Source organism: Vibrio sp. T11.5 (genome assembly GCF_027587155.1).
Classification (GTDB): domain Bacteria; phylum Pseudomonadota; class Gammaproteobacteria; order Enterobacterales; family Vibrionaceae; genus Vibrio; species Vibrio neptunius.
On the sequence record NZ_JAPPTP010000001.1, the window covers coordinates 1 to 57671 of the forward strand.

Below are 57671 nucleotides of genomic sequence, written 5' to 3' on the forward strand. Positions count from 1 at the left end.
TTAATGAGACATAATTTGTATTATTTTTGATCAGTGTGGGGGTGTTTTTGTACTGGGCTTGAATTGGCTTAAGATCACACTTTGTATTGGTGTCATCATATAAGAATTCAAACAAATCGTCTAAAAAATCTCTTCTCAGGAATGTATTTATCATGTTAATACATAGGGAACGGGGATTGATTTGGGATATAGCTTGATTCCAAGTGGTATTTATTCTCGCTCAAGGATGACATCAAAATATCATGGAAAGTTAACTGACGTTTGAATTGTTATTAAGTAATAACTCTTTACGAGGATCTTTGTATGCACAATAACAAAACTATAGTGTTAGGGACACTTGCCCTACTCTCCTCTTTGTTTGCCGCACATGCATTTGCTGATATTCAGATACTTGGAAGTGAAAGTGAGATTTCGCAGTCAATCACTCAGCACTATCAGCAGTCAACTCAGTTGTATAACGGAAATTTGGCCAATAATGATGCACTCTATATTAATGTTGCAACGGCTTCGGATGATGATATTGCTCTGGCTAAGTCCCATGTTGTCAAAGGAGATACCGTTGTCATCGACCTCAGACAAGTCTCAGGGTATGACGCTAAGATTGACCTTAGCCAATCGCTAACAGGGCTTGGTAGTGATGCGCCTGTTGTCGTTACGGGGATATATCAAGGTGACAACATTATCAACTCCATCGTTGCAGATGTGCGCGATGAGAATGGTGATCCTGTGAACAGCCCATCGGCTGAGTTGGATAGCATTAACCAGTCTTTAGTTCATGCACTTGATCGTCTTGGTTTCGGAGGTGAATAATATGAAAACTTCTACAATTTTCACTTTTTCTTTGCTTGCGGCTTCTATCAATGCGTTCGCGGACGAATACGTCCCTGTTGTTGAAAAAGTTTATTATATCACCAGCTCAAAGCTAACGTGTAATCTATATACAAGCAAAGACTTCGACACAAAGCGAGATTGGTGTAATGCTGGTGCCTCTGTCGATATTCGAGTCAATGTTTCACAGATGCGTTCTGTCCAGTCTTCCACTTCACAGGGTTTTACACCTGATGCTAAGATAGTACGTTTCACCGTTGAGGCGGACAAAGCTGGAACGGGTTTCCATCTCGTCGATGATCTTCAGCAAGATCATAGCTGGTTCCAAAGTTGGGCGAATCGCCGCACCTACATTGGACCATTTGCAAGCAGCTATGAACTGTGGGTAAAACCTGTATCAGGTTACGTTCCTAAGAAAGTTAGTGACTTTCCTCATAACGAAAATAAAAACTACCAGCACCGCGATACACATGGCTACTCGATCGGTATTAATGGCTCAGCTGGCGCAGAAGTGGGCAAAGATGGCCCTAAAGTCAGTGCAGAAGTGAGTGGTTCATTCAGCTATAAGAACGAAAAAACACTGGTGTTTGATACCAAAGACTACCGTGTCAACAACCGTTCTTCATTAAGTGATTTTAACATTGCATTTGAGCGTGAGTTTGATGAGTGCCAAGAACTCCGCCGTGAAGAGCTTGGCTGCTACTTTACGTCAGCACACTGGGGAAGCGGCTGGGTTTTCGATAAATCGAAATTCAACCCAATTTCTTACGCTAACTTCAAGCCCAACTATGACGTTATTTATGAAGCTCCTGTTTCTCAGAACGGAACAACGGATTTTGAAATTGGCGCAAAGTTTGTCGCTAAAGCCCGTTATGGTGATGTTATCCCATCAGCACTGTTCTCGGTCTATGGCCCAGGTGGTTGGGCGACGACGGGATGGTCAATTCCACGAACGGTTCGCATAGATTGGAGCCACCCACTCTTTGAAGCAGAAGCTCATGTGACCTTGCAGTCATTGAGCAATAACGACCTGTGTCTGGACGTCTATGGCATCAATGGTGATCAGAAAGCTGAGGGCGGTCAAGTTGATGGCTGGAGCTGTCATGGAAGTTGGAATCAGACTTGGGGACTAGATAGTAATGAGCGCTACCGCAGCCGTGTTGCACCAGATCGCTGCTTGACGGTTTCCGAAGATAAGAATCTGACGGTTGAGTCATGCAGCTCTAATCTTGCCCAAAAATGGTTCTGGGAAAATGATAAGTTGATTAGTCGCTATGTTGATGGCAGCGATAAGCGTTACGTGCTGAATATCTTGGATGGTCGTAACGTTGCTGTGACTCCTGAAGATCAAGCGACACACGCTAGATGGAAACCGACTCTCCAGCAAATCAAACTTTAAGTTTGTCATGAACCAAAAATGGAAGGCTTTGCCTTCCATTTTTTAGTCTCTTTAGTTCGCTCGGTAAAGAAGTTATTTCCGTCTACAACGCATCACTATTCATTGGTTGATGCATTCCTGCGTCATGAGCAACTTATCTATAAATCGGCTGAACTTCCCAATATCCTTAGTATCACGCCGCTCGAGTAATCGTATCATTCGTGTAGAAAAGCACACCATCCTGGCTGACTAAGAGTTCACCCGCGGCAATGGATTGATTGTTGAATACAAGCTTACTCGCGGTTTCGCAGGTCAGTGGCGCTTCGATGGTTTGCCCCTCCATTAATTGCAGCAAATCGGGCAAATTAACTTCGAGTGAAGCTATCTGGATATAACTTACCGCTTCAGAGAATGAGTACGGTGCGAAGACATGCTCTACAGACCATGATTCTCCTCCCTCAAACTGGACTATTGCCAGTGGCTTGTCCCACCACAAAATCGCTTTGCCCTCATCCGGATTCAGGCCCTCTCTTAGCCACACTCCATTACCTTGAGTGATTGACTCAATATCCGTTGTGTAGCCCGCTACTAAAGGCACATCCAACTTGATACTTTGTCCTGAAAAACGTGTCCAATTGGTCGTCAGGCGCTTTAGCCATGTGGCGTTAAAACCTACCAATACAAACTCATAACCCTGACATTGAACCACGGGATAAATGCCATCGAGTAAGCAACATTCTGCACTTTGAGTGTTAATGTCTTTGATAAAAGGAATACTCACGGCTGAAAACATGGCAGCAACCAATGTGGGTAGCAAATCGTCCGCAATCATGCTTAAAGATTCAATCGCGGTTATCTCAGTAACACCATGGTTCCAGTCCGAATGGCTGCACCAAATGCCGCTCTTTGAATCACTTCGATATGACCAAAACAGGCCTTCTCCCCCCACTTTCTGTAGCGACATACGACAATATTGATTCTCTAAGCCAGCGCCAATCACCTTACTCATTTCAATTAGATCAGTCATAACGATTTACCTCTATGGTCATTTGGATCGTGGATTCACTCAGACGATGTTTTATTTTCGGCATGATACGAGTCAGGGCGTCTCGTTGTTTTTGATTCTTCGGTTTCAAATTGATCAAAACGTCTTGTGCCATCCATTGGGCGGTGATCATCAATCCCGACATTGGGCCGTTGAGCAATTTGAATGTGAGGCTATTTTGAGCTCTGTATATTTCAGCGTTTCCCCATGTTGCCACACGATTCACTGACGATAGTTCATTTAAGATTGAAGACGGAATTCGCCCACAAACCTCCGACTTATCGGCAGGTAAATCAACTTTCTGCCGTTTGTGGAATAGGGTCATAAATCGTTGCTTAAGTTCAGGATCTGCCTCATGACGACCTGCAACACTTCCGACACGCCATCTAGGACGTTCAATCTGCGCAATTCTGTTACTCATCCAGTACCTCTTTGAGCTTTTCCTGACCTCGTATCAACCGTGTTTTCTGAGTCCAGAGTTCCAATTTTTCACGTTCCAGTTGCTCTATTCGTTTATGCCAATCATCGACTGATTCCGCTTTAGAACGCTCGTCCATATACTGATTCTGCTTCTCTCCCAAGAGTTGCCTCAGTTGGCGACGATCCATGACATCTTCAGTTTGTTGAGGATTGGCAAGTTTTTCCCTGGAAACAAGCCACTCCTGATACGATTTTTGCTTTTCACGCTTGCATTCATCTTGTTGCGCTTTAAGTTGGTTCCACTGAGCTTGCAATCGTTCTTCTTTTCGCTTGCGCACATGAAGCAGTTGTTCAATAAGGTCAATGTCCTGACTGGATAATTTCACTCACCTATCCTCCGTTTAGCTGATGTAACTGCTGAAGTGTATCTCTTAGTGATGACGGCTCGTTCGCGCCCTGACAAAGGAAGCGCTCGATTGTGTCAAATTTTGCAATCGCTTCGTCAGTGGCCGGATCCTGCCCTTGCTGATACTCCCCTACACGGATCAGTAACTGTACTTGCTGATAGAGAGCGAGTAATTGTCTTAAGTGCTTGGCGTCATTCTTGTGTTGGCAGGTAACAATCTGCTCCATAACACGGCTTACACTAGCATTGACATCGATGGCTGGATAATGTCCTGCGCCAGCTAGCTTGCGTGATAACACAATGTGACCATCAAGAATTGAGCGAACTTCGTCGGCAACAGGCTCATTCATATCGTCTCCTTCGACCAGCACAGTGTAGATAGCGGTAATATTGCCAACAGGTGCAGGGCCAGCTCGTTCAAGTAGAGCAGCAAGCTGGACAAACACACTAGGCGGAAACCCGTTAGCTACGGGTGGTTCACCCGCGGCAAGGCCGATTTCACGGCCCGCCCGTGCAAAACGAGTTAATGAATCAACCATAAGTAATACATTCTTACCTTGGTCTCGAAAATACTCTGCAACTGTCGTGGCTGTTACTGCTGCCTTCATGCGTTCCAAAGGCGGCTTATCTGATGTCGCGACGATCAAAACTGTTTTTTCTTTTGCGGCAGGCGGAAGACAATATTCGATAAACTCTCGAACTTCTCTCCCTCGTTCCCCGACCAAAGCCAGCACAATGACATCCGCTTCACAGTGACCAGCCAACATACCAAGCAAGGTACTTTTTCCTCCACCAGCAGCGGCAAAAATGCCAACCCGTTGGCCTATACCCAACGTAAGTGTTGAGTCAATCGCACGGACACCTGTCGGCATCACCTTGCTGATCAACTTGCGCTTTAATGGATCGGGGGCTTCGCCGTGATTGTCTCGCCATTTCCCAACCCAAGTACTATCATCCAAAGGATGACCCAATCCATCCAAGACACGTCCAAGTAATTCATCACCGACCATTACTCTATGCCCATGCCCCATGGGCTCGACCTGCATGTCAGTGCCAATACCAATTGTTGAGCGAAATGGGGATAACCACGCCTCTTCTCCATTGATGGCCACCACTTCTGCTTTAAGGTCGTGACCAATCATACAAAGCTCGCCTTGCCTAGCCCCTGGTAAGGTGGCACGAATTAGGGTCGACGTGACTTCCAAGATTTTTCCAAACCGGCGAAATGTTGGCACCAAAGGCAGTTCGGGGAACAGTTGTTGATTAAGCGCTTCGATTAAATCTGTTTTATCCGGCAATCGCATTTGGCACCTCCGCTAATGTATCAACTTGCGCGATGACTTTAATGCTTGCGTCATCGCCTATCTCTTGGAAAGACAACACAGGTGTAATCGGCATAGTTGGCTCTACAATCTTTCTCAGATATCGCCTTACGTCTAATGAAGTCAACAACACACATGGCATCCGGCTAGGCAATTTGTCTTTGATCAATGCAATGATGTGTTGTTCTTCTTCTGGCTCTAATGCACTGTATGCGCCAACCGCCGACTGACGAATGGATTCGCGAATTTGATTTTCGATACTGTCTCCAATGATCAACATTGGGATCCAGCCTTCTGCTGCTGTGAATTTCCGGCGGATGTGTCTGCGTAAAGCCACACGAACATACTCTGTCAGCATAATCGTGTCCTTCTCTTTTGAAGCCCATTCTACGAGCGTTTCGAAGATGGTTCTCAAGTCCCGAATTGAGATATTTTCTTCAACTAAACGCTGGAGAATTTCAGTGACTTTGCTGATGGGAAGCAAGCGTTGCAGCTCTTTGACTAGCTCCGCATAGCGCATTTCCATGGAGTCCATAAGGTAACGTGTTTCCTGAACACCCAAAAATTCTTTGGCGTAATGTTGGGCAACCATTTCGACTAAATGAATGGATATATCATTGCCCTGATAATAGTCATGCCCACTGAGTTGGATTGTCTCCAATGCTTCGAGTGGGTGCCAATGCAAAATTTGCTGATTAAACGCTAGTTTGCTTTGTTGACTTTCTAAACCATCAATATCTGTCAGGGTCAATATTTGTTGCTGTGTTACATTGAGCGTTATCACGGGTTCTTGGTACAACAGTAATTCGAACTCATCTCGACGCCCATTGCGCAATACCTGCACCTGAATTTCAGGAAGAGGTAGGCCAAGCTTTTCGAACAGTTTCCATCTGAGAGCTTGTAAAGATTTGCTTAGGTTCTCTTCCATTAGGTCTTGGCCAATTGCCAACATAAGCGGTACTGCTCCAGGGGTCATATCCCGCTCTCCGTTAGCTTCGACATTCTCACTGGCAACAAAACCCTGATGATCTTCGTTGTTTTTCTCTTTTCGAGTTAACCAGAAAGATGCCCCCAATACTGCTAAACCAAGCGGTCCAAATACGAACCAAGGAAAGCCGGGAATAACCGCAAACACAAACATTACCGCCGCTGCCATCTGAAGCGATGAGGGCTGACGTGAAACTTGTTGAACCAACTCATTGGCAAGGTTATTTTTAGTCTCCCCAGGAACACGAGTGACGATCAAACCGGCTGTAATAGAAATAAGTAACGAAGGTATTTGAGCAATAAGTCCATCACCGACGGATAAAATAGCGTAAGTGTTTAGTGCTTCAGAAGCCGACATATTGTGCTGAAGTACACCGACAGCAATACCCCCGAAGATATTGGTTAAGATCACAATAACGCTTGCGATCGCGTCACCTTTTACGAATTTCATCGCGCCATCCATTGCGCCGTATAGTTGGCTCTCTTTTTGAACTACTGAACGCTGACGCTTAGCTTCTTTAGCATCAATGATTCCAGCACGCATATCACCGTCAATACTCATTTGTTTGCCTGGCATACCATCAAGCGAGAAACGGGCGCTGACCTCTGCAACGCGCTCCGAACCTTTAGTAATGACGATAAACTGAACAATAGTGATAATAGCGAAAACGATGATACCAACAGCTAAATTGCCGCCGACGACGAAGTCCCCAAAGGTATAGACGATTTCCCCTGCGTCATGCTGAAGTAAAATCAGACGACTGGTACTTATGGTGAGTGCGAGACGATATAAGGTGGTGATGAGTAGCATCGAGGGAAATGCGGAAAACTCCAATGGATCACGAATATAAATAGCGATCATAAGTAGGATAATCGACATACCGAGATTCACGGCGATCAGCACGTCCACCAAGGTGGTCGGCAAAGGCAGAATCATCATAAATACGGCGATTACCAGCATAGCGCTGAGTATGATGTCTTGTCTTCCGGCTACTTTTGCTAACCAACGTGTTGCGATTGACATAACGACTCTCCTCCACCTAACTGTGTTAGAAACTGACGTTGCTTCTGACACAAACGAAACCACTGATGTGCGTCAAACTGTTTAGGGCATAACGCGCTAATAAACAGTTGCTGACCAATAGGAAAAATACGTTGAGGTAATCCGCTGAAACGTTCAGGTTGATTTCGCTTGAGAGCATTGTCCAGATTGTGGCTCGAACATGCTAACAACCATGAAGTCAGCATAAGTCGATTCCCTTGTACTTCGAGTCTTAGCCCAAAAGGCTGTTGGTGTATTTCTATGATGTCCGAAACTCGAATTGCTGGCAGCCTGAGCAATGCAATCAGTTGTTCAATGTTTCTCGTGATTTGCAGATCCATAACCGTCCCATCTATTACCTATGGTTCTATCATGCGGGGATTATGCTGCGTGGGGTATCAGGTCTACACCTGAAATAAGCCCCGGATTCAACCGGGGCGGTATGTGTTAAGCGGCCTGCTTGACTAACGCTTGTTCTACTTGTTGGTAACAGTTTTCCCAGTCAATATTGCCGTTCTCATCCTTTAATAATGATTCAGGAACATAAGACTTAGCCGTTTCGATCAGTTTTGCTTTGCTCAGTGTATTCTGTTCAATCACCTGCTGTTCGCGTTCCGAAGCAATACTCGCGATTTGATAGCGAAATGACGTTTCTTGCTGATCCTCTGGTAGATGATTCAGCTGAATCAATTGTCCCGCATCTTTGAGTGAGTCACCAAGTAAATCTCCCAAACGCTGATCGTCTTTGGTTTTATTTGCAAGCCGTTGCAACGCTTCATCGATACGTTGTTGAGTCATGTTTTCTTTTGCTCTGTTATGCGCGTCATTCATGCCAAGAAAATTCGTTGAAGCTATCAAATTTAGCGCGGTTCTGGCAAGAAGAGCACCCAGCGGTGTCGCGCAGGCGCCAGCAATCGCCGCAATAGCAATAGCAATCCCTCCTGTTCCGACGATGGCAATAACACTAAGTGCTGCTATTGCCGCGGCACCAATAGAAACGGCGGCGGTCGTTGCAACGGTAAAGCTCTTAGCTTTCCAGTTCATTTCTTGCCATGTATTTTTTGCATCCTGCCACATTCGGCTCATCGCACCCGCTTTGCTGGTTTCGAAGCAATCTCTGGACAAGGTGCCGATGTCTTGCAGCGCCTGGCGTTGCATTGCATAAGACGCGATAGCTTTTGCGCGGTCATTAAAACTGCCTTGCTTATGGATACCAGCCATCAAAGCATTGACCATTACTTCAGTTGACCGATTTCGGTTTACAACGTTGGCCATTTTGCGTTCCGACCAGGTTTGGACCAGGCCACCTATCATACTCGCCATCGGCTTCATTAATGGAGCCCCTGGAACGAGCGCCGCGACAAGTTGACTGGCTCCAGTTGCGATAACACCACTTCCGGAGGCCCCCTTCACGGCACCAGCAATGTATGGCGCACATTGCGCCAAATGAATTAACGCGATCATTTCTGCTGTCATAGACATAGATTCGTGACTAGGTAAGAACTCGCGTCTTCCTTGAAGAATATCTTTCACTTGATTTTCGACACTGCCTGTTTTCCACACTGTGGAGGCCATAGCCGCGAGGTCGTTGCCAAACCAACCACTGTTCGAACTGATTATTTGATAGGCGTGTGTAAGGTTACCCGCTAGCGCTTGTGATTCCACAGGATGTGCCATGGCCCAATTATGCAATTGTCCGAGTGTGTTCATAACACCCTGATAGTTCGAGCTTATTTCACCAGACGTCAAAGTAGAATAAAGCTTTTGATAAGCCTCGGTATAGCTTTGTATACCGACTTTCGCCATTTGACGTTCCAGAATTAGAGTACTTAAATCTGGACGATAATCGCCAGACCAATGGCCAGCTACATTCTGTTTTACCCAGGCAGACCAAGATTCTAAACTGTTGCCGCTGACACCAGGGTAACCTTTTTCCTTTGTCACTTCGCGATCAAAGCGAGTCAGTTCCAACATGGACTTTTCGTATTCGTCATCAAGCAGTTCGATGTCTTGCACTAAAGACGCCATACTCAACTCAAGGCGCTTCAACGTTGCCACTTCTTTTTCTGACGATATATCAGGTTGATTTCTCCAGTTTTTACCATGTAGATCAACCACATAATTTTCTTGCTTATTCAACTCAAGTTGTAGTTCTTCACGCTCCAGTATGAGTGCTCGTACCTGGTCATTGTTGGCTCTCAAAGGCGATAAGAAAGACAAAAATCCCTGCAGGTTAAGCCGTTTGGTGTTGGCGTCGACAGTTCGATCTAACATGGTATCTAGACGTGTTAGCTTATTGCCCAGCAACACTTTCGTATCTTGCGCCATCTGTACAGTCCCACACTGTTCTGCGAGGTTAGTCAGTCTTGTGAGTTGTCGCTCGGCCTCTGATCGCATAACGATCAATTGTTTAGTTACGCCGTCACAAATCGTTTCCTGCGCTAAAGCATCTAACGAGGCTACATAGGATTTTGCCGCACTGACTTTTTCATCGAGATAATCTGCGTACAACGTTAAGTTCTGAGTTATGTTGTCAGCCAGTTGTTTGCTTTCAATATCCGCGTAAATATTAATGCCAGCTCGATTATTTCGTTCATGAGTGACACTGTTCTCTCTGTCTAACCAAGAGAGACGATGTTGCGCTTGAATAACGTCTTCAGCTAACTTGCGTGTTTTGTCGCTGATATGGATTTGGTCGAGCTCATTTCTGATCTGGTCTGTAAGATCTAGGTCATCGTAATCGGTCAGTTCATCGGGCAGTAGGTTGTCACCTTTTACAACCAACCAAACGTTGCCTGTCAACGCAGCTAAAGTGGCAGAGAATTGATCTTCTACCGTTGAATCCGACTCAAAAAACTGCTGCATTTCTTTTGCAAACACAGCAGCACTGTGGCGAAGCTGATTGATTTTACTTGGTATGTCTAGGCGGGCTTCGATACCTTTTTGTTCTTCCAGTAATTCAGTACGGCTTTGCTTAAGTGCTTGTTTAATCAGATTGATGGCTCCAAGTTGCGCCTTTTGTTCCTTTTTAGGAAATGGCATAAACACATCATCTGCTAATAAGGGCACTTTTTCGGCTAACACTTCCGACAATACTCTTAAGTTAACTGTCGACATATCGGAAGCATATTGAACAAGTTTGTCTGATAAACGATTAGCTAAGGTCTCACTATCTAAACTTGGCGAGTTGTTAATGAGTTCAAAGCTTAACCTTGCTAACTCTGGAGTAAGCGTCGATTTAAGTGCAGGTGAACAAGTCTCATAAAAGGTCGAAAATGCTTTATAATCCTCCGACTCTGACTGCCAAGCTTGTCGGTAAATATTTGCTAATGATTTTATTGCATCAAGCCTATCATTTTCTTTAAACATTACTCGCTTTAACTGCTTAACATCGTTCTGTTGATCATTAGCGAGCTGATCAATAGCCGATTCAACGTTTGCTAAAGTCTCCTTTAATTGGTCGACTTTTGCTGAGAAAGTCTCAATACTAACGGTCACTGTTTCAGACGGAAGCGGTTTCTGGAAAATCTGAGCTAGCTTATGCGCTTCAGCATCAAGCGTACTTGTCTTGATTGCCTGATTATAGGCAGAGACTTCCTTTTGAAGGCGTTGCATAGTGGCCGTTTCGCTGTAAAAGAAACTACTCATGTAAGAGAGAGAGCTTGGCGAAGGCAATGGCGCTGGGCACAAATAACCAGTGATAGACTTTGCAGCTTGTTCCAATTTTGACATCGGTGTGCTCGTCGGTAACCTTGAGTCTTCCACTGCTTTGCGGTCTGCTTGAATCTGTCTATTATCTCTCTGAAGTAATTGGGTTTCTTTTTTCTCAACACTCACCGAGCCCTGCGTCAACTGTTTGACCAAGCGAGATGTTAGAGGTGTCTGGCCACTAAAATCCATCTTGTTTGCTACCTTTCCAGCAAACTCTTCACCGTATTCGTGCGCAAGCGCACTCAGGAACACGCCCAGTGTTTTGAGATTTCCCTCGGTTTGTTTTTGGACAAACTCCTGAACTGCACTCAGATCACTTAGTAAAGGAATCTGGGTTAGCCATTGCATCACCTTTTCAGCAAAGCTGAACTGAGATTTGACGATAACCGGATCGCCAGAAGCATTATCACTCAATACTAGCTGGCTATTGTCGACATTAGCTGTAAATTGGTTTAATTCAATCGGCATAGCAAACGCCTCCTAAGGATGTGACATGTTTATTGAGTGGATGGCCTTGATGAAATTCGCTATGCAATTGGTCATATTGATTAACCACGTCTGTCAGTTGTTCGAAGATCTCATCACCGCTTTGAGGAGATTGAATTACAAACTGATACAGGAGCGCACGACTGCTCTCCTCAAAGAAAATATAGCCACTATCCAACTTGTTTAACTCATGGTTGAGCTTCAGTGCTTGTTTGAAGGTCTCCCTTTCATTTTCTGGTTCAACTTTGGTCAACATGCATCTCAGCACCCAATCGTCATTTTTCGGTGCAATCGACACCATAAGCTGCTCATCCCAAAGCAAAAGACATTGATTTGACTGGTCAAAAACCAGCGGTAGTCCTAATTTTTCGCCAAGACGAGCTAGCAATAGTTCATGACTCATCGTTTTTCTCCCCCTTAACGGATTGATCATTCATTCCACTGATCTAAAAGTTCCAGCATGGCTTCCTGAACATGCTCTTTTTGTTCGGGATCTCGGTAACAAGTTTCTGACATGACTGCCATCAGCTCTTTCCATCGCCGTAAAAAAATAACTCGACGCTCATCCACCAGCGCTAATCGGCCGATGATCAATGACAAGGCGTCGGGATAAATCCAAGATTGCTCTAACAGCTCTATCGTGGCAGACATCACCGATTGCGGTTCCAACGCCATGGCCTTAGCCAGCGACACGCAGTGGTCTTCAAACGTGAGAAAAAGTAGTAATCGTTTAAGATCATTAATGGTTGCCACCACTTTGGTCATATCATCCGTTCTCTGTCCTTCATCAAGGGGCTCTGCCATCGAGCGAATTAGAATTCGAATATATTGTCGGCGATTTTCATGGCGCTCCAAGAGTTCAAACCAATGAGCTAAGCCCTTCTCACCACGTTTAGCATGCTGATACAGTTGGCGTACCGCACGTAAGCCGTTCTTATCAACATTCATTCCTTGTGCCGCCGCGATAATTTCTAGCTCTATTTCTTCCTCGGCGAGCAAAGTCATAAGACGTTTTTTAATCTGCTTTTTTATTTCGGGATCTAGGCCTTTGAAACCAAGCAGTGAGGTTAAAACCAGTGCCATTTTTCCTTTGTCTAACCCCGATTTTTCCAGCGCAGTGAATATCTGAGAAGCGTCTTTCATTTGTGATAGTTGCTCTGAGATCCGATTTATAGATTGGCGTGCTAGCTTATCCATTTGTTGAAGAAGCTTCTCTATTCCATTCATCATTGGATCTTGTGCTTTTGATGCAAGGTTCATACGCTTCATCATGCTACTAAGTCCAAGGCTTAACCCCTCCATGGTTTCCTCCATAGCTTCCGCCCTTACTTCGGCTAGTGCCGCGCTTGCCAAAGTCGCAGTAGACTCATTGGCTGGTGCCGCCGAGGCAGTACTTTGCGGAAATGCATGAAATTCAGTATTTGTGTTTCCTTCAACTCTCATTGCAAAACTCTCTCAAGCGGTTGATTGTTGATCTGAAGCCTTTGAAAACGAATCAAGCAATATCTGTAATTGCTGCTCCAGATCGATTCGAATTACCAGACAGTCAGACGTGAGCTCAGCTTGTGCTTGGTTAAGTTCGGCTTTGATCTGCACATTCAACTGCTCACCAAATTCTTTTTTTAATCTCAAATAGTGTGCTTGTGGTACAAACAGGGTCAGGTTTTCTTTATCTACCTGATAGGCAATTTGGTCACTTATCCTCTTAACCAAGAACTGACATATGTCTTGCTCTGTGGACCACTGCTCAAGCACTTTGCGAACTTGCTGACGGATGCGTCCTGTAAGGTTTTCTATTAAACTCCGTTCAAGTTCGCCTTGGTCTACAAGCCAACTAACGGACTCACTCACAGCTTTTTTCTGCGCTTGCTCTCGCCATGCGGTTTCCAATTGTTGCGATTTTTCACGAGCTGTCTGAAGTATGTGCTCTGCTTGTTGATGAGCTTCATCTCTTTTCAAACGTGCATGGCGAACGATGGCGGCAATGCGCTGACGCGCTTTCAATTCACAATGTTTTCTGCGAATGGCATTATCTACTTGCTGCTTTGACACCGTATTGCCACACTTATCTAGCTCACAATGTGTTACTGATATAGTGAATGGCTTCATAGAAAACGCTCCAATCTAAATATCCAACTTTCGACCTTCTCAGTATCCTCCTGAGTAAGTGTTATCGGGGTATCGAGCACTGGTAAGCTCAGGCGAAGTAGCAACCAAAAAGGTTGATCCTTCCAAATGGAGTAAATAGCGCTGGTACTAAAACGCTCTGCCTGTTCCAGTACATTGCTCGCAGACCATGCTGGTGGCTCAGAGCCTGCTGGCCATAGTGCGATTAATTGTTCAATTTGAGTCTGAGTAAATGTCTGCAATAGGACTCGTCGATACGTGCTATCCCACAAGTAATCTGGGCAGTTTTGCGACAATAGTCCGGCAGCTGTCGCCAATAGAGAAATCCTTGGTAATACAGGCAGCCACTTTTTCATTTCCTCTGAGCACTCTTCTAACCAAATCGATTGGCACTCGACGCGGCTTAGGATGGCACTATCAAGACGCTGACGCACCAACGGGTTGCGCTCCGGAATGGATTGCCAAGGCTCTAAATTCAGCTTTGACCACCATTGCGCATGCAACCTTGAGCTGACTTGCCTCAGTGTTTTGTTTAGTGATAGCGTATCAATAGACATGATCAGCCCTCTTTCCTTCGGCTAAGCCCCAACCCAGCAACGCCAGCAATGAGTACACTGCCTAAACCAACGGTCACTGGGGTTTTGTTTGCTACCACCCAGTTCTGAACATCATCCCAGTCTGAGCTAGATTCTACGACTGGCTGATAACGGAAGTCTGCGGGCTGTAAGAATAGGCTGATGTTTTCATATTGCAGATCTGGGACTGCATTTTTGATCAAATTCCGAATCTGAGACTCTGAATTGCCTAAGTTCGCCTCCGGTGAATACTTGATGTAAACAGCCGCCGATTTGTCACTCGGTACCGTTCGCCCTGTAGACGCATTTTTGTCACTTTGAGCAATAGAGACCCGTGCACTGATGACACCATCCATACTGGATAGCGTTCTCTCTAATTGCTGCTCTTTTAAATAACTCATTTTGGCCTCTTCCTGAGCGGGAGAAGAGACAAGCTGGCCTGAAGGAAATAGCTGTTCAATACCGACATATTCAGCCTTCGGGTAACCATTTTGTCTTAATAATTCGACTGCATTAATGAATTGATCTTTTTCGATCTTGAGCGTTACCTTGCCCGTTTTTGCGTCAGTTTCTGAACTTGCGTCAATATGATTGAGCATGAGCAATGCCACCATTTGGTTGGCTTCAGACTGCGGCAGGTTCTGGTAGAGTTCGACTTTACAACCTGTCAACAGCAAAGCCATCACTAAGGCTAGCCATCTGAACTTTTTCATTGCATTGTCACCAGTTTATTAATCGATTGAGATAGGCTCCCGGCTGTTTTCGCTGCCAGATCGACTTCCACTAGCGCTCTTGTCACCATGGTTTGGCTCTGAATGGCCTGATCGGGTGAAATTCCCATTGGCGCATTGGAGTTAGGCATTGGGCCGACAATATCATTGAGCTTGGATGTTTCCTGCGTATTCTGTTGCATCAATTGACTGAACTTATCAACCATGGCTTTGTCCGGATTGATCGTCTCTGTCTGTGTCTCCAGAGCCGAATATGTTGCCTTAGCTATTGCACTCAGTTCCATGTGAACCTCCGGTTATCAATGAACAAATTTTTTGCGTGTCTGCACTTTCAGCGGTTGAGGAGTACAAAAAGCGCAGTCCTTCAGCTTGAGGGGTATCTAACCCATTAAGGGAACGAATCGCCTGAGCTCTTTTGTCCAAAGCAAAGTAGATCAAGCTTGCACAAATACGTCTATCTCCTTCATCTTCAATCAGCGATGAAAATGCATTGAGTATGCTAAGTGCTTGCTTTTCGAGTCCGTGGTTTGCGGCCGCCAACGCAGCTTCAACAAGCAGCTGTTTGTCTGAACTTTTCATATCTTCGCTATGATCCCCTGCACCATATCTTTCACGGCTTTGATCAAAGCACTCTCATACCCTAGAAAATTAGAGTATTGCTGAACCGAAAATTGAGCTTGTAGCATTTGATCAGGGTTATTCGGGTCCGCTTGTGCCATTTTTGTTTTAATGTCTTGAGCAGATTGAGCTGACATTTGGGACAATTGATTGATAATTGCATTAAGATCCATGATGACCTCCTATCTTTTACCGGCGCGTAAATCTGATGGGCTGCATTGATAACGCTTTTTGAATGCACCGATAAAATGAGAATGACTGCTAAAACCCGCATCAAAAGCGACGTCAGCTATTTTTCGATTTGTTTCTAGAATCACCTGTTTCGCATAGCTTAAGCGTTGTTCGGTCAGCCAAGCTTTGGTTGATTGACCATAATATTTGTAGAAAGCTGTATTGAGCTTTGTCACTTCCATTCCAAGTTGCTCTGCGTAGCGGGATACTGACCATTGCTCATAAAGATGCTTGTTTACGAAATCAAATACTTTGTCATTTGGGTCTGCGTATTGGTTAAGCAACTCTGAAAAATATGGTTTGTTCATCTCAAGACAGTAGGTAAAAACAAAGCGCAGCATGACTTCTTTGTTTACTTTATGAAGCTGCTGAATGACGTTAACAAGCTCATCAAAGACTGGGACAGTTTCTATTTCACCGTTGATTGTTCGTAGTCCAGTATGATTATGTGTTATCAGCTCAGTCAGTAATGGATAAACCTGACAAATTTCACCAGGATAGAAAAACACACTCATCCAATCACTGCGACTCGCTGCGTGTATTTCAGCTTCTTCTCCGATCATAACGAGCTGATTTCCCATCACCTCTGTTCGTTTTCCTTGAAAATCGATATGACCTGGCTTAAGGAACAAGACCACCTGTAATGCTTTCATATCAACGACCTTCTTTTCGTTTTGTTGTGTTTAGTCTGCTTGGATCAAGCTCAGGTAGGTATCAGGTGAACACCTGAATTCATCGTTGTAAGGTCATGAGGGGTAGCCCCTAGCTATCGATTTGTAAACCGCGTTTCTTGTATTATCTAAACTGGTCAACAGATTAGTAATATTGATCACTGCCTAAAAATCACCCCTACAAATAGATTTGTTAGTTACAAGGTTCTACAATTTGTGAATACCCTATTTTTCATAGATATAACTGCACAGGTGCCGTCGCATGTTCAATAAAAAAGTCATCAGTACACAACATCAATACGATCACCTGAAAGAAGTTACGCTACAACCGGGTGATGTGATTATTGCTAAAATGTTTCCTGGACACGCTTCAAAACCAACAGAAGTTTTGATTCCTATGATGCAAGATTCTTTCATTCATAAGAAATCTTTAGACGAGAAAGCAGGGATGCAGTTACAAGGCTCAGGAACGTCTGAACACGCTGCTTTAGCGATATCGAAAGATGAAATTGCTGAAGCGAGCGGAGAAGGTGTCGTAAGGTCTATGGCCCTAACCAGTAAACGAAAGAATGGCTGGGTTGTATTTAGATGTTCCGACAAGGTGTTAGCCAACGGCGCGAGCAAGATAGCCGCTGCTTTGTGTAAACACAATGTGAATACTAGAGACAAAGACTTCTTGTATAAAAACAATATCACCGGTGGTAAATATGACAAAATTGGCTCTATCTCATCACTTTTAAAGAAAAGAAACTTCAACTCTGGGACCAATCAGTATATTCAAGACATTCTAGATTTCGTTTATGGGATAAGTAAACGAGCTCCCAACATGTTCTGTTCAGAATTAAGTGCATCGGTATATGAGTGCGCGTCGGTCGCTCAATACGGCAAAACCTGTTTTGGCTCCGATCCAAGAGCCGTTACCCCTAAATATTTAGAGCACTTAGTTAATACAAGTAGCCTGTTTAATTTGGTCGGTAAAGTGCCGCCTAGTCCGCTATTCTCTCACACTCATATGGCGGCAATGAAATATCAATCCGCGCTCAAATTTAGACAGAGCAAGGCGTCCAAAACACTCTTGGTTTGTATGTTGGATCTCATCAAGATCGGAACGTTTGGTGAATTATTGTATTTCTATGAGGAGTGTTTTGGATTTAGAGTTAATCCCGCTTACAGGGACAGCATTGAGCCGTTTATTATCTCAGGCAACTTACGAGCAAAAAGAAGCGGCAGACTCTACAATATTGTTTTCAAAGAGATAGGTACTATGAGTTACTTTCGCCGGTAACACGAAAACGTGCTTCAATTTAATCGAGCTCTATCCTACCATGCCAGCTTTAACCTAAGGTCTTACCTGCGGGCTAAGCTGGTCATCTTTAGCTTATTTTTTCTGATAGCAAAATCTTTAATGCCAATAAAAACAATAACAATTAATAACTCAAGTCTCATTAGAATTCATGTAAACCTCTAATTCTTAAGACAATATTTGCACTCCGCCATTTCTTTCCTAACCTTAGAGCATACAACATGCAGGAGAGCCTTTATGAAGGAAATAACAACGTTAGGACTGGTGTTATTGGTGATGAATAGTGCGAATGCATCTGAGCCCAAAGATGCCTCTGATGTCACCAAAAAAGTGAATAATCAAGTCAAGCAAGAGCTGCCTTTTAACGACAAGCGTGATTTCAAAGATGCTCAAAGGGGCTTTGTTGCCAAGCAAGAAGTCGTCACAATCACGAATGAAAATGGTGATATTGTTTGGGATCTGGAAGCCTATAAAGATTACATTAGCTTAGACAAACCCTCGCCAGATACCGTCAATCCAAGTTTATGGCGCAATGCTCAGCTAAATATGATCAACGGGTTGTTTGAAGTTACTGAAGGCATTTATCAAGTTCGTGGTTATGATTTGTCAAACATCACCTTCATTAAAGGTGATACAGGCTGGATAGTCTTTGATCCGCTCATATCGCAAGAAACAGCCAAGGCGGCACTTAATTTTATTAACCAAGAACTGGGAGAAAGACCAGTAACAGGTGTCTTCTACAGCCATAGCCATATCGATCACTTCGGGGGCGTACGAGGCGTGGTGGATGAAAAAGACGTCATTTCAGGTAAGGTGCCTATTGTCGCTTCATACGGTTTTACTGAACATGCCGTCTCAGAAAATGTGATCGCGGGTAACGCTATGGGTAGGCGCGCAGTCTATATGTATGGTGCACTCCTACCAAGAAATGAAAAAGGTGGCGTAAATGGTGGTTTGGGCCAGACGACGTCAACTGGTGTTGCGACAATGATTAAACCAACGGACATCATCAAAGAAACGGGAGAGAAACGGACGATTGATGGCGTTAAAATGGTTTTTCAGTACACGCCCGGCTCAGAAGCTCCTACTGAAATGAATATCTGGTTCCCAGACAAAAAAGCGCTTTGGATGGCAGAAAACACGACCAACACGATGCACAATATTCTTACTCTGCGAGGAGCTCAAGTACGGGACGCCCTAAAGTGGTCGAGCTACCTGCAGGAAACCATTGATTTGTGGGGAGATGAAGTACAAGTCAAATTCCAAAGTCATCACTGGCCCATGTGGGGGCAAAAAGATATTGTTGAGTACTTTAAAACACAAAGAGACATGTATAAGTACACACACGATCAAACAGTACGCCTTATGAACCAAGGGTATATTGGTTCAGAAATTTCTGAAATGATCGAATTTCCGGATGAAATTGGTAATACTTGGAGTTCAAGAGGCTATTACGGCACCTTACGCCATAACAGCAGAGCTGTGTATCAGCGCTATATGGGCTGGTACAACGGCAATCCATCCGATCTAAATAACCTGCCCCCTGCCGATGCTGCAGAGAAATATGTCGAATACATGGGGGGCGAACAACAAGCGATCAAAAAAGCACAAGCAGACTTTGACAAAGGCCATTATCGCTGGGTTGCTGAGGTACTCAAACATGTTGTGTTCGCCAATCCAGAGAGTAAAAAGGGTAAAGAACTTCTAGCAGATACCTATGAACAGCTGGGTTATCAGGCAGAATCAGGCCCTTGGCGCTCAGTTTATCTACAAGGTGCGTACGAGTTAAGGAATGGCACTCCAAGCACTGGTGGGACGAATGTTGCCTCTCCAGATATCATCAAAAACATGCCGCCAGAGATGTTGTTTGATTACTTAGCCGTGCGTATTTTACCGGAAAAAGCGGCAGGTAAAACTTTATCGATGAATATCAATTTCACCGATCTCGACGAGCAATACGCACTCTATGTTGAAAACTCCGTGTTAAATCACACCAAGAAACTCGCTAAAAACCCTGGGGTCTCTCTGGCGCTAACCAAAACGACACTCGATGATGTGCAACTAGGGAAACTTACACTAGAACAAGCGATTGCCGATGGTTCTATCCAAATTGAAGGCGACCCACAACAGCTCAAAGACTTTGTTACCATGCTGGATAGCTTTAACTTTTGGTTTAATATCGTCATCCCATAGGAATCTCTTATGAAGCAGCAAATTGTCTCGTGTATTGCTTCTGTGACTCTCGGATTAGCAAGCTCAATTAGTTGGGCTTGCTCATATGATGGACTGTTTACCAACCCATTTAGCGAGAGCTACCCAGGGGCACTGGATGTATCGATTGCTACTCAGCTAGCCATCCGGTCTCAGAAGTTGCCATCAATAGAGAAAATAGAAGGCTCCGCAGGCCTACAAAGAACTCGATGGTGGCTAAACTTATTGGTCAAAGTGAATGACGATTGGCCCGAGAATACATATGTTTACGTTGTCGATCGTCGATTGTGGTCGCGAATCCGTCAGGCTGGAACTTCCATTGATATACACGTCTCTCCTCCCCCCCATGAAGCCGATGTTTGGAAGCTGTCAGAAGCGGCTCTGCATAGTTTGATCTCAAAGGCACTGACTGTAGATCAAGCAATAAACCTTGGCGTGTTAAGCAGGAGTGAGATACAAGACGACAACAAAGATTGGCATCACGACTGAGCGTTAAAATCGCCACGAACATCTGCATTAGTCGATGCTTTGTATCGACCCGCAGTACCCTTAAAAGTCGAACAACATACTCCAAAAGCGTTGTCTTGTTTCTGATGAAGTATTTCTGTGTGTCACGTATTGAGCATGAACGTTTTTCGCCGCCGATGGAGAAAGCTTAATCCCCCAAAGTGGAGAAAACTGATTGGGCACTACGGAATAGCGGACGTCAATCACACCCAGTTTGTCATTGGGATCTATGGCTAGATAACCGTCTGAAAAGCGGCTAAAGCGTTCAAGATCTTTAGCCTGTTGTGAATGCGTATCAAGCCAGGGAAGATCTCTTTCGAGGTCTATTCTGGCAATCGATTCACCGGCATAAACTTTGGTTGTTTGACCTAGCCTTACTGCATCTACATGGTAGTGATTATCCGTTTCATAAAGCACTTTCCACACCAGTAAATTGGCAAAACTCGGCTTAACCACCAATCGGTTTGGGGCGTGGTTTCGCACTTGAGCCAATTGCCACCCCTCATGATAAGCTCTTTCCTTTTGTATTACTCCTAGGGATAAGTAGGATAACCCCCAAAGCAAAGCGACTCTCGCTCCCCATGATGTCCTCTTGCGTAGCGTAACAGCAATAGCTATCAAAAGCGGTGCAGTAAAAACTGGGTCCACGATAGACACTATGTTCCATGCATATCGTTTATCAGTGACTGGCCAAAGCAATTGCGTGCCATAAGAGGTACAGGCATCTAGCAAGGCATGGGTAGCGAAGCCAAGTGCACAATACAACCAACTTTGACTAAATTTAAGCCCAAATCTTCGAGCAAACCACCAATGTAAGACCAAACTGCAAACCAAGCTACCTAGCGGTATAAATAGAAGAGAATGGGTAAATTGTCGGTGGTACTCCAGGAACAACAATGGGTCGTGAGAAGAGCGAATGAACACGTCTAGATCTGGTGACATGCCAGCGAACATACCTAAGCCACCGGCAACAAGTATGTGTTTTTTATCGCTGACCGATTGGGGTAAAGCCGCCCCTATTAGCCCTTGAGTTAACGGGTCCATCCTTTCTCTCTCCCACACGTTGCATCATAAAACCTTCGAGCTTGTTTGACTTCATATTGATTCACGCTTAATCAACACCTGGTTCACTCGGCTTATACTTTTCCTTGGTGGCTAACTCCACTTGTTGATCAATGAAGTTAAAAAAGTTGTCTTGGTTAATAAACGGGTTACTGGCGCTTCCTTCGCTCATTCTATCTCGATTGGAGAACAGGTTGTTTTTATGAGGATGATTAGACAAGTTCACCGTCACCATAGGGCTACTCTTTGCTATTTGTTTCACTCTTTTCATGCTCGCGAAATATTGCTTTACGAGCTCAGGGTTTTGGAAATTAATACCATGCCCACCGACAACAAAAGCCCGATACGCTTTTCCGTCATCTTCCACTAAAAAGTCAATCGATAAGTCGCCTTCAGTGTGCCCCGGTGTGATGTAAAACTTAAACTTTGTATTACCTAGTAAAACTTCGGATTCATCTTCAGCAAATTTGAACACACTTGGTGGAATGAACTTATTCTCACCTGTACTTTTTTGTGACTGTTTTTTTGTGAGTTCTAACCCTTTTTTTGTCATGATCACCTTAGCATTGTAGGTGGACTGAAGAAACTCTGCCCCACCGACGTGATCAGAATGCCCATGCGTAACAATAATGTGACTCACCGTTTTGTCGCCTAATCCCAATTTCCGTAGGTTTTCTGGAATCCATTTGCTATATGGAAAGTCTAGAGTGTCGATAATCACCAGACCAGATGATGTTTCTATCGCATAAGAAGACACCCATTTGTCTCCGATGTAATAGACGTTGTCGAACATCTTAAATGGCTCAATATAGCCATTTTCAACACTCATCTTAGGTATATCCGTGTGTGAAAATGTGGATGCCGAAAAAAACAAAGTGATAAGACATAGAGTTAAACGCATTCCTTTCTCCATCATGCAAATATGTACCAAACGTTCCCTCGAGTCAGCCTTTTGAAGAATATCAATAAGACTTAGGGCGCATAAGACTACCACATTTTATGAAATCATATGTCTATTTGCATATATCAGGCGGTCTGCGCTTTGGTGGGCGAAGAAAGAGAGTGCGTCGTTGCTTGCGTGAAGCCAGAAAGGTTCTTCCTAGGACTCTAATCGAAAATGGACCTGTCCGTGTCGACAGGCCCTAGAGCAAACTATATTTGATTTGTGTTCGAAGGCGACATGTTTAGATCGATACTAATCGGCAGTATCTTCAAATTTGATGCTAGTTAACAGTACGAGCTCAAGTCTTTCACACAATGACAGGCGATAACTTTTTTACATCCTCACCCGCACCACCTGAATTCATAAACGCTTCTAGTTTCAGCTTGAGATCGTTCAGTAGTTGATCTTTCTTGGCAAGTTCCTCTCTGAGCATAGCTTCGCGAAGTTTAGCAGCGTTTTGGGCAGCGAGAAGAATCGCTTGAGATTGCTCCTGCTGTTTAGCTTTCTCGCTCGCTAGATGAAGCTGTTCATCTTTGCCTTGGATTTCATGGGCAAGTTTGTTTCGTTCTTGTTTCGCTGAACTGAGTTCATCAGACAAACCAGATACTTTTTTAGACAACCCTGACAATTTGGTCGACATGTCTTCTGTTCTCATCGACATAGCAACGGACATGACTTCGTCTGTAAGTTGAGATTTTAGTTTCTGTTTATGTGCTCTGAGCTCACTGTCTGCTTTCTCTTGTCCTTTTTTGTTGTTGTCTAAGCTAAATCCGAGAGCTTTGTCTCCGGCTGCACCAACCCCAAGTTTTGCAAGTTTGGTTGTGGAGATCACACTGCCAGCGGCTCCAAGGGCTGACGGTACTGAGACAGTCCCTGCATATAGAGTACCTATCGTAAGGCCTAATCTAAGTAGTGCAGAGTTTGCTTTTGCCCAATACTGTGCTTTATCATCACTCATCCCCATCTTTTCAAGCAGTTTATAAGTAAGATTTGAAATGGTATCCGCCCCCATTTTAAGCCCTTCACCTCCATGCGCCTTACTGTACCAATTGGCGGCAGCACAGCCAGCATCAGAAACTGCCAATGCGAACGCGACGCCAGCGGCTGCAACAAGCGGAACACCAAGCCCACCACTGAAAACCGTAGCTGCGATAGCAAGCCCTAAACCAATTCCCGCGATTGCAACATTGAACAGCTCTTTAAAAAAGGTGCTTTTTGCGACGTCCACCCCTGCTTTTTGTGCCTGATCGTAAAGGCGGGTTGAGTTTTCGATTAACTGTTTCGATTCTGTTGTTGAGGTTTTATGTGTACTTAAATAGTGGCTTTGCGCTGGTGTAACTGCAAGGTCCAAATGGTTAACCGTATTCATCTGGTCTTTGAGTGGCACCTGTGAAATATCGAACTTTCTTGCTTCAAGTTTTGATGTCGACTTCGGCATTTCTAAATCTAAATAGCTGAGGTTTGCCAGTTGCTGGGCAGAAATCTCTGTTGGCATGTAAGCTCTCCTAATACGAGTTAATCAGTAATGTCATCAAGTAACGATTGTGCAATTGCACGAATCTCGGGTTGCTCAGGGGGAATGTAACTTTGTTCGATACTGGTTTGTAATGCATCAATAGCTTCAAGTTGTTTTTTCAGTGATAAATAACACTGCCCTATTCTGAAGGTAACGCCAGCGTCACAGGCATTCATCAAAGTGGCATACCCATAAAAGGTCAATGCATGTTCAAATTGATCTAGAGCGTGAAGAGTGGAAGCCATACCGAACATGTATTCACGACGCCAAGGATTATTCATTACCAGATAGGTAAAATGAGTCAGAGCTCCGGACATATCTTGTTCTTGATATCGCTCCAGAGCACTTTGATAGGCCTGTTCTAATTCTGATTGTTTCACACCATTGAGCTGCGCCAGAGTTTTATGACCGCTGACTACATCCTGAATGGATTCTGCGACTTGATTGATGTCGACTGGCAGGAAATTTGTGTTTGTCATGAGATACTCCATCATCTGCAGAGCACCTAAGAACGGCACTCTGCACTAGGTTTATGTAAAGAAGAGATCAGTTATGGACAGCTGACGCAATACGACCGTGAAGTTCAACTAACTCTTTGACCAGTGAACGCATCTGCTCTGATATTTGACGTGCTTTATCACTCAGTTCATTGACATTCTTGGCATAATTCTGAGCGTTCAACGCTTTGAATTCACCATCCACTTTTTCCATTTCAGCGTCCTTGGAAATTGACGCCGATACCATGGAGCCTGCACCATCAACGCCTTTGCCCAATGCTTGACCGAGATGGGTGGCTCCTTCACCAAACTTACTCGTTGCACCAACGCCAACCATGCCAATAGCACCTGACAAAATTTGTAGCCCGCCAGACCATGCAGCAGACTCAAACGCACTTTTGATTGCGTCACGTTTAGTGTCCATCGACGCTTTTTGCACATCCCAACCTAACAGTTGTTGTTTTTGGTTGTATTCCTGGAGCACATTGCGCAGTTTCTTGAAGATCTCAGCCAGTTTTATGATCAGCTCGTTGAGCTGTGAGATCGCATCCATTGCTTCACTTCCAGAAACATCTAAATCATAACCCGCGTGACTTGACGCATTCACTGGAGCATTGTTTGATACTTGTACTTCACTCATAACTTCCCCCTTAGCTACACTGCTGACGTAGCAATGCGTGCTTGTAACATACCCGTTTCATTGATGACTTTGCTTGCACCGTCTAAAGTGTCCCCTTGTTTATCCACCAAATCTTTGATGGTTTTGGATTGCTGCTCTTTAGCTTTGTCGTACCAGTCGTAGCAGAACTCCATTAGGTTTTGCTTGAGGATCAACTCTTCAATTTGTTTTTGAAGTTTCGCTTTCTCTTCAGTCACGATACCGCTAGTAATAGCTTTTCCAGAACCCGCTGAAGCGCGAAGTAGATCAAGTGAGGTGTAGGTACATGCTTTAATGACGGTTTTGATAACTTCATTGCGCACCATAGTCGTCACTTGTTTGGTGATCTCCTGAGCAGTGATCTGAGCCCCTTTCTCGATGGCAGCAGTCGCTGCTTTTTCTACCGATTTAGTCACGATTTGCTGTATCGCTTCTTCGCTGAACGCTTTGCCCAGAGACTTAGCAATTTGACCGCCGCGCTCTGCCACTTGCTCTACGCCCTTACTGACACCACTCATTAATTGTTTGCTAACCTGCTCTGCGACTTGCTCAGAGACTTGTTTACCCACTTGCTGCGCGATATTGGTTACTTCTTGTGCAGAGCCTTTACCTATGCTTTCGACTAGTTTCGGGGCCGCCTCTTTCATGGCGGTTTCAGTGCCTTTGGCAATCGAGCGTGTGGCTGAAATGGCTCGACCTGCCTGGAAGATATCTAAGGCCATGCCGACAATTTCTGCACCTAGCTGAACTTTTCCCGCCACATCAATAACTTGCTGGCACTTCTCTTTATCCGCCCCGCAAAGAATCGCCGTTTCTGCAGCGGCTTTGACCATGCCAGCAATGCCTGCTGTGAGGTAAGCTGCACCACTGGCCATATCCAATGCCCCGCCAGCCACATCTCCAACGGCTATCCGCGCAGCGCCTTCAATCAACTTGAATACGCCGACAACTGCTTCCACCGCTCCAACAATCCAGTCGAAGATCGCACCGAAAATGCCGCCTTTATGGGCTTTCTCAGATTGTTCTATTCGCTTAGCGAGTTGCTCCTGAAACTCTTTGACTTGCTGATCACGCAGTACGGCTTGAGTATCCGTCATCAGTCTACTGGCTTTAGCAGCGGCATTCGCTGTGTCGCCAAAGGTTTTAAGTCCTAGGTTAGCAGCCATGAGAACCATATCATTCATGGAAGCTTTTTCTAGCTGACTAACTGTGACGTTGTCACCTTTATGAAAAGCAGATAGTACACGCTGTAATGCCTGACTTGCTGCGTCTGAGCTAACCACACGCGTTTTTGTTTCGCGGTCAATGACATCAACAAGACCACCAGGTGTTCCAGATGAAGGCATACGCGCCTTGGTTTCGTTACTTTTATCAAGATGCTCAGTTTCCGATGTGCCCGTTACTGGCATTTGGGTATTGAAGCTAACACTAGTCATGGTGAACCTCCTGAGTAAATTGAGCTAAAGCTTTGTTCGCTTTCTCTGCTATCTCGTCCCACACTCCGTCAGGGTGACAGTCGCATACACGCAATGCCGCTTGGTAGGATTTCATCGCATATTCTTTATTGCCTACGGCTAGGTAATTGTTACCTGCAAAGTAGGGACAGCGAGGGTCTTCTACTTTGACAATACCAGCACGACCAAAACAGAAAATCGCTTCTTCATATTGTTTGAGTTGCTGGCAACATGTTCCTAGTGCAAAGAAGTATTCAAAGTTCCATTGGTCAATTTTCATTAATAGGTAAAAGATCCGTTTCGCACCTTGGTAATCACCATAGTTCATAAGTTGAGTACCATACTGATACAGAAGGTCGAGATCTTTCTGTTCTACGTCTGCCAGCATTTTGAGTGATCCACCCTGCTGCAAGAATGACTGCAAGGTTTCAAAGTCTTTCTCTACCATAACGACCCCTTATCTAATGTTTTGTGCAATGGACTTATTCATCTCTGCTAGCATAGTTTGCATGCTGTTCAGCAGACTCACGGTCACGTTGTAGGTTTGCATGATTTTTTGCAGCTGAAGTTGTGACTGAGAAACAAAGTCAGATGCACGGTTAGATACAGTATCAAGTGCTGTTTTGACCGCTTTTAGTTTACCTTGATCAAGACCACCCGATGCTTGTAGGGTATCGGCGATGTGCTGCATGTGTGCCTTGCTAATACGCTGGCCAGACATATAGCCTACTTCAGGCAAACTCCAGATATAATCACATGCCCGCTTTCCATCAACCTTAATACCGTGTTGATCCATGTAAGTGACAACATCCTGCCAACTGTATGACTGCATGCCTTCTGGACCACATGCGTTAATCTTTGCTTTGAGTTTTTCGAGATATTTTGCTGATGGATCATTGGTTTTGAGATACTCGCTAATAGACATACCATCAACCGAGAAGCCATTGTCCTGCATATACTTGACGACTTCAGGTGGTAATTGACCCGTTGCTTTGTCACCCTCTTTTGCAACTCTGGCAATCACTTCGTCAACGCGGTTAGCCATGTCTTGAGCGGTGCGAGATACATCCGCTTTTGCTTGCATCTGTCCATACTTAGCATCGGCTAATTCAGACAAAAGATTCATGAATAAATACAATACCGCTACGCCACCCGACAATACGCTATCGCCTTTAATCGCATTTTCTATTTCAACTTTGTCATTTTCTTTAGACAAAGGAGCGCTCACGCTGTTATCAATTTGAAGCATAACAACTCCTTTTTAATAAATTATTGAACAGATTTACATTAATAATAATTAACGGATATTCTGGGCAATAGACTTATTCATTTCAGCCAACATAGTTTGCATGCTATTTAAAAGACTGACGGTCACGTTGTATGTCTGCATTAATTTTTGTAATTGAAGTTGCGATTGCGAAACAAAGTCCGATGCTCGATTTGATACGGTTTCTAACGAAGCCTTGACCGCTTTTAGTTTACCCTGATCAAGATTATTACCATTTTCTTGGAGATATTTGTCGATCGATTTTCCATCGACAGTAAAACCGTTATCTTTCATGTAGGTCACAACATCCGAAGGCAGAGTTCGCGTTGCTTTATCGCCCTCTTTTGCAGCTTCCGCCACTTTTTCGTCAACCCGGTTTGCCATATCCTGTGCAGTGCGTGACACTTCTGATTTTTTCTGCATCTGAGAATATTTTGCATCGGCCATTTCAGACAATAAGTTCATGAACATATAAAGAACCGCAATACCACCAGAAAGCACCGAGTCCCCCCTTGCTGCGATGGTATTTTGAATATCTTCACTTTGTTGAGAGTTGATGATGCTAGTACCTTGAGTACCTGATGTATCATTAAGATTAACAGCCATAATATTTTCCTCGTATAGATAGGTTTACTACTACAAGCTGGGTTCTAAATTGGAAAGTCACCATTTAGCATCTCAGTTTGTAGTCCCATATTACCGCTGGTATCTTTTTTTTATTTCAAATATCAAAAAATCATCATTAAAGGTGGTTTGACCAGTTTATTAAAATGTATTTTAAATATCTAAAATTATAATAGAATCAACCATGTTCCTACATAAAGTCATGCCAATCGTAAAACCTATTGTCGTACCCTGCAGACTTTAATTCCAACTGTACTTATAACGAATCTGCGTATAAAAAAACCGGTACAACAATTTCGCTATACCGGTAAGGGACCATAATGGTCATTGACGAATAAATAAGACTTTTGAAATCTACATGTATTTCTTGAGCACTCTTTTCTTTGGCTTAGATGGCTCTGGCTTTTGAACATCAGAGTCACCAAGGGTTTTGAACCCATCTTCTAACCGTTTGAAATTGTCTTCCAGCTGAGTCACTTTCGACATGATGGCTTGCTGGGAGTGGTTAAAACCTTGGGGAAATGCCTGATTCAGCTTTTCTAGTTTCCTACGAGCCTCAGGATCATGCGCTGATTTTTCCACCAGGACCTGAATTTCACTCTGCAATTGCTCAAATTCTTTCATCTGTTCTGCAAGCATACTACGACGGCTGTTTAGATCATCCATTACGGATTTAATGTCGTTGAAGGTATCCATAGTTTTCTCCGGTTTACAAAATAATACATAAAGTAGGTGATGTATTTTTTACTGGTAGCGCTTTGCCAAAATACTGATCACATCCTGAGCGGCGTCAATCGCCTGATAAAGACTCTCTGAGGCAGGGCTGTTGCCCTTATTCAATTCACGACGTGCATTTTTCAACTGCACAATAAAGTCGTCCTTTGTGTTCGGTTCTCGTTTTAGTGTCGATTCAAGTTGAGTAATTCGCGCCATAACGCCTCCTATAAAATAAAAGGAATATGTATAAGTTCACCATCTCGGCTAAGATCCAACCCTTTCAGGTCGATATGACTTACCACATAACCACTATCAAGTTTGCTGTTTAATATCAGCCGAGTGCCATTACTTAACTCGACAAAAGGATGGCTACTGTTGCCGCCAAAACTGACGATTTGCCCAGAAAGATAACGAGATAGATTGTCTCTCACTGGAATGTTCTCAAATCGAATATCGATGTTCTGGCCAGTGTGCGCCATTAACTGGGCACCTACCTGACGTATCTGAGAGCGCACTTTGTTTTGAAAGTGTCCTGTTACCATGATGCTGTCCTGACGACGTTCAACCATCAGACCGTTAAGCAGACCTTTTTCACGTAGAGCCTCAATGAATTTTTGAACATAACCACCAATATCATTGGCCACTTGCCAGTGTTTAAGACCCTGAACTTGTTCTAATTCACGAGTTACTTTGTCCCACTTCTCTCCTGATTGGATCGCACCAGAAATTCTAACGACTCCCATTCTTCTTGACGGCATAACGTTGATGTTCTGATATCCATTTGCGCTCAGCACTGATTCCACGTTGCCAATCAGAGTGTCAGTGCAAACGGCCTTATTTGTAAAACGAATAGAGTGCTGTTTTAATCCTTCTTTTAACTTAGCCATCGCTGTTGAGTTATCGCAATAACCTGTCATTGTCACTACACCATCCACTCCCCAATTGGCATTGACCTGATGCAATGCGGGTACACTGAGCTGATTTTGCAACCACAGCTGCGGATCGAAGACAGGTGTCGCTTTCTCGGGTAGCATCAAAGTCAGAGCCATCAGAGCGGCAGTGAATAATGTCAGTGTCAGAAGTACGACCTTTGCCGCCCGGCTATGCTTGGTTTGGGCATGTCTAGGGAGCTTTTGCCATTCCAATGCATGATCAGCTTGACCAAGTACCAGACCCACACCACAGACTTCGATTGGCACCCCCATTGGTAACGCCTCTTGGGTATTTATAAGGTTGCCGTTTGCCCACACTTGGACTGTGTCTGTTACAAACACACTCTTGTCTTCAACCCTAATGTGTAATCGTTCACGTTCAGCGAGTGGCACCATAATGTCGCCGCTAGGTCCCATTGAGAGCTCACCCTGAGGTAGTTTCAACTCTCTACCCTGCATTGGGCCTGTCAGCCATAAAAGCTTGGTACTGTTTTCCATAGCTACTCCCATTTATTGATTGACGGGTTCTGCCTTGATCAAGAACAGACGCATAACACTTTGCTTACTATGGTCTGTACTACGGAAAAGTCCCCCTAATAGCGGGATATCACCCAACAATGGAATTTTATTTTCTACGGTATGGTCTTTCTCTTGAACGAAGCCACCAAGCAACAGGCTCTCACCAGTTTTCAGTGTCGCTTGGGTAGCAATCTCTGAGTTCTCCACTTGAGGCAATGGATCTTTACTGCTGACGGGCTTGGATTGTTGGCCATCTTGAATGTTTAGTGACAGCATCACTTTCTTATAGTGGTTCTCAGTGACCAGTCTTGGCGTCACTCTCAAAAGAGAACCTGTTGTTACAGACTCCAATTTCGCGACTTTTTCCCCTTCAATCTTGGTGTAAAAGGTGACGTTTTTATCTAACACTGCCTGCACATTGTTGAGCGTCACGACAGAAGGTCTCGAAAGAACTTTTGCTTTCGAATTCTGCTCTAATGCATTGAGCCGAACCATAAAGTTTCCAGTATTACCAATCACAGTCGAGAAATTATCACTGCTTAAGCTGCCCTGATTAAACGTAATGCTACCACCACCGATTTTAGCCGCTGCTGACCAGTCGATACCTAATTGGTTAAAATCTGATGTATCGACATCGATGATGGTGACCGAGACTTCAATCATGGTCGGAGTAATATCGAGTTGCTTGATCAGAGAAGCGTACATTGCCATGTCCATTTTATTGGTACGAATGATCACAGCGTTCTGACGGGAATCGGCAGAAAAGCTGGTCGAGGTCTGGTTGCTTTCATCAGGCCCTTGATCTTGCTCTATTTGTTTAAGTACAGAGACAACGCCTGGTACGGTGACATCTTGGCTTCGATAGCTATAAACCGTATCTGTAGCTGATGCATATTTAAGCGGAAAGATCTTGACGGACTTCTGGGATTGAGCGTGCTGTTTCGAATCATTGTCCAACTGCTGGACAAACTTACTTACCGTACTTACGCACGCTGGTACGCCGTTTACCTGTACTGCATGAAGCCCTGAAATGGGTGTCACTTCACATGCAACTTTATCCATGAATCCAGCTTTCGCGATGTAACGCGTCGCCTCCTGATTGGACAAAGAGGACAGTGAAATTACTTCGTTGGTCACTTCTCTTGCTTTGTTTACATGCAACAAATCGCCGTCATAGTACCAGACTAAGCCGTATTGTTGAGCTAGCATCTTCAGTATCTGCTTTGGTGTCTGACCCTCAATTTGACCACTGAAAGTGTCTTTTACCTGATCGCTCACTTCCATAGGAATACCATAGTTTTTACCTACATCTTCAATGACAGATTTTAACGGTGTCCCTCGGCTATAAAATACAAACGGCTCACCATGCCACTGGACAGCAGATATTGGTGCAGCATGGGCAAAGTTGATCGTAAATAGAAGTAACCAGCATAGTAATTTCTTCATAGTTTTCTCCTCCAAATACGAGGCTTGCTAAGAGCTGTGGGTTTCAACATTTCTTGCTCAAGATACCTGCCTAGAGCCAGTTGCATCTTGAAAGAAGAAACCAACTCTTGGTCGTCGAGATCACTGGGGTAATAACGCCACAGCACCCACTCCTGATTGTTGTGATCTAAGCCACATTCCCACCCCTCTTCACAAGCGGCGAGCACCAGAGAAGCTTGTATCGACCATACTCGATCGCTTGGCGGTTCTATCTGTATTCCTATCGTCACGCAATGCTCTGATTTCAACCAGCGGATTCGTCTACTCGCACATTGACCCTGCCATTGGCTATCATCTTGTAGGTTATCTGTAACTAGATAGCCCATCGCAATTAAACGTTCGATCATTGGAAACCTCTTTCTCCGATTTCGCATTCAGTATGTATTGCGAGGTGATGGTGCGGTATCAGGTGAACACCTTAGTCTCTCGTAGGCTGAAAAGTTTTATCATCTATATCAGGGAAAGATGGATCTTACGTGATGCTTCACGCTAAGGTAGAAAGAACGAATCTCAGAAGTGATTGCGTTAAAAATCAATGACTACAGGAGTAGACATGAAAACTCGTTGGAATTCTTCATTGGTCACCAAGCTCACCATAGCCTTTATTTCGGTGTTTATGGGCTTGTGGGTACTCATTCAGATCAATGCATTCGACAACACCTACAACAGTACGTTAAATCAAACACTAAAGAGCTATAACCAGATTAGTGAGATTCGAGCGCAGATGAATCGCAGCCTTTTTGCTCAAGCTATGGATGATACTCAACAATTCGAGCAACGTCTTCAACGGTTCCAGAGCATGAAAGTGGACCCAAATGTGGAGTTAGTTGCTCATCAGTTCAATATTGGCCACACCTCACCGCACATAGAGCGGAAACAACTTTGGGCGCTTCAAACGTTTGGCATCGCAGGCCAACAACGCTACGTTGATAGCTTTATTATTGAACCCGGACGACAAGTGTCCATTTATGCCGCGTCTGAGGTCGAACGCTCCCATCTCGATCAGCGAGTCGATGAAATTGTCGAATTATCGCAACTTCCAACTGAAGATGGTTTTCGCTGGAGCGAGCCAAAATATGATGCCGCCAGAGATAGTATCTACCTGCTGCTTAGCTACACATTAAACCCAGAGGATGACAGAGCTCGTCAAGTCGGATTTGCTATTGATATCAAGGACGTCGTTACTGTATCTAACGTTTATTCCAAAGGCGATCAGAATTTATTTCTCACACCTAAAGGGGTGATTCCATTTCATGGACAGGACAAACCCAATTCACAAACTCAAGCCCAACTCAATAGCCACATCATTCACTCAGGAGGGATTGAAAATGTAGAAGAGTTGTTTGAAGTCGCTGATTATTACGTCGTAAGCAAATTCATAGATGGACCTGATTGGCTCCAGATTTCAATGGTCCCTAAGTTGAGAATTGAACGAATAGCTTACACCCCATTTTATAGCGAGCTAAAGTGGTCTTTAATCTCTTTTGCTGTGATGATCTTGGTGATGCTTTGGATCCTATGGAAGTCACTGGCAGAGACGATCCGAAACTTTGTAGGCATCATCAAAAGTGACCGTCAGCCGACTTTCGCTCGTCGTTTACCCGAATCACGAAAAGATGAACTTGGTGATATTGCTCGCGCATATAACATGTTGCTCGACACCATTAAGTCAAGCTATGACGAACTAGAATCGAAAGTAGAGCAACGTACGGTTGAGCTCGCTCATGCCAAACAACTTGCTGAAAAAGCGACGGCGCGAAAAAGCGAACACCTCACCAATATTAGCCACGAGTTGCGTACACCTCTTAATGGCATTACAGGCTCACTTGAGTTGTTGCGCAATACTCAGATGAATGAACAACAAGCCGATTTAAGAAACACTGCGTATACCTGTGCTAAGTCTTTGCTTAGCATCATTAACAACCTACTCGATTTTTCAAGAATTGAAGCGGATCAGATAGAGTTAAATCTAGCCAACAATCCACTACTTAAGGTGGTTGATGAAGCCATGCTGACCATTCAATCAAATGTCGTCAACAAGCCTATTGAATTAAAAACTCTGGTCGCAGACAATGTGCCAGAAAGCTGCACATTTGATCCTATTCGCGTCAGACAGGTACTGGTCAACTTACTGGGCAACGCAGCTAAGTTCACTGAGCAAGGTCACATCTTTCTCTATATCGAAGTCAAAGACGACGCTCTTTGTTTCACGGTCGAAGATACAGGGCCAGGTATTGCCGCCCACAAACTGGATGAAGTGTTTGAACCCTTCAGACAATCTTCTTCACATCAGGTTGGAACTGGCCTCGGATTACCAATTTCCCGGAAGCTCGCGACCATTATGGGGGGGAATCTAACTTTAAAAAGTGAAGTTGGTACAGGTTCAACTTTTATTTTCTCTTTGCCTATGACCGAGCCCGGAATGCGATTGCGCCTTAAACAAGGCGTCATTGATGCACCAGAAAATTTACACACACAAATTTCACTTTGGGGTGGCGAGTGTGTCGACAACCACTCTGATTCACTTCAAAATGAAGAACTGAATTATTTGCCTTGGCGACTTTGGAAGCGTCTATACGAAATTCAGCATGGGATTTCAACCGAGAAAACCCTAGTTCCCGCGAAGGAAATGTTACCGTGGAAATTGAAGATACTCCTTGTGGATGACGTGGAAACCAATCGCGATATTATCACCAAGATGTTGACTGAGCTTGGTCAAGAAGTGATTTGCGTAGAGAGCGGTGAGTTCGCCTTACAGTCTGGCGAACGCCATATCTTCGATTTAGTATTGATGGATATACGAATGCCTGGTTTAGATGGTTACCAAGCAACGCAACTTTGGCGTGATAGCGAGTCTATCCTTGATACAGAATGTCCTATTATGGCGTTAACGGCCAACGCCAACCATTCTGAACACGAAAAGTCTATGCACCTGATGAACGGTTATCTCACCAAACCGGTTTCATTAAAGGAGCTGGCAAAAGCGCTTGATATTGCGGCAGAAATTCAGATAGATCGTGACATGCAGCCCGATATCAATATCGATTCAAATGCCCCTATTATGGATTTCACTGAAGAGGAATTTACTCAACGTCTCGCCAATCATTTCCAAGATATGGCGCAGGCAGCCAAAGAAAGTTTAGCCGACCGTAATTGGCAGGAACTGAGAGATATATTACACAATGTTAAGGGAAGTGCAGGTCTCGCAGGTGTAAATCTTGTGTCTGAAGCGGCAGCAGAGTTAGAAAAGCAATTAGAGCTAACCAACCATATTGACGCGAAAGAGCTCGAGCCTCTGCTTCGAGCCTTGAAAAACTATCAAACGCAGTCTTAGCTAACCAAGCTAGGGAAAACGGCGATTATGTTGGACACAGCATGCGCCGTTTGAATACAGCGGTTAAATTAAATGCCCATTCTATGAGCCCATTTCATCAAATCGGCCACATTGTGAGCATCGAGCTTGCGCATGATGTTCATTCGGTGTGTTTCTACTGTTTTTAGGCCAATCAGTAGTACTTCTGCAATGTCACGATTACGTTTGCCTTCGAAGATCAATTTGAGCACCTGTTTCTCACGTGGTGTTAAAACAGGAATATCCCCTTCCTCGACACCGCTCAATGCTTCAATATGTTTAGCATCGAGAGCAGGATCAAGAAAACTCTTGCCTCGAGTAACACTCTTGATCGCCGCAAGTAAGGTGCTTTTCGACCCATTCTTCAACACATAGCCGTTTGAGCCTGCATCTAACGCCTCTCTTGCCTTTCGCTCTTCTTCCGAAGCTGTAAGAACAATAATCATCATATCTGGCCAGCGCTTGCGTAACTGCCTAATCGCCTCAACACCGGACATGCCAGGAAGATTTAGGTCCATGAAGACCATATCTGGCTTCAGCTTGAGACATTCCTCATATACCCCTAACCCATCTGTAACAAAGCCGACCAGCTCTAGATTTGGGTATGGAGAAAGGCAACTTTTTAAACCATCGAATATAAGGTCGTGATCATCCACAACCAAGATTTTTAAATGTGAATACTCGCCAAATGTCATCGTCATTCTCCACGTCAGAAACCGATGCGTATAAGGTTCAATATAACCAAACTGCTACGAATTTATTGTTGTTATTGTTATTCAATCTATCATTCGACGTGAAGTTATCAAGGTTGTTTGTCATTTAAGTGACATAGGTTCTCATAACTCAGGGACTTTTTTAGTCCTCGCCATCATCATAAGACACATTCATTACAACTCGCAGCAACTCTGCTACGGGTTCGAATAGTGATTCAGGAATCACTTGTCCCGACTCTACTTGATGGTACAAAGCACGAGCAAGGGGAATATTTTCAATCAGAGGAATACTATTTTTTTCTGCCATTTCAACTATATGAAGCGCCATATGCTCTTGAGCCTTGTCTAAGACCAAAGGCAATGGTGTTTCATCAGGCTGATAATACAAGCATACGGCAATGTGGGTCGGATTGCGGACAATTACTGTCGATTTCTTCACGTTGGAGGCGAGCGAACCGTTCGCGGTCTCTCTTTGTAATTCGCGACGTTTCTGTTTGACTTCGGGGTTACCTTCGGTTTCTTTATATTCCTGTTTGGTATCTTCTTTCGACATTTTTAGCTGTTTCATAGTCTGGAAATGAACGAATGCGTAGTCACCCGCAGAAAAAACGAGGTAGCAGACAAGAAACGCTCCCCATAGCCATTTGATCAAGGTAAAGATTATATCGACACCGCAATCCGCACCACATGTCGGTAAATATTGGAACATATTGACGTGCTGATGCAGGAGATAATAGAAGACCAAGCTGAGAACCAATATCTTGAGCATGTTTTTGCCCAGTTCAAACAAGCTTTTCATTGAAAAGATATTCTTGGCATTATTGATGACATTGACTTTGTTGAAACTTGGCTTAAGGCTTTCTGATGCCCAAACTGGACCTGTTTGAACCATACAGCTAAAAGCGACAGTAATGATCAGAATAAAGACTAATCCAGCAATAAAACGAATTAGAATGTAAACAAACGCAGCCATTACGGTTTCAGCCGCCACTTTAAGCGGTAAATTGATGGAAGTGATTGCAATATCTATCATTTTCCATATCGCTTCCATCATGTTGTGCCCTTCAACAATAAAATAACCAAGAATCACGGCCATCTGAAAGCCAGTGACAATCTCGTTGCTTTTAACAACCTGACCTTTTTTACGAGCATCACGGAGTCGTTTGGGAGTGGGCTTTTCCGTTTTCTCTGCCATGGCTACTCCTTGAGTAGTTGAAACAGTGTTGAGATATTGCTTTCAAATTGATTGATTTGATTGAGGTAATGAGTCAGCGCAAAATGCATACTCACCAAAAGCAAAAAAACCACCAAGATGCTTTTTATTGGCATGGAAAGAAAAAACACATTGAGTTGCTCAACAGAGCGGTTGACCAAACCAAGCGCCACATCGACCATGATCATGACCACCATCGCAGGTAGTGCGAAACTCAAGCACATATCTGACATCATTTGCCACTGTTGGCTGATAAAGGCCAGCAAATCGTCATTAAATGACAAAGCGCTGTCAGGCGGTAAAAAGGTATAGGATTGGTATAGCGCTGCAAGTAAAGCATTAAACCCACCCGAAACCAGAAACAGTACGCTCAGAATTTGTGTGAAGAACATACCGAACACTGAAGACTGAAGCCCCATTAGAGGATTGAGTACCGTTGACATCGATGCCCCACGCATTGTGTCAATAACAAAACCGGCCATATCAATCGCCCAGAATGGAATAGCGGCACAGAAGCCAACAATCAAGCCGATGAGAAGTTCTTCCCCATATATTAATGTGAGTTCTGTCAGAGGCTTGGCCGAAAAATCGACAGGATGCGCTTGCATCATTGGAATAATGGGTAACGCAAACATCAGTACAAGCGTATTGCGAATCAAGCCACTTCCCATCGCTCCACCTTTGAAAAGTGGTAGCATTATCATCATCCCCAGAGGTCTCATCATACAGAGTGCTAACATCGGAATGTATTGCATCAGGGTCGCCATTTAGCCCCCTATATGTCCGATTTGATCGAAAGCCAAGCCAGCGTAGTTGAGTAAAGTGCTCCCCATCCAGTGATAACTCACAGCAAGTGTGATGCACACTGCAACCAACTTAATTAGAAATTGCAAAGACTGGTCTTGTATCTGAGTCAACGCTTGAAACAGACTGACCAAAATACCTACCGCAGATGCAACGACAACCACAGGCAAAGAAAGGATCAGCACCAACCAAAGCAACTCTGAAGTAAAATGTATGATGACCGCTTCATTCATGAGAAAGACCCCATCAGCTGACCAATCAGTTTGTCCCAACCGCCCATTAGGATAAAAATGAGTAGTTTGAATGGCAGGGCTATCGTCATTGGTGACACCATCATCATACCCATTGCCAATAGAATGTTGGACACGATCAAGTCGATGGCAACAAATGGAAGATAAAGCAGGAAACCGATTTTGAACGCTTCGATCAATTGACTCATGGCAAAAGCAGGTACCATAACAAGCAGTGAATCTTTGGATAATTCGCTCTGGTATTGCTCCGGCCATATTTTATGCCCAATCTCAGAGAAAAACTGAATCTGGGTATCACTGGTATTGTGGCTGAGAAATTGATGATAAGGCGCAATAATTTGATCACTGATCTGGGAAAAAACGTCGGGAGACGCCCAATCAACGGGGTGTGCAGCTAAGTTATCTTTAATAGCAAGACCGACAGGGGCCATCGTAAACATAGTGAGGATGAGAGCCAAACCATAAATGGCCATATTGGGTGGAATCTGCTGAATACCCAGAGCATTTCGTAACATTGACAACACAATGGAAAGCTTTAAAAAAGAGGTCCCCATAACAGCAAACAACGGCAGTAAAGACATAAAAAACAATACTGCGATCAGTTGAATTGGATTGTCCAGTAAGGCCATAAGCGACTCCCAAGTTTGGTGACATGTAGAGTTTGCGCTAAATCGCCACTGGGTCATATCAGGTCAGGACCTGATATGACGAAAACAAACATTATTCACGGTTCAACAAGCAAGAAAGGTGCTCCAAAACGGTAACGGTTGATATGTTTAGTCGAATGCTTCATCTAAGGTTATACGCCTGTTTTCTGCTTTATAGACGAAACTTAACACCAATAATGTTAGCCTCTTCCAGATCTTGAAGTGTCAGTTCGAAGTCGTCATTGGAAGAAAGCTCAACCTGCCAATTTTCTCCTTTAGATTCGATTTTTAACAGTGGATTTTCGCTAATTAACTGCCAATTTCCCGACGGTCTCTCGACCACAAGTTTTGAGCCTTGCAAAGACGCACTGATAGAACTATTTTTAACATTAAAGGTACAACTTGGTTTCAACTCACATTCGATATTTTCATGCTCATTATGTGTCATTGTTCGCCAAATAAACGCTGCAATTAAAAGGGTTAACATGATGATTATTTGAGCAAAACGGGCGCGTGTGAGTTTTTCGGCTGCCATTCTGTAGGGTTCTCCGTGTAACAAACTTCAAAGTTTTAAAATAAAAGGTCAAAACCTGACCGACTGTAAGGTTACTACCCTGTCATTGAATTGTTAAATGCAGTATAGTTGGCGGCTGAAAATGCCACTTTTTTACTAAAATCGGCAAGAAAGTTTAACCGACTGTTTCGGTATCATTTTCTTTATGGTTTGGGTGGCATTACGACATGTGTCGTGTTGGAAGTAAAGTGTAGTTAATTAGAAATTGGAAGCATGCAAATGAGCCAAGAAAAGCAGCTTGAACAAAACTACAACTATACGGTCGTCCGTCAGTTCACCCTAGTAACCATTCTATGGGGTATTGTCGGTATGGGCGTTGGTGTTTTGATTGCCGCTCAATTAGTTTGGCCACAGCTAAACTTTGATACGCCGTGGTTGACGTACAGTCGTTTACGTCCCCTGCATACTAATGCGGTTATTTTTGCGTTTGGTACAAGTGCTCTGTTCGCAACGTCTTACTACGTTGTGCAGCGTACCTGTCAAACTCGTTTATTTGGTGGCCCTCTTGTTGCCTTTACCTTTTGGGGATGGCAAGCAGTCATTTTAGCCGCAGCGATTACTCTACCTTTGGGGATGACCTCAGGTAAAGAATACGCTGAACTAGAATGGCCGATCGATATTGCTATCGCAGTGGTTTGGGTATCTTATGCCGTCGTGTTCTTTGGGACTTTGGTCAAGCGTAATACCTCCCACATCTATGTGGCAAACTGGTTCTTCGGAGCCTTCATCATCACAGTGGCAGTTCTTCATATTGTCAACAGCATGGCCATCCCTGTATCAATGAGCAAATCCTACTCGATTTACTCTGGTGCCGTGGACGCTATGGTTCAATGGTGGTACGGGCACAACGCAGTAGGTTTCCTACTCACTGCGGGTTTCCTAGGTATGATGTACTACTTTGTTCCTAAGCAAGCTGAACGCCCTGTTTATTCTTACCGTCTGTCTATTGTTCACTTCTGGGCGCTGATCTCACTATACATTTGGGCAGGCCCTCACCACCTCCACTATACTGCGCTTCCTGATTGGACACAGTCTGTCGGTATGGTGATGTCTTTGGTTCTGTTTGCACCTTCTTGGGGTGGTATGATTAACGGTATCATGACGCTATCTGGTGCTTGGCATAAGCTTCGTTATGACCCTATTCTACGCTTCCTAATCGTATCTCTATCTTTCTATGGTATGTCTACGTTTGAAGGTCCAATGATGTCGATTAAGACAGTAAATGCACTGTCTCATTACACTGACTGGACTATCGGCCACGTACACTCTGGTGCACTTGGTTGGGTTGCAATGGTTTCTATCGGTTCTGTTTACCATCTAGTCCCTCGCCTGTTTGGTCAAGAGCGTATGTACTCTGTGAGCATGATCAACGCGCACTTCTGGTTGGCTACAATCGGTACGGTTCTCTACATCGTTGCAATGTGGATCTCTGGTGTAATGCAAGGTCTGATGTGGCGCGCAGTCAACTCTGACGGTACGTTAACTTACAGCTTCGTTGAGTCGGTACAGGCTTCTTACCCATTCTACTTCGTGCGTTTCCTAGGTGGAGCAATCTTCCTAACAGGTATGTTCTTAATGGCATACAACACGTACAAGACTGTATCAGCGCCTAAAGATAGCTTAAAAGCTATCCCACAGCCGGCATAAGGAGCTTAAAAGAATGAGTTCTAATTCTAACAATCGCCACGAAATTGTTGAGCGCAATGTCGGTTTGCTTGCGATTCTTATTGTTTTTGCAATTAGCCTGGGGGCTCTTGTAGAGATCACCCCACTTATTTTCCAAAAACAAACCACCGAGCCTGTTGACAATCTACGTCCATACACTGCTCTTGAGCTGGAAGGTCGTGACATATACACCCGTGAAGGTTGTAACGTTTGTCATAGCCAGATGGTTCGCCCTTTCCGTTCTGAAACTGAGCGTTACGGTCACTACTCTGTCGCTGGTGAAAGTGTTTGGGAGCACCCGTTCCTATGGGGTTCTAAGCGCACAGGTCCTGACCTAGCACGCGTTGGCGGTCGTTACTCTGATGAGTGGCATCGCGTTCACCTAATGGACCCGCGTGAGCTTGTTCCTGAGTCAAACATGCCAGGTTTCCCATGGCTGGCTGACAATGTTCTTGATGGTAAGAACACTCAGAAGAAGCTAACCATCTTCCGCGATCAGTTTGGCGTTCCATACACTGATGAGCAAATCGCAAACGCGTCTAAAGATGTAGAAGGTAAAACTGAGATGGATGCCATCATCGCTTACCTTCAGTCTCTTGGTCACGCAATGAAGTAATAAAGGGGTGAAATTATGGATATCGGTACTATTCATGGTATTTGGACCATAGTGCTTTTCGTGTGCTTTATAGGTGTAGTTTGGTGGGCTTACGGTAAGAGTCGTAAAGCTCGCTTCGATGAAGCTGCGAACCTTGTTTTTGCCGATGAAGAGCAAACGCCCTCAAAAGAACAAGGAGTGACTAAGCAATGACTACATTTTGGAGTCTTTGGATAATCATCATTACGGTCGGTACACTGGTCGGCTGTGCTGCGCTACTTTTTTGGTGCCTTAAAGATAAAATGGGCGTTGAAGAAGGGGCAGATATGGGTCACGAATACGATGGTATTCGCGAGCTAAACAATCCATTGCCTAAATGGTGGACGTATCTGTTTGTAAGTACATTCGTATTTGCGGCTATTTACTTCACACTTTACCCGGGCTTGGGCAGTTTCAAAGGCATTCTAGGTTGGCAGAGTTCTGATCAACTGGTAACAACGCTTGAGGAATCAAAAGCTTCCATTGCGAGAGCTCAAGAAAATAAACAGCTTGTGCAATACGCAAAAGAGCTAGCTGATGCAGACACTTACTTCGGTGAAGCCTTCAATCGTCTGGCTTATGTGGAAGGTTCTTCTGAACTGCGCCCTATCCCAGAGATTGCTGCTGATCAAGAGGCAATTAAAGTAGGACAACGTTTGTTTCTACAAAACTGCTCGCAGTGTCACGGTTCAGATGCTCGTGGTCAGAAAGGCTTCCCTAATCTGACTGATGACGCATGGCTGTATGGCGGAGAACCTGAAGCTATTGTTACGACCCTAATGCATGGCCGTGTTGGTCAGATGCCAGCATGGAAAGACGCACTAGGCGAACAAGGTGTTAAAGAAGTTGTTAGTTATACGCTGAGCCTTTCTGGACGTTCTGTAAACGCCCGAGAAGCCGAAGCTGGTAAAGCTCGCTTCGTTGTGTGTGCTGCGTGTCATGGTACTGACGGTAAGGGTAACCCTGCTGTTGGTGCACCAGATCTAACCGATAAGGACTGGTTGTTCGGCGGTTCACGCGCAGATGTAACTGAAACAGTAATGAATGGCCGTTCTGGTGTTATGCCAGCATGGAAGGACATACTGGGCGAAGAGAAAATCCAACTGGTTGCCTCTTATGTGTGGAGTCTAAGCAACTCGGATAATAAGTAACATTTCAATAACGGCCCCTTTTGAAGGGGCCGTCTTTCCTTTACAGTTAAAGCCCTAATTTATTTAATTTTTATTGAGAACTTTTGTATGGAAAAGCCTTGGTATAAGCAGTTCTGGCCGTGGTTTATACTCTCCTTAACGGTCGGAGTGTCTATATTAACTCTGGTTCGAGTCGCAATACTTACCAACCACTCAATTCACTTAGTGACTGAGGACTATTACAAAAAAGGTAAAGGTATTAACGTCGACATCTCTAGAGTCAAAGTAACAAGAGAGTTAGGCCTTGAAGCCACAGTTCGTTCAGAAGGTGATACTGTGCTGATTGAGTTTGATAAAGGCCAGCTAAAGCATTACCCTGCGATCACCGCTATGTTTGCTCACCGTACCCTACCTGACCATGATTTCACGAAGCTCGTTACATCAGACGCCAGTGGTCAATACCGAATTAAGCTTGATAGTGAACTTCAAGGTCCATGGTTTCTTGAGCTAACCCCACACGACGAAAAATGGCTAATCCAAGGCCGTGTAGAATTCCCAACATCGTCAGCAGTCCAACTAACCAATTAAGAAGCGTCTATGTGCAAATCCTGTTATCACTGTGGTGAAGATGTACCAGCCAACACGGATTTCACAGTCGAGATTTTGGGCAAACCACGTGATATGTGCTGCCCAGGCTGTGAGACAGTAGCTCAGACTATCGTCGATAGCGGACTGGTTTCCTACTACCAATATCGAACAGCCCCTGCAGAAAAAGCCGATTTAGTGCCTGAACAACTTCAGGCACTGATTCATTATGACAACGAAGAAGTTCAATCTGAGTTTGTAAGAAACGCTGAAGACAGAGCTGAAGTTACCTTGTCGCTAGAAGGCGTTTCATGTGCCGCGTGTGCATGGTTGATAGAGAAACAAGTTTCCACTCGCACCGGTGTTCTTTCTATCCGAGTCAACACCACGACCAATCGAGCAATCCTAGCATGGGACAAGACTCAAACTAAACTCAGCGAACTGCTCTCTAGCATTCATCAGCTCGGTTACAAAGCAGCACCTTTTGAAGCAGACAAACAAGAAGCCGCTTATCATGAGTCCATGAAGCAATACCTTTATCGACTGGGGATTGCTGGTTTGGCAACCATGCAAGTGATGATGCTGGCTGTCGCACTTTACCTTGAAGTATTTGGTGACTTGGAGCCTGAATTTAAAAGCTACTTTCGTTGGGTGAGTTTAATCTTCGCAACGCCAGTGATGCTTTACTCTGCCCTTCCATTCTACCTCAACGCATGGCGAAGTATTCGCAGCCGAACACTAGGCATGGATGTGCCCGTTTCGTTGGCGATGATCTTCGCGTACTTTGCCAGTTTGGTAGCGACCGTCACCGAGCAAGGTGAAGTCTTCTTTGAATCCATCTCTATGTTTGCGTTCTTCCTGCTCGTAGGTCGCTTTCTTGAAATGCGTGCTCGACGCAAAGCTGCAGCGGCAAGCGGTAACTTGCTCAAACTTATCCCTGCCATTGCAACTAAGTTAGATGGCGATCAGGTTCCTGTTAAAACGCTTAAACTCGGTGACCAAATACGCGTCCTTCCGGGCGAGCATGTTCCTGCAGACGGGAAGATCATCAAAGGGCGAGTCCATATTGATGAGTCCATGTTAACTGGCGAGTCGGTGCCGGTGGTCAAGAATGTCGATGACTACGTATATGCAGGGACATTAAATGGTGAAGAGTCGTTCGAGTTAGAGGTGACTTCGACCAAAGCAGATTCGATGATTTCCAACATCGTCCGATTACAGGATGAAGCGCAATTGTCGAAGCCGAAAATTGCTCAAATAGCTGATATTGTCGCTCGCTACTTTGTGGCGATCATCTTGGTGATTGCAGCAGGTACGTGGTTTTTCTGGCACCAGACTAGGCCAGATGACGCATTTTGGATCATGCTTTCAGTCTTAGTGGCTACCTGCCCTTGCGCGTTATCTTTAGCGACACCAACAGCGCTTACTTGTGCTACCTCTAGAATGGGTAATCTAGGCATTCTTTTACGTAAAGGACACGTATTTGAAACACTCTGTAAGATTAACCACCTTATCGTCGACAAAACTGGAACGCTTACGCACGGCGACATAGTGATCAGCGAAGTCAACACCTTCTCTAATACCTCAAAAGAAGAAGCCCTAGCAATCGCTGCCTCACTAGAATCCCACGCAAACCATCCGATCGCGAGAGCTTTCAAGTCACATCAAAGCTTGGAAGTTCAAGTGAATGATGTTGAAAACATTATTGGCTCTGGCATTCATGGTATTTACCAAGGCCAAAACGTCAAGATCGGCAGTGCAAGCTTCATCTTGGGTGAGCAAGCAGAAGCGGAACCTAACTCCGTGTATCTGTCCTTGAATGGCCAACATGTGGCTACCTTCACTTATCAAGATCCAATTCGAGCAGAATCGAAAACATTTATTGAGCGCTTTAAAAAGGCGGGCATCAAGGTCACGTTGCTCACTGGAGACTCCCAATCTAACGCTAACGTTGTCGCTAAAGAGATCGGTATCGAGACAGTGGTTGCAGGCGCAAAACCTCAAGACAAACTGGAGTATCTGCAAAACGTCGATGACAGCGATGTGACCATGATGATTGGAGATGGTATCAATGATGCTCCTACTCTCGCGGGAGCCCATCTTTCTGTCGCGATGGGCGGTGGTGCTGATGTGGCTAAAGCGTCCGCAGATATGGTTTTGCTCGGCGATCAATTGGACCGTATTCTTGAAGCTCGTAAGCTCGCTCTGCAAACACGTAAGATTATCCGCGAAAACCTTGCTTGGTCACTTGGCTACAACATTTTGATCTTGCCATTGGCAGTATCAGGGCTTGTCGCTCCTTATTTTGCAGTTGTTGGTATGTCTGCGAGCTCAATTATTGTAGTATCTAACTCTCTACGCTTGCTCAAGGAACAAGGTAAATAAGATGGAAAGCCTTTATATTCTTATCCCAATTGCTATCGTTTTGGTTTGTGTCGCCATTGCAATTTTCCTCTGGGCGGTAAAAAGCGATCAGTTTGAGGATTTGGAGCGACAGGGTCACAATATTTTGTTCGACGAAGACGAGAAAAACGAGAGCAAGACCAAATGACGCCAGACTGGTTAGGTGCCTTGCTGATCGGTGTCATCGGCGCAGGGCATTGTATGGGGATGTGTGGAGGCATTGCCTCCATGCTTACCATGGGGCAAGCCCACAGCTCGAAGCTAGTCCCGGTCTTCTACAACCTGGGTAGACTAATAAGCTATTCCATCATAGGCGCTATTGTTGGTGGCGCCATCTCTTCCATCGCTGAAGTCAGTACAATGAATAATGCCTTAACTTGGTTAAGGTTAGCTGCCGCAGTATTTATGATTCTATTGGCTTTTTATATTGGTCGATGGTGGCAAGGGCTACTTTATGTTGAGAAGATAGGCCAGAAACTGTGGAAGTTCATCTCGCCAGCAGGTAAATCCTTACTGCCGTTAAAGTCCCCGCTCCATGCTCTTCCTTTTGGTTTTATCTGGGGTTGGTTACCATGTGGGTTAGTTTATTCCACATTGACTTGGTCTGCGGTATCGGGGAGCGCGTTAAATGGCGCTCTAATCATGTTAGCATTTGGCGCTGGTACTCTACCTGCTATGCTGCTCATGGGCTTTGGCGCAACCTATTTACACAAGCTGCAACAGTCGTCAACATTTCGTAACTTCGGGGCGTTATTGATCTTATCTTACGGGATCTACACGGCTTACGGTGCGGTAACCATATTATCACTAACATGATATACCCCTGTTTTTCTGCGGCTTTTTTAGCTACCCTTTCGTATTAATGAGTGCTAAAATATTGATGTATATCAAATCGTGAAAGGTTGTTATGATTTCTGAAAAGCCTGCAACAAAACGCGTCCAATCCGGCGGATGCGCTATTCACTGTCAAGACTGTAGTATCAGCCAACTGTGTATTCCGTTTACACTGAATGAGTCTGAACTTGACCAATTAGATCAGATTATTGAACGCAAAAAGCCAATCCAAAAAGGACAAGAGCTTTTTAAAGCGGGCGATGATCTTAAGTCTTTATACGCGATTCGTTCTGGCACAATCAAAAGCTACACCATCACAGAACAAGGTGACGAGCAAATTACCGCTTTCCACTTAGCTGGTGATTTGGTTGGTTTTGACGCTATTACAGGCGACCTGCATCCAAGTTTTGCACAAGCACTTGAAACATCAATGGTTTGTGAAATCCCCTACGAAACCTTAGATGACCTTTCGGGTAAAATGCCCAAACTTCGCCAGCAAATCATGCGTTTGATGAGTAACGAAATTAAAGGCGACCAAGAAATGATCCTTCTGCTATCTAAGAAAAATGCAGAAGAACGCTTGGCAGCATTTCTATACAACTTGTCGACGCGATTCTCTCAACGTGGTTTCAGCCCTCGTGAGTTCCGTTTGACTATGACGCGCGGTGATATCGGTAACTATTTGGGTCTAACGGTTGAGACAATTTCCCGATTGCTAGGTCGTTTCCAGAAATCAGAAATTCTCAGTGTTAAGGGCAAGTACATCACGATTCTTGATCATGATACCCTTATGGAGTTGGCTGGCGTTTCAACAGAATCTTAATAACTTCAATGACGTAGCTCAAAACTGAGCTGCGTCATACTTTTCTCACCTTCCTTACTGTTTTTCTAAAAATCTTCATCTAGCTAGGCTACATTAATCATATAACTCTCCCACTCCTAAGGAGTTACTATGAGTATCTACAACAAAATACTAGTTGTTGCTGACATTAATAAAGATGAACAACCCGCTTTAGCCCGTGCCATGCAGCTTGCTGCGAAAAGCCGTTCTCGTAGCCATGTGACGTTCTTCTTATCCATCTACGACTTTTCTTATGACATGACCTCAATGCTGTCTATCGATGAGCGTGACGCAATGCGACGTGGCGTCATTGGTCAACGTGAGCAATGGATGCAAAACGTGGCTAAACCCTACACTAATGCAGACATCGATTTTGAAGTAAAAGTCGTGTGGCACAATCGCCCCTATGAAGCTATCGTCGCTGAGACATTCGCAGGTAGCCATGACATCGTAATCAAAGGTACGCGTAAGCACGATGTTCTAGAATCAGTGATTTTCACGCCAACGGACTGGCATTTACTGCGTAAATGTCCTTGCCCTGTATTACTGGTGAAAAATGCAGATTGGCCTGAAGATGCCAGTATTCTCGCCTCTGTCCACGTGGGCTCTGAAAATGACACGCACTTAGGCTTAAATGACAGCATGGTTGAACAGCTTAAGAGCCTCACCGAACGCCTAGGTGCCCAGCCCTATCTAGTTAACGCCTACCCTGTTACTCCTGCTAACATTACAATCGAACTGCCAGAGTTCGATCCAACAACCTACAGCGATGCGGTACGTGGCCACCACCTAACTTCAATGAAAGCGCTGCGCCAAAAGCATGGTTACGACGAGCAACAAACCATTGTTGAACAAGGTTTGCCTGAAGATGTCATTCCTGAATCTGCTGAAAAGCTTAATGCCGCAATGGTTATCGTCGGAACAACCGGCCGAACAGGCTTATCTGCCGTGTTTATCGGTAATACTGCAGAGCATGTCATTGATAAGATCAACTGTGACGTTCTGGCGCTGAAACCTAAAGGCTATATTAGCCCGCTAGACCCTAAAACAGCAGTTTAAAATTAAAATATCAAATCCCCTCAAGCTACTTGAGGGGATTTTTTATAGCGTTCTATTATTAGAACTGGCATCTAATTCATTTATCCGTATTATACGCACTTCATTTTGGTTTCATGATTGATTAAGACTGCAAGCGAATGACTGAGCAAATTCAAGAGCTAACAAAAGCTCAACAATACAATTTCAACAAGTTACAAAAGCGTATTCGTCGGAATACAGGCCAAGCGATTCAAGACTTCAACATGATTGAAGAAGGTGATCGCATTATGGTGTGTTTATCAGGCGGTAAAGACAGCTTTACTATGCTTGATATTCTGATGAGTTTGCAAAAAAGCGCGCCGATTAACTTCTCGCTAATTGCAGTAAATCTAGACCAAAAACAGCCGGGCTTTCCAGGACACATTCTCCCTGAATATTTAGAGTCTTTGGGTGTTGAGTACAAAATTGTAGAGGAAGACACTTACTCGATTGTTCAGGACAAGATCCCTGAGGGTAAGACAACTTGTTCTCTATGTTCTCGCCTGCGTCGCGGCATTCTATACCGTACCGCGAACGAACTAGGTGCGACTAAGATCGCTCTAGGTCACCATCGTGACGATATATTGGAAACACTGTTCCTCAACATGTTCCACGGCGGAAAGATGAAAGGCATGCCACCTAAGCTAGTATCAGATAACGGTGAACATGTGGTTATTCGCCCACTGGCTTACTGTCGTGAGAAGGACATCATTAAATTCTCTGACATGCGTGGTTACCCTATCATTCCATGTAACCTTTGTGGCTCTCAGCCAAACTTGCAACGTCAAAATATCAAACATATGCTGAACGACTGGGACAAGCGCTTCCCAGGCCGCATTGAAAGCATGTTCCGTGCAATGCAAAACGTTGTTCCAAGTCACTTAGCGGACCATGAGCTTTTTGATTTTAAATCGATCGACAAAGACTCAGGTGTTATTAACGGTGGCGACATCGGTTTCGACAAAGAAGAAATACCAAAGCAGCCTATTGTTGATGAAGATAGGGTTCAGGAATTTGATCCTAGCTTACAACTTGATGTCACCAACATCTAAATGCATTTAGAATTAAAAAAGGGTCGCAGCAGCGACCCTTTTTGTATAAACACCCAGCGGATCAGTTAGCTTTGGATAGATAAGGTAAAACACGTGCTGTTTCTTGAGGTAATGTCATCGTACCATCAGCCCCAATTTCTGATAAAGCGATTTGTACTTTACCATTCACGATCGGCTTACTGGAGCCATTAGAGAACTCCACTTTTGAATTCAGTTTGTTAGCGAACTCAAGCGTCACTCCATCTACATCTGGGGTAAACCAGCTGGAAAACATACCACCCAAGTCTTCAAGCATAGCCTGCATCTGCGGCATCAACTTCTCTACGTCTGCGTAGGCAATCTCACCGTTAAATGGCTCTTTCGTCATCACAACCATTGAAAAGTCACATCGCTGATCCATTGGCGTTTGCACAAAAACCAGTGGGTTAGCTGATTTAAGATTGTTGTCGAGTGGAACAAGCAATTCATGGTATGGCGAAGATTTGAGCTCTTCATAATGTTCTTCTTTTTCCATCCATGCTTTCTCAATAACACAGTTTTGCTTTGTATCGGCATTAAGGAAGAATAAGCCAACTTTAACATCTTGATGCCCTTCTTTCGCATTCTGCTTCATATGAGTGAAGAGCTTTGAATAGGTGAACATGTATTCTTGAGCAGAGACAGGTAACGCCGTAATAGATGTAACAGCAGCAGTTAAAAGAGCTAACGATAATTTTTTCATTGAGTGTAATACTTATTGTTTAGTAAAGGTGTCTTCCCAGAACGCTTGATTGTGCCTGATCATCATTTGCAAGTCCTTGACGTATGCCTCACCGCGCTCAGAGTATTTCAACAACCCATTGGTCAAGGCAATCGCTGCATTGATGTCTGTCAAGCTCTCTCCCCTCAGGTGGCGTTGATAGCGAATTTCTCGCAATTCTTCGTAAGCTCGATTTCGGTTAACGTTCATAAAGTAGCCCTGTATCGATTGCTGTACCGAACTGAATTTTTCCACCTCATGTGTCATGCCCTCTCCGCGTTGTAGCGGAACGAGGCCACAACCGGAGCTATAGCACCATTGGCCGAAATAATTGTTCGCTTGAGTGGCAAATCGCGATGTTCCCCAAGCGGACTCATTGGCACCCTGCACTAGGACTAACGCTTCTGGAATGACATCGATACGATGAAACATTTGATCAAGCCACTGCTGGCTAATCCCATTAGAATCCAAGTCGACGTTATAAAGCTTTCCTAATTGCTTCGCATAACTTTCGTCATCATTGGAAAGCCGATCTGCTTGGAAGTTAACTTGTATCTTGTCCAATCGACTTCGTTCGTTAAGAATGCGTTGATTTTCAAATGCGATACCTGGGCGCAGATAGTCGAAAAAGGCTTGTTTTTTTGCTGTTACATTGGTGATGGCTGAAAAGTCAGGGGCTTGACCTACAGAGTGACCATCAAACGATATAGATTGTTCTGTCGTCTGGGCCTGCTTTCTGCGTTCACGTTCCTGAACTTCATTTTTCTCATAGCTATAAAAGCTGCAGCTGGCGATTAAGCCAGCTGCAGCGATGGCAAGGAGTTCACTTTTACGCATTGAACACTTGTGAATCGTCGTCATTGTCATCCTCATCTTTCGGCCTGTCCGTTGCGACAACCTTGAGTTTGATACCGAACATATTGCGATAGATAATACCCTTCACATGGAAGAAGAACGGTAAAACAAAGATTAAACCTAGACCATAGAACATGGCTCCTGCCACAAACATTAACATAACCAATGAATAGATCCCTGCCAAAACAAAAATCTTTTTATTCACCGCACGTAAAGACAGTAACAAAGATTGCATTGGTGGGATCTGCTTCTCACATATGAGAAGGATAGAATTGCTAAATGCAAGAGACAAATACATAGAAAGAAATGGCAGGATCATGCCTGCAATTCCTTGAAGCAATAAGCTAAACAAGGTCGCTAAAATAACAGGCACCGTATATTGGAGCCCTTTACCAATATGACGAGGCTTTGTTGATAAGCCAGCAACATGACTCATTGCCATTAAGCTGATGCCTGCATAAATAGGTGCACTCACTACTTCATAACTGAAGTTTGCAATAAATATCGCCTGGATGATTCTTGGATCAATGCCTTCAGGGTTTGTCACTGCATCAAGAATGATTGAAGGGTCACCCAGTTGCAGTTTTACCGCAACATAGAAAATCGCGAGTTGAACAAAAATCAAAATGATAATAGCGGGAGAAAACGACAAGAAGTTTTTGATCGTATGACCCCACGCCTCTCTGAAAACTTCCCCAGCTTTTAATTCGTAGTTACCAGAAAGCGCACGTTCGACACTTCCACCTAAATTGAAATCTTTTTCAATATCATTATTCATTATTGAATCCGGTGCTTAATGAATCTTTCACTAAGCTAACTTGTTGATTAAGAGTTATGTTTCGATATTCCGACATTATACTGAATCCTTTCAAAGTCCAAAATCGATTCACGCTCATCCGCTTGCTTTATTGCCTATATGGTTGATAATTGACCATTAAACGCGTAAGTAAAGCCAAAATTTGACTTCGATTTTCTATGTTTGATGCATTAAATTTGTCTAAAAACAGTATGGTAAGGAATGTTTACTTTTACCTGCAAAATTTTTTGTGTTTCAAGGTAAGAAAATGCTTTGATTTCACACTTTTGGTGATTATGATGCGCGCCTCTAAATTGTGTAATTACAGGTCATTTTCTGTTGACCGGAGTGGGAGAAAAACAGACGTTGAACGCTAAACAAAGAGCAGGACAACCAGTTATCCGTTTAACTGGCATCAGCAAAAGTTTCGATGGTAAAGAAATTATCGGAAATCTTAACCTCGATGTGAACCACGGAGAATTCCTAACGATTTTAGGTCCGTCTGGTTGTGGTAAAACCACGGTATTAAGAATGATTGCTGGTTTTGAGGCCGCTGACAATGGCGACATCATTCTTGATAACCAGAATGTTACTCAAGTCCCTGCTGAACAGAGGCACGTCAACACTGTATTTCAAAGTTACGCACTGTTTCCCCACATGACCGTTTTTGACAACGTTGCATTTGGCTTGCGTATGCAAAAAGTACCCGCGGATGACATCGAACCGCGTGTTATTGAAGCGTTGAAAATGGTGCGTCTTGAGAAAATGGCTCAGCGCAAGCCACACCAGCTTTCAGGTGGTCAGCAGCAGCGTATCGCTATTGCGCGTGCTGTTGTCAATAAACCTAAGGTGTTACTGCTTGACGAATCTCTTTCTGCACTAGATTACAAACTTCGTAAACAGATGCAAATCGAGCTTAAACAGCTTCAGCGCCAGCTTGGTATTACCTTTATCTTCGTTACACACGATCAGGAAGAAGCATTGTCCATGTCAGATCGCATTATTGTTATGCGTGATGGCGTTATTGAGCAAGATGGCTCTCCACGTGAGATTTATGAAGAGCCTAAGAATTTGTTCGTTGCCCGGTTCATTGGTGAAATTAACGTATTCGATGCCACCATGATTGAGCGCATGGATGACAAACGCATTCGCGCCGAGATCGAAGGTGTGGAGTCGATTGTTTACTACGATAAAGAAGCGCTAACCGGTGACAAGCTACAAGTTCTGCTTCGCCCAGAAGATCTTCGCCTAGAAGAAATCAAGGAATCCGAGCAAAAAGGGATTGTTGGCCACGTCACAGAACGTACTTATAAAGGTATGACTCTCGATTCTGTGATTGAATTGGAATCAGGCATGCGCGTCATGGTCAGCGAGTTTTTTAACGAAGATGACCCTGATGTGGACCATTCATTGGGCCAGAAAGTCGCGATTACTTGGGTTGAAAGCTGGGAGGTCGTTCTCAATGATAAGCAAGAAGCTTAATCTGCAGAACGCCATCATCACACTGGTCGTCGGTTGGCTAGCGCTGTTTGTACTTGTGCCCAATCTAATGATTATTGCTACCAGTTTTCTGACTCGTGATGAAGCGAACCTAATTGAACTCACTTTCACGTTCGACAACTACATTCGCCTGATGGATCCGCTCTATGCGAAGGTGCTTTGGCATTCCTTCTATATGGCAATCATTGCAACTCTATTGTGTTTGGTTATTGGTTATCCTTTTGCTTATATCGTTGCAAAAATGCCTGAGAAATGGCGACCTATCATGCTGTTTTTGGTCATAGTACCTTTTTGGACCAACTCACTAATCCGAACCTATGGTCTTAAGATTGTACTTGGAACGCAAGGTGTCTTGAACAAATCACTCATGGCAATGGAAATCATCGATAAGCCTATTCGTTTGATGTACACAGAAACCGCGGTGATGATCGGCCTAGTCTATATCCTATTGCCATTTATGATTTTGCCGCTCTATTCTGCCATTGAGAAGCTCGATAATACCTACATTGAAGCAGCGAAGGATCTTGGAGCAAACAAGTTTCAGACCATCACCAAAGTCATTCTGCCGCTCACCATGCCAGGTATCATCGGCGGATGTTTATTAGTGCTTCTTCCTGCGTTAGGCATGTTCTACATTGCAGATCTACTCGGGGGAGCGAAAAACCTGCTTATTGGTAACGTGATTAAAAGTCAGGTTCTCAATGCCAGAGACTGGCCGTTTGGCGCCGCGACAAGTATCGCGCTCACTATTGCCATGGCGATCATGCTCTATGCCTACTATCGAGCAGGCAAGTTATTGAACAAGAAAGTGGAGCTAGACTGATGGGACGTACAGTTAGATTTAGCTTTATGGCGTTGGTGTATGCGTTCTTGTACCTGCCAATTATCGTATTGATCGTTAACTCGTTTAATGCCAATAAATTCGGCATGAAGTGGGGAGGCTTTACCACTAAGTGGTACGAAACATTAGTTAACAATGACAGCTTGATGCAAGCCGCTTGGCACTCACTGAATGTCGCTATTTTTTCAGCGACAGCAGCGACTGTGATCGGTAGCCTAACGGCCGTGGCCCTATTCCGTTATACGTTTAAAGGAAAAGGTGCAGTCAATGGCATGTTATTCGTTGTGATGATGTCACCAGACATTGTTATGGCTATCTCTTTGCTCGCTCTGTTCTTGGTATTGGGTGCACAACTGGGCTTTTTCACTCTGTTGATTGCGCATATCACCTTCTGTTTACCGTTTGTTGTGGTTACGATTTACAGCCGCTTAAATGGCTTTGATGTGAAAATGCTTGAAGCAGCCAAAGACCTTGGAGCTAGCGAATGGGTTATTCTCAAACAAATCATTCTGCCACTGGCGAAACCTGCAGTGGCCGCAGGTTGGTTGCTGAGTTTTACGCTTTCTCTGGATGATGTCATCATCAGCTCGTTCGTGACCGGGCCAACCTATGAAATATTGCCACTCAAGATCTACTCAATGGTTAAGGTGGGAATCTCTCCTGAGGTGAATGCGCTGGCCACTGTCATGCTGATTGTTTCACTGATCTTAGTCGTGATTTCTCAGTTACTGGCGAGAGAAAAAGTTAAATAGATTTGAATCTTTTTTCATGAAACAGAATGGCTTGATGCCATTCTGTTTTTCTATCGACCGCCGTTTATGCTTACGCGATTACTCAATAGCATTCGGCAACGTTTGGTTTGGAGCTAACGTCAATGAAAAAATGGGCTACTTTTTTAGCTGGTAGTGCATACGCGCTTTCACTGTTCTCAAGTTCAGTGCTCGCCGATGAAAACAAAGAACTGGTATTTATGAACTGGGGGCCATACATCAGTAGCAGCCTTCTGGAACAATTTACCAAGGAGACAGGTATTAAGGTTATTTACTCGACTTACGAGTCAAATGAAACCTTATACGCCAAGCTAAAGACACACAATCAAGGTTACGATTTGGTTGTACCCTCGACATATTTCGTCGCCAAAATGCGCGATGAAGGTATGTTGCAAAAAATCGATAAATCTAAACTAAGCAACTTCAATAATCTGGATAAAAACTATCTAGATAAACCTTATGACCCTAACAATGACTACTCTATCCCCCACGTAGTTGCGATTACCGGTCTTGCGGTTAACGCCGATATGTATGACCCTAATGACTTTCAGAGCTGGGCAGATTTGTGGAATCCGGAGCTTGAAGGCCAGGTCATGCTGATGGATGACACACGTGAAGTGTTCCATATTGCGCTACGAAAATTAGGTTATTCGGGCAATTCAACTGATGCGAAACAAATCGACGAAGCTTACGCTGAGCTGCAAAAATTAATGCCTAACGTTCTAGTGTTTAACTCTGATAATCCAGGTGCGCCTTATATGTCAGGTGAAGTCGGCGTAGGCATGCTTTGGAATGGCAGTGCAGCGGCAGCTCAAAGCGAAGGGATCAACCTTAAACTGGTATTCCCCAAAGAGGGAGGTATTGGTTGGGTGGATAACTTTGCGATTTCATCGGGTGCAGCAAACGTAGACGCTGCGCATAAGATGATCAACTTCCTACTGAGACCTGAAATAGCGGAGCAAATCTCTCGTGACACAGGATACCTAACGGCCGTTCAAGCATCGAACTCAAAGTTTAAAGATGTTGCCCCACTCTTCCCTTCTCAAAAAGATCTAGACCGTGTCGAGTGGCAAGATGCCGTTGGTGATCTGACAGTGAAATATGAAGATTACTTCATGAAGCTGAAAGCAGGTCAATAAGCATTCATTTTCTACGAAATAGGCAGCATTCGCTGCCTATTTTCGTTATTGGCTGATATAATTCTTCCCCGTATGGTTTGTCGTCACGATAAACGTCTTTACTCACGGCTTTATCTCCAAACATCGTCAGGGCTGACGGTTTAATGATTCAGCAAAAACAAAACGGAAAAAGAATGAAAAGTAAATTCTATGCAAGCGCACTTTGTGCAGCGACTCTGATCGCTTCGCCTGCGATGGCTGCTGATCAAGAACTCTACTTCTACAACTGGTCTGAATACATTCCAAATGAAGTTCTTGAAGACTTTACAAAAGAAACTGGAATCAAGGTTATTTACTCTACCTATGAGTCAAATGAAAGCATGTACGCCAAGCTTAAGACTCAAGGATCGGGTTACGATTTAGTAGTACCGTCTACTTACTTCGTTTCTAAGATGCGTAAAGAGGGCATGTTGCAAGAGATCGACAAGAAAAAGCTGTCGCACTTCGCTGATCTTGATACCAACTTCCTGAACAAGCCTTTCGACCCGAACAACAATTATTCTATCCCTTACATCTGGGGTGCGACTGGTATTGGTATTAACTCCGACATGCTGGACAAGTCTTCCGTCACCAAATGGGATGAGTTCTGGGACAGCAAATGGGAGGGTCAGTTGATGTTAATGGATGACTCACGTGAAGTTTTCCATATCGCATTGACTAAACTGGGTTACTCACCAAATACAACCAACCCAGATGAAATTAAAGAAGCTTACGAAGAACTGAAGAAGCTTATGCCAAATGTATTGGTGTTCAACTCAGACTTCCCTGCAAACCCTTACTTAGCTGGTGAAGTATCTCTAGGCATGCTTTGGAACGGCTCTGCTTATATGGCACGTCAGGAAGGTGCATCGATCGACATTATCTGGCCAGAAAAAGGGACCGTCTTCTGGATGGATAGCTTAGCGATTCCTGCACAAGCAAAGAATGTAGATGCCGCTCATAAA

General features: G+C 44.3%; 61 protein-coding genes (1 of these 61 running past the window's edge). 22 read left to right on the forward strand and 39 right to left on the reverse strand.

The genetic code is table 11. The features are described 5' to 3' along the window. Nucleotides 1-303 precede the first annotated feature (303 nt). Together OH455_RS00005 and OH455_RS00010 are read left to right on the forward strand one after the other, a co-directional pair. On the forward strand, nt 304-810 hold the full coding sequence (locus OH455_RS00005) for a cytolysin secretion protein (RefSeq protein ID WP_269979861.1): 507 nt from the start codon (nt 304-306) through the stop codon (nt 808-810). Nucleotide 811: 1 nt separating this feature from the next. Continuing rightward, on the forward strand, nt 812-2227 hold the full coding sequence (locus tag OH455_RS00010) for a leukocidin family pore-forming toxin (RefSeq protein WP_269979862.1): 1416 nt from the start codon (nt 812-814) through the stop codon (nt 2225-2227). 172 nt (nt 2228-2399) lie between these two features. On the opposite strand, the gene OH455_RS00015 is transcribed toward OH455_RS00010, so the two are convergent. The 16 genes from OH455_RS00015 to OH455_RS00090 all read right to left on the reverse strand — a co-directional run bounded on the left by OH455_RS00015 (nt 2400) and on the right by OH455_RS00090 (nt 16560). Next, a complete protein-coding gene (locus OH455_RS00015; protein WP_269979863.1) occupies nt 2400-3233 on the reverse strand; it encodes a hypothetical protein in 834 nt (277 codons plus the stop codon). Beyond that, nucleotides 3226-3672: a hypothetical protein gene (locus OH455_RS00020; protein ID WP_269979864.1), complete on the reverse strand. Its 447-nt coding sequence runs from the start codon at nt 3670-3672 to the stop codon at nt 3226-3228. The genes OH455_RS00015 and OH455_RS00020 overlap by 8 nt, the downstream gene beginning before the upstream one ends. Continuing rightward, a complete protein-coding gene (locus tag OH455_RS00025) occupies nt 3665-4057 on the reverse strand; it encodes a hypothetical protein (protein ID WP_269979865.1) in 393 nt (130 codons plus the stop codon). Before OH455_RS00025 ends, OH455_RS00020 begins: the two co-directional genes overlap by 8 nt. A 4-nt stretch (nt 4058-4061) precedes the next feature. Continuing rightward, entirely contained in the window at nt 4062-5381 is a 1320-nt protein-coding gene (locus tag OH455_RS00030; protein ID WP_269979866.1) for an EscN/YscN/HrcN family type III secretion system ATPase, read from the reverse strand. Continuing rightward, nucleotides 5365-7410: an EscV/YscV/HrcV family type III secretion system export apparatus protein gene (locus OH455_RS00035; protein ID WP_269979867.1), complete on the reverse strand. Its 2046-nt coding sequence runs from the start codon at nt 7408-7410 to the stop codon at nt 5365-5367. The genes OH455_RS00030 and OH455_RS00035 overlap by 17 nt, the downstream gene beginning before the upstream one ends. After that, the gene (locus OH455_RS00040; RefSeq protein WP_206372880.1) at nt 7386-7769 is read right to left on the reverse strand and encodes a hypothetical protein; all 384 of its coding nucleotides are present in this window, start codon (nt 7767-7769) and stop codon (nt 7386-7388) included. Before OH455_RS00040 ends, OH455_RS00035 begins: the two co-directional genes overlap by 25 nt. A 106-nt stretch (nt 7770-7875) precedes the next feature. Then, nucleotides 7876-11607 carry a type III secretion system effector BopA family protein gene (locus OH455_RS00045; protein ID WP_269979868.1) on the reverse strand — a complete coding sequence of 1244 codons (3732 nt, stop codon included), beginning with the start codon at nt 11605-11607 and terminating at the stop codon, nt 7876-7878. Further along, a complete protein-coding gene (gene sicP / locus OH455_RS00050; protein WP_269979869.1) occupies nt 11597-12028 on the reverse strand; it encodes a chaperone SicP in 432 nt (143 codons plus the stop codon). Before sicP ends, OH455_RS00045 begins: the two co-directional genes overlap by 11 nt. Nucleotides 12029-12054: 26 nt before the next feature. Further along, complete coding sequence (locus tag OH455_RS00055) at nt 12055-13068, reverse strand: HrpJ domain-containing protein (protein WP_269979870.1); 1014 nt, start codon at nt 13066-13068, stop codon at nt 12055-12057. A gap of 12 nt (nt 13069-13080) precedes the next feature. Further along, nucleotides 13081-13734, reverse strand: coding sequence for a type III secretion protein (locus OH455_RS00060; RefSeq protein WP_269979871.1), 654 nt, complete (start codon nt 13732-13734; stop codon nt 13081-13083). Next, nucleotides 13731-14309, reverse strand: coding sequence for a type III secretion system domain-containing protein (locus OH455_RS00065; protein WP_269979872.1), 579 nt, complete (start codon nt 14307-14309; stop codon nt 13731-13733). Before OH455_RS00065 ends, OH455_RS00060 begins: the two co-directional genes overlap by 4 nt. Nucleotides 14310-14311: 2 nt before the next feature. Beyond that, a complete protein-coding gene (gene sctJ, locus OH455_RS00070; protein WP_269979873.1) occupies nt 14312-15040 on the reverse strand; it encodes a type III secretion system inner membrane ring lipoprotein SctJ in 729 nt (242 codons plus the stop codon). After that, the gene (gene sctI / locus OH455_RS00075) at nt 15037-15342 is read right to left on the reverse strand and encodes a type III secretion system inner rod subunit SctI (protein WP_045973542.1); all 306 of its coding nucleotides are present in this window, start codon (nt 15340-15342) and stop codon (nt 15037-15039) included. Before sctI ends, sctJ begins: the two co-directional genes overlap by 4 nt. After that, nucleotides 15320-15637 (reverse strand): EscG/YscG/SsaH family type III secretion system needle protein co-chaperone, encoded by a 318-nt coding sequence (locus OH455_RS00080; RefSeq protein ID WP_045973543.1) that lies wholly within the window; start codon nt 15635-15637, stop codon nt 15320-15322. The genes sctI and OH455_RS00080 overlap by 23 nt, the downstream gene beginning before the upstream one ends. Further along, nucleotides 15634-15849 carry a type III secretion system needle filament subunit SctF gene (gene sctF / locus OH455_RS00085; protein WP_006962223.1) on the reverse strand — a complete coding sequence of 72 codons (216 nt, stop codon included), beginning with the start codon at nt 15847-15849 and terminating at the stop codon, nt 15634-15636. Before sctF ends, OH455_RS00080 begins: the two co-directional genes overlap by 4 nt. Nucleotides 15850-15858: 9 nt before the next feature. After that, a complete protein-coding gene (locus OH455_RS00090) occupies nt 15859-16560 on the reverse strand; it encodes a helix-turn-helix transcriptional regulator (protein ID WP_269979874.1) in 702 nt (233 codons plus the stop codon). 280 nt (nt 16561-16840) lie between these two features. Here OH455_RS00090 and OH455_RS00095 point away from each other — a divergent pair, with 280 nt between their 5' ends. The 3 genes from OH455_RS00095 to OH455_RS00105 all read left to right on the forward strand — a co-directional run bounded on the left by OH455_RS00095 (nt 16841) and on the right by OH455_RS00105 (nt 20581). After that, a complete protein-coding gene (locus OH455_RS00095; protein ID WP_045973545.1) occupies nt 16841-17863 on the forward strand; it encodes a hypothetical protein in 1023 nt (340 codons plus the stop codon). Nucleotides 17864-18118: 255 nt separating this feature from the next. Beyond that, nucleotides 18119-20074, forward strand: coding sequence for an alkyl/aryl-sulfatase (locus tag OH455_RS00100; RefSeq protein WP_269979875.1), 1956 nt, complete (start codon nt 18119-18121; stop codon nt 20072-20074). Between the two features lie 9 nt (nt 20075-20083). Next, nucleotides 20084-20581, forward strand: a complete 498-nt coding sequence (locus OH455_RS00105; protein WP_269979876.1) for a hypothetical protein — start codon at nt 20084-20086, stop codon at nt 20579-20581. Between the two features lie 60 nt (nt 20582-20641). On the opposite strand, the gene OH455_RS00110 is transcribed toward OH455_RS00105, so the two are convergent. The 14 genes from OH455_RS00110 to OH455_RS00175 all read right to left on the reverse strand — a co-directional run bounded on the left by OH455_RS00110 (nt 20642) and on the right by OH455_RS00175 (nt 32620). After that, nucleotides 20642-21643: a metal-dependent hydrolase gene (locus OH455_RS00110; RefSeq protein ID WP_269979877.1), complete on the reverse strand. Its 1002-nt coding sequence runs from the start codon at nt 21641-21643 to the stop codon at nt 20642-20644. 67 nt (nt 21644-21710) lie between these two features. Next, nucleotides 21711-22562: an MBL fold metallo-hydrolase gene (locus tag OH455_RS00115; RefSeq protein ID WP_269979878.1), complete on the reverse strand. Its 852-nt coding sequence runs from the start codon at nt 22560-22562 to the stop codon at nt 21711-21713. Nucleotides 22563-22911: 349 nt separating this feature from the next. Then, a complete protein-coding gene (locus OH455_RS00120; protein ID WP_269979879.1) occupies nt 22912-24099 on the reverse strand; it encodes a hypothetical protein in 1188 nt (395 codons plus the stop codon). A gap of 20 nt (nt 24100-24119) precedes the next feature. Next, entirely contained in the window at nt 24120-24599 is a 480-nt protein-coding gene (locus tag OH455_RS00125; RefSeq protein WP_269979880.1) for a type III secretion protein, read from the reverse strand. Nucleotides 24600-24666: 67 nt separating this feature from the next. Continuing rightward, a complete protein-coding gene (locus tag OH455_RS00130; RefSeq protein WP_045973565.1) occupies nt 24667-25257 on the reverse strand; it encodes a pathogenicity island effector protein in 591 nt (196 codons plus the stop codon). Nucleotides 25258-25271: 14 nt separating this feature from the next. Beyond that, nucleotides 25272-26711, reverse strand: coding sequence for a type III secretion system translocon protein (locus OH455_RS00135; RefSeq protein ID WP_269979881.1), 1440 nt, complete (start codon nt 26709-26711; stop codon nt 25272-25274). Further along, complete coding sequence (locus OH455_RS00140; protein WP_269979882.1) at nt 26704-27177, reverse strand: SycD/LcrH family type III secretion system chaperone; 474 nt, start codon at nt 27175-27177, stop codon at nt 26704-26706. The genes OH455_RS00135 and OH455_RS00140 overlap by 8 nt, the downstream gene beginning before the upstream one ends. Nucleotides 27178-27186: 9 nt before the next feature. Then, on the reverse strand, nt 27187-27978 hold the full coding sequence (locus tag OH455_RS00145) for a secretion protein EspA (protein ID WP_269979883.1): 792 nt from the start codon (nt 27976-27978) through the stop codon (nt 27187-27189). A gap of 48 nt (nt 27979-28026) precedes the next feature. Beyond that, nucleotides 28027-28602 carry a secretion protein EspA gene (locus tag OH455_RS00150; protein ID WP_269979884.1) on the reverse strand — a complete coding sequence of 192 codons (576 nt, stop codon included), beginning with the start codon at nt 28600-28602 and terminating at the stop codon, nt 28027-28029. 372 nt (nt 28603-28974) lie between these two features. Then, nucleotides 28975-29316, reverse strand: a complete 342-nt coding sequence (locus OH455_RS00155; protein ID WP_206368829.1) for a hypothetical protein — start codon at nt 29314-29316, stop codon at nt 28975-28977. Nucleotides 29317-29364: 48 nt separating this feature from the next. Further along, nucleotides 29365-29553, reverse strand: coding sequence for an EscE/YscE/SsaE family type III secretion system needle protein co-chaperone (locus OH455_RS00160; RefSeq protein ID WP_045973577.1), 189 nt, complete (start codon nt 29551-29553; stop codon nt 29365-29367). An 8-nt stretch (nt 29554-29561) separates the two neighbouring features. After that, nucleotides 29562-30767: a type III secretion system inner membrane ring subunit SctD gene (gene sctD / locus OH455_RS00165; RefSeq protein ID WP_269979885.1), complete on the reverse strand. Its 1206-nt coding sequence runs from the start codon at nt 30765-30767 to the stop codon at nt 29562-29564. A gap of 12 nt (nt 30768-30779) precedes the next feature. Continuing rightward, nucleotides 30780-32234 (reverse strand): EscC/YscC/HrcC family type III secretion system outer membrane ring protein, encoded by a 1455-nt coding sequence (locus tag OH455_RS00170; protein WP_045973581.1) that lies wholly within the window; start codon nt 32232-32234, stop codon nt 30780-30782. Then, entirely contained in the window at nt 32231-32620 is a 390-nt protein-coding gene (locus OH455_RS00175) for a hypothetical protein (protein ID WP_206368825.1), read from the reverse strand. Before OH455_RS00175 ends, OH455_RS00170 begins: the two co-directional genes overlap by 4 nt. Before the next feature lie 206 nt (nt 32621-32826). Here OH455_RS00175 and OH455_RS00180 point away from each other — a divergent pair, with 206 nt between their 5' ends. Next, a complete protein-coding gene (locus OH455_RS00180; protein WP_269979886.1) occupies nt 32827-35607 on the forward strand; it encodes a two component system sensor kinase in 2781 nt (926 codons plus the stop codon). 68 nt (nt 35608-35675) lie between these two features. Here OH455_RS00180 and OH455_RS00185 read toward each other — a convergent pair whose 3' ends face one another. From OH455_RS00185 to OH455_RS00210, 6 genes are all read right to left on the reverse strand, one after another. Next, a complete protein-coding gene (locus OH455_RS00185) occupies nt 35676-36320 on the reverse strand; it encodes a two component system response regulator (RefSeq protein WP_045973593.1) in 645 nt (214 codons plus the stop codon). Between the two features lie 160 nt (nt 36321-36480). After that, nucleotides 36481-37533 (reverse strand): EscU/YscU/HrcU family type III secretion system export apparatus switch protein, encoded by a 1053-nt coding sequence (locus tag OH455_RS00190; protein WP_269979887.1) that lies wholly within the window; start codon nt 37531-37533, stop codon nt 36481-36483. A 2-nt stretch (nt 37534-37535) separates the two neighbouring features. Next, nucleotides 37536-38318 carry a type III secretion system export apparatus subunit SctT gene (gene sctT / locus OH455_RS00195; RefSeq protein WP_045973595.1) on the reverse strand — a complete coding sequence of 261 codons (783 nt, stop codon included), beginning with the start codon at nt 38316-38318 and terminating at the stop codon, nt 37536-37538. Further along, on the reverse strand, nt 38319-38588 hold the full coding sequence (locus OH455_RS00200) for an EscS/YscS/HrcS family type III secretion system export apparatus protein (RefSeq protein ID WP_045973596.1): 270 nt from the start codon (nt 38586-38588) through the stop codon (nt 38319-38321). It abuts the gene before it with no gap. Continuing rightward, nucleotides 38585-39235: a type III secretion system export apparatus subunit SctR gene (sctR, locus tag OH455_RS00205; RefSeq protein WP_269979888.1), complete on the reverse strand. Its 651-nt coding sequence runs from the start codon at nt 39233-39235 to the stop codon at nt 38585-38587. The genes OH455_RS00200 and sctR overlap by 4 nt, the downstream gene beginning before the upstream one ends. Before the next feature lie 190 nt (nt 39236-39425). Further along, nucleotides 39426-39788: a hypothetical protein gene (locus OH455_RS00210; protein WP_269979889.1), complete on the reverse strand. Its 363-nt coding sequence runs from the start codon at nt 39786-39788 to the stop codon at nt 39426-39428. Nucleotides 39789-40046: 258 nt separating this feature from the next. Here OH455_RS00210 and ccoN point away from each other — a divergent pair, with 258 nt between their 5' ends. From ccoN to ttcA, 11 genes are all read left to right on the forward strand, one after another. Then, the gene (gene ccoN / locus OH455_RS00215) at nt 40047-41474 is read left to right on the forward strand and encodes a cytochrome-c oxidase, cbb3-type subunit I (protein WP_206368820.1); all 1428 of its coding nucleotides are present in this window, start codon (nt 40047-40049) and stop codon (nt 41472-41474) included. Between the two features lie 13 nt (nt 41475-41487). Further along, nucleotides 41488-42108: a cytochrome-c oxidase, cbb3-type subunit II gene (gene ccoO, locus OH455_RS00220; RefSeq protein ID WP_206368819.1), complete on the forward strand. Its 621-nt coding sequence runs from the start codon at nt 41488-41490 to the stop codon at nt 42106-42108. A 15-nt stretch (nt 42109-42123) separates the two neighbouring features. Then, complete coding sequence (locus OH455_RS00225; RefSeq protein ID WP_045973605.1) at nt 42124-42300, forward strand: CcoQ/FixQ family Cbb3-type cytochrome c oxidase assembly chaperone; 177 nt, start codon at nt 42124-42126, stop codon at nt 42298-42300. Beyond that, on the forward strand, nt 42297-43277 hold the full coding sequence (gene ccoP, locus OH455_RS00230) for a cytochrome-c oxidase, cbb3-type subunit III (protein ID WP_045973607.1): 981 nt from the start codon (nt 42297-42299) through the stop codon (nt 43275-43277). Before OH455_RS00225 ends, ccoP begins: the two co-directional genes overlap by 4 nt. An 87-nt stretch (nt 43278-43364) precedes the next feature. Then, nucleotides 43365-43844: a FixH family protein gene (locus OH455_RS00235; RefSeq protein WP_045973608.1), complete on the forward strand. Its 480-nt coding sequence runs from the start codon at nt 43365-43367 to the stop codon at nt 43842-43844. A 9-nt stretch (nt 43845-43853) separates the two neighbouring features. Next, nucleotides 43854-46226 carry a heavy metal translocating P-type ATPase gene (locus tag OH455_RS00240; RefSeq protein ID WP_269979890.1) on the forward strand — a complete coding sequence of 791 codons (2373 nt, stop codon included), beginning with the start codon at nt 43854-43856 and terminating at the stop codon, nt 46224-46226. A gap of 1 nt (nt 46227) precedes the next feature. Then, entirely contained in the window at nt 46228-46392 is a 165-nt protein-coding gene (gene ccoS, locus OH455_RS00245) for a cbb3-type cytochrome oxidase assembly protein CcoS (RefSeq protein ID WP_006962265.1), read from the forward strand. After that, on the forward strand, nt 46389-47060 hold the full coding sequence (locus tag OH455_RS00250; RefSeq protein WP_269979891.1) for a sulfite exporter TauE/SafE family protein: 672 nt from the start codon (nt 46389-46391) through the stop codon (nt 47058-47060). Before ccoS ends, OH455_RS00250 begins: the two co-directional genes overlap by 4 nt. Before the next feature lie 91 nt (nt 47061-47151). Beyond that, nucleotides 47152-47901, forward strand: a complete 750-nt coding sequence (locus OH455_RS00255; protein ID WP_045973615.1) for an FNR family transcription factor — start codon at nt 47152-47154, stop codon at nt 47899-47901. Nucleotides 47902-48030: 129 nt separating this feature from the next. Next, complete coding sequence (gene uspE / locus OH455_RS00260; RefSeq protein WP_269979892.1) at nt 48031-48978, forward strand: universal stress protein UspE; 948 nt, start codon at nt 48031-48033, stop codon at nt 48976-48978. 137 nt (nt 48979-49115) lie between these two features. Continuing rightward, entirely contained in the window at nt 49116-50048 is a 933-nt protein-coding gene (ttcA, locus tag OH455_RS00265) for a tRNA 2-thiocytidine(32) synthetase TtcA (RefSeq protein ID WP_269979893.1), read from the forward strand. A 61-nt stretch (nt 50049-50109) separates the two neighbouring features. On the opposite strand, the gene OH455_RS00270 is transcribed toward ttcA, so the two are convergent. Genes OH455_RS00270 through OH455_RS00280 form a run of 3 tightly spaced genes read right to left on the reverse strand, consistent with a single transcriptional unit; the run spans nt 50110 to nt 52420 of the window. Next, on the reverse strand, nt 50110-50769 hold the full coding sequence (locus OH455_RS00270) for a DUF2987 domain-containing protein (RefSeq protein WP_269979894.1): 660 nt from the start codon (nt 50767-50769) through the stop codon (nt 50110-50112). Nucleotides 50770-50781: 12 nt separating this feature from the next. Then, nucleotides 50782-51624 (reverse strand): glucosaminidase domain-containing protein, encoded by an 843-nt coding sequence (locus tag OH455_RS00275; protein ID WP_269980324.1) that lies wholly within the window; start codon nt 51622-51624, stop codon nt 50782-50784. Next, nucleotides 51617-52420: a hypothetical protein gene (locus OH455_RS00280; protein ID WP_045973626.1), complete on the reverse strand. Its 804-nt coding sequence runs from the start codon at nt 52418-52420 to the stop codon at nt 51617-51619. The genes OH455_RS00275 and OH455_RS00280 overlap by 8 nt, the downstream gene beginning before the upstream one ends. Before the next feature lie 366 nt (nt 52421-52786). On the opposite strand from OH455_RS00280, the gene potA reads away from it, so the two are divergent. The 5 genes from potA to OH455_RS00305 all read left to right on the forward strand — a co-directional run. Continuing rightward, nucleotides 52787-53920, forward strand: coding sequence for a spermidine/putrescine ABC transporter ATP-binding protein PotA (gene potA / locus OH455_RS00285; RefSeq protein WP_269980325.1), 1134 nt, complete (start codon nt 52787-52789; stop codon nt 53918-53920). Further along, complete coding sequence (potB, locus tag OH455_RS00290; RefSeq protein WP_045973628.1) at nt 53901-54761, forward strand: spermidine/putrescine ABC transporter permease PotB; 861 nt, start codon at nt 53901-53903, stop codon at nt 54759-54761. Before potA ends, potB begins: the two co-directional genes overlap by 20 nt. Beyond that, nucleotides 54761-55531, forward strand: coding sequence for a spermidine/putrescine ABC transporter permease PotC (gene potC / locus OH455_RS00295; protein WP_269979895.1), 771 nt, complete (start codon nt 54761-54763; stop codon nt 55529-55531). The genes potB and potC overlap by 1 nt, the downstream gene beginning before the upstream one ends. Before the next feature lie 122 nt (nt 55532-55653). Continuing rightward, a complete protein-coding gene (locus tag OH455_RS00300; RefSeq protein WP_269979896.1) occupies nt 55654-56688 on the forward strand; it encodes an extracellular solute-binding protein in 1035 nt (344 codons plus the stop codon). A gap of 173 nt (nt 56689-56861) precedes the next feature. After that, a protein-coding gene (locus OH455_RS00305; RefSeq protein ID WP_269979897.1) for an extracellular solute-binding protein crosses the window boundary here: on the forward strand, nt 56862-57671 show its 5' portion. 228 nt of this gene lie beyond the right edge of the window; 810 of the gene's 1038 nt are visible here — the first part of the coding sequence; the start codon lies at nt 56862-56864; its stop codon lies off the right edge, out of view.

Coding starts and splice junctions, on each gene's coding strand:
- OH455_RS00005 (WP_269979861.1), top strand. CDS start 304: ATGCACAATAACAAAACTATAGTGTTAGGGACACTTGCCCTACTCTCC.
- OH455_RS00010 (WP_269979862.1), top strand. CDS start 812: ATGAAAACTTCTACAATTTTCACTTTTTCTTTGCTTGCGGCTTCTATC.
- OH455_RS00015 (WP_269979863.1), bottom strand. CDS start 3,233: ATGACTGATCTAATTGAAATGAGTAAGGTGATTGGCGCTGGCTTAGAG.
- OH455_RS00020 (WP_269979864.1), bottom strand. CDS start 3,672: ATGAGTAACAGAATTGCGCAGATTGAACGTCCTAGATGGCGTGTCGGA.
- OH455_RS00030 (WP_269979866.1), bottom strand. CDS start 5,381: ATGCGATTGCCGGATAAAACAGATTTAATCGAAGCGCTTAATCAACAA.
- OH455_RS00035 (WP_269979867.1), bottom strand. CDS start 7,410: ATGTCAATCGCAACACGTTGGTTAGCAAAAGTAGCCGGAAGACAAGAC.
- OH455_RS00040 (WP_206372880.1), bottom strand. CDS start 7,769: ATGGATCTGCAAATCACGAGAAACATTGAACAACTGATTGCATTGCTC.
- OH455_RS00045 (WP_269979868.1), bottom strand. CDS start 11,607: ATGCCGATTGAATTAAACCAATTTACAGCTAATGTCGACAATAGCCAG.
- sicP (WP_269979869.1), bottom strand. CDS start 12,028: ATGAGTCATGAACTATTGCTAGCTCGTCTTGGCGAAAAATTAGGACTA.
- OH455_RS00055 (WP_269979870.1), bottom strand. CDS start 13,068: ATGAGAGTTGAAGGAAACACAAATACTGAATTTCATGCATTTCCGCAA.
- OH455_RS00060 (WP_269979871.1), bottom strand. CDS start 13,734: ATGAAGCCATTCACTATATCAGTAACACATTGTGAGCTAGATAAGTGT.
- OH455_RS00065 (WP_269979872.1), bottom strand. CDS start 14,309: ATGTCTATTGATACGCTATCACTAAACAAAACACTGAGGCAAGTCAGC.
- sctJ (WP_269979873.1), bottom strand. CDS start 15,040: ATGAAAAAGTTCAGATGGCTAGCCTTAGTGATGGCTTTGCTGTTGACA.
- sctI (WP_045973542.1), bottom strand. CDS start 15,342: ATGGAACTGAGTGCAATAGCTAAGGCAACATATTCGGCTCTGGAGACA.
- OH455_RS00080 (WP_045973543.1), bottom strand. CDS start 15,637: ATGAAAAGTTCAGACAAACAGCTGCTTGTTGAAGCTGCGTTGGCGGCC.
- sctF (WP_006962223.1), bottom strand. CDS start 15,849: ATGGATCTTAATGCAATTATCAATCAATTGTCCCAAATGTCAGCTCAA.
- OH455_RS00090 (WP_269979874.1), bottom strand. CDS start 16,560: ATGAAAGCATTACAGGTGGTCTTGTTCCTTAAGCCAGGTCATATCGAT.
- OH455_RS00095 (WP_045973545.1), top strand. CDS start 16,841: ATGTTCAATAAAAAAGTCATCAGTACACAACATCAATACGATCACCTG.
- OH455_RS00100 (WP_269979875.1), top strand. CDS start 18,119: ATGAAGGAAATAACAACGTTAGGACTGGTGTTATTGGTGATGAATAGT.
- OH455_RS00105 (WP_269979876.1), top strand. CDS start 20,084: ATGAAGCAGCAAATTGTCTCGTGTATTGCTTCTGTGACTCTCGGATTA.
- OH455_RS00110 (WP_269979877.1), bottom strand. CDS start 21,643: ATGGACCCGTTAACTCAAGGGCTAATAGGGGCGGCTTTACCCCAATCG.
- OH455_RS00115 (WP_269979878.1), bottom strand. CDS start 22,562: ATGCGTTTAACTCTATGTCTTATCACTTTGTTTTTTTCGGCATCCACA.
- OH455_RS00120 (WP_269979879.1), bottom strand. CDS start 24,099: ATGCCAACAGAGATTTCTGCCCAGCAACTGGCAAACCTCAGCTATTTA.
- OH455_RS00125 (WP_269979880.1), bottom strand. CDS start 24,599: ATGACAAACACAAATTTCCTGCCAGTCGACATCAATCAAGTCGCAGAA.
- OH455_RS00130 (WP_045973565.1), bottom strand. CDS start 25,257: ATGAGTGAAGTACAAGTATCAAACAATGCTCCAGTGAATGCGTCAAGT.
- OH455_RS00135 (WP_269979881.1), bottom strand. CDS start 26,711: ATGACTAGTGTTAGCTTCAATACCCAAATGCCAGTAACGGGCACATCG.
- OH455_RS00140 (WP_269979882.1), bottom strand. CDS start 27,177: ATGGTAGAGAAAGACTTTGAAACCTTGCAGTCATTCTTGCAGCAGGGT.
- OH455_RS00145 (WP_269979883.1), bottom strand. CDS start 27,978: ATGCTTCAAATTGATAACAGCGTGAGCGCTCCTTTGTCTAAAGAAAAT.
- OH455_RS00150 (WP_269979884.1), bottom strand. CDS start 28,602: ATGGCTGTTAATCTTAATGATACATCAGGTACTCAAGGTACTAGCATC.
- OH455_RS00155 (WP_206368829.1), bottom strand. CDS start 29,316: ATGGATACCTTCAACGACATTAAATCCGTAATGGATGATCTAAACAGC.
- OH455_RS00160 (WP_045973577.1), bottom strand. CDS start 29,553: ATGGCGCGAATTACTCAACTTGAATCGACACTAAAACGAGAACCGAAC.
- sctD (WP_269979885.1), bottom strand. CDS start 30,767: ATGGAAAACAGTACCAAGCTTTTATGGCTGACAGGCCCAATGCAGGGT.
- OH455_RS00170 (WP_045973581.1), bottom strand. CDS start 32,234: ATGAAGAAATTACTATGCTGGTTACTTCTATTTACGATCAACTTTGCC.
- OH455_RS00175 (WP_206368825.1), bottom strand. CDS start 32,620: ATGATCGAACGTTTAATTGCGATGGGCTATCTAGTTACAGATAACCTA.
- OH455_RS00180 (WP_269979886.1), top strand. CDS start 32,827: ATGAAAACTCGTTGGAATTCTTCATTGGTCACCAAGCTCACCATAGCC.
- OH455_RS00185 (WP_045973593.1), bottom strand. CDS start 36,320: ATGACATTTGGCGAGTATTCACATTTAAAAATCTTGGTTGTGGATGAT.
- OH455_RS00190 (WP_269979887.1), bottom strand. CDS start 37,533: ATGGCAGAGAAAACGGAAAAGCCCACTCCCAAACGACTCCGTGATGCT.
- sctT (WP_045973595.1), bottom strand. CDS start 38,318: ATGGCGACCCTGATGCAATACATTCCGATGTTAGCACTCTGTATGATG.
- OH455_RS00200 (WP_045973596.1), bottom strand. CDS start 38,588: ATGAATGAAGCGGTCATCATACATTTTACTTCAGAGTTGCTTTGGTTG.
- sctR (WP_269979888.1), bottom strand. CDS start 39,235: ATGGCCTTACTGGACAATCCAATTCAACTGATCGCAGTATTGTTTTTT.
- OH455_RS00210 (WP_269979889.1), bottom strand. CDS start 39,788: ATGGCAGCCGAAAAACTCACACGCGCCCGTTTTGCTCAAATAATCATC.
- ccoN (WP_206368820.1), top strand. CDS start 40,047: ATGAGCCAAGAAAAGCAGCTTGAACAAAACTACAACTATACGGTCGTC.
- ccoO (WP_206368819.1), top strand. CDS start 41,488: ATGAGTTCTAATTCTAACAATCGCCACGAAATTGTTGAGCGCAATGTC.
- OH455_RS00225 (WP_045973605.1), top strand. CDS start 42,124: ATGGATATCGGTACTATTCATGGTATTTGGACCATAGTGCTTTTCGTG.
- ccoP (WP_045973607.1), top strand. CDS start 42,297: ATGACTACATTTTGGAGTCTTTGGATAATCATCATTACGGTCGGTACA.
- OH455_RS00235 (WP_045973608.1), top strand. CDS start 43,365: ATGGAAAAGCCTTGGTATAAGCAGTTCTGGCCGTGGTTTATACTCTCC.
- OH455_RS00240 (WP_269979890.1), top strand. CDS start 43,854: ATGTGCAAATCCTGTTATCACTGTGGTGAAGATGTACCAGCCAACACG.
- ccoS (WP_006962265.1), top strand. CDS start 46,228: ATGGAAAGCCTTTATATTCTTATCCCAATTGCTATCGTTTTGGTTTGT.
- OH455_RS00250 (WP_269979891.1), top strand. CDS start 46,389: ATGACGCCAGACTGGTTAGGTGCCTTGCTGATCGGTGTCATCGGCGCA.
- OH455_RS00255 (WP_045973615.1), top strand. CDS start 47,152: ATGATTTCTGAAAAGCCTGCAACAAAACGCGTCCAATCCGGCGGATGC.
- uspE (WP_269979892.1), top strand. CDS start 48,031: ATGAGTATCTACAACAAAATACTAGTTGTTGCTGACATTAATAAAGAT.
- ttcA (WP_269979893.1), top strand. CDS start 49,116: ATGACTGAGCAAATTCAAGAGCTAACAAAAGCTCAACAATACAATTTC.
- OH455_RS00270 (WP_269979894.1), bottom strand. CDS start 50,769: ATGAAAAAATTATCGTTAGCTCTTTTAACTGCTGCTGTTACATCTATT.
- OH455_RS00275 (WP_269980324.1), bottom strand. CDS start 51,624: ATGCGTAAAAGTGAACTCCTTGCCATCGCTGCAGCTGGCTTAATCGCC.
- OH455_RS00280 (WP_045973626.1), bottom strand. CDS start 52,420: ATGAATAATGATATTGAAAAAGATTTCAATTTAGGTGGAAGTGTCGAA.
- potB (WP_045973628.1), top strand. CDS start 53,901: ATGATAAGCAAGAAGCTTAATCTGCAGAACGCCATCATCACACTGGTC.
- potC (WP_269979895.1), top strand. CDS start 54,761: ATGGGACGTACAGTTAGATTTAGCTTTATGGCGTTGGTGTATGCGTTC.
- OH455_RS00300 (WP_269979896.1), top strand. CDS start 55,654: ATGAAAAAATGGGCTACTTTTTTAGCTGGTAGTGCATACGCGCTTTCA.